A 57671-nucleotide genomic window follows, 5' to 3' on the forward strand; every position below is an offset into this window, starting at 1 on the left:
CTTAACACACAACATTAAATGGTCTAGGTTTTTCTTCAACAATATATTTGGGTAACTATAAACACCATTTGCCTGTAGTTTACGGTAATTATTTATTACGCTAACCATTCTTTTATGAAGTTCTCCCTTAAGACCGGCATTCTTGCCGTAGTTTTGACTTTTGTCTATGCAATTAATTCAAATGCGCAACTTGAAAACAACCGCTACAAGGTTGATGTAAATCCGCAAGATCTTGCAACCTGTGGGGGTGTCAACAACTCGTTGGAAGAAGTGACGATCCTAGGTAAAAATGCCAATTGTCACGATTTTAGTATCACTTTCGATCTTCCCCTAGGTATTGAGTATGTATCGGGCACGGCAACTATTACGGCCCAATCCGGTTCAGGGGACTATGTCATTTCCGAGGGGGGAACGTCGTCCGATCCCATCTTTACCATTCTGCGGCCCAATGATGAAAATTGGCAAGTAAACGATGTGGTAACCTTTACCTTTGAACGGAGTGCCAATTGCGATGCCGTTGAGTTTTCCGGTTCTGGAGGCATCTTTAAAGATGCCTATACGATCAACTTCCAAGATGCCGGTGGGGCCAATTCAGATTCGGAGAGCGATCCCCCTTCCTACGATTTAATGGCGGCATCGTTGAACATTTCTTCCATACCTACAATAAATGCCAACGTAGGCCAAACTTATGTCAGGGATATTGTAATCGCACAAGGGGGAAATGGCTGTACCGAAAGCTTTACCTATTATGTAAATGTTGGTGAGGACGTAAGGGATGTCTATTCCTTGTCCTATAACGGAGAACCTTTGGGTACTATGGTAGACGGGGTGTATACGGTTACCATCGATTTAAATTCTGAAACGTTCGAAGATGTGGGTAATAAAAATAGCTGCTTCGAAAACGGCGAGACCATTGTCTTACAGGAAGAATTTAGGGTAGACGATTGTTTAGACACGGCCGTAGTACATAATGCCTATTGGGGATGTAGCCCGGGGGAAACATGTCAGGCGGCGTCGCCACAGACGGGTTCCTTGAATTTTGGGACGAGCGTACCTGCCATAGCCTTGACCAAAGTTGGGTCTACAACGCCAGATTTGTGTAATGCCGTTACCTATACCGTTAAAATAGAGAATACCAAAACGACCGAAGGCTCCATGGCCTTGGACGTGGGTATTAACTTGGGAATGGGCCACAACACCTCGGCCGTAACCACTGCATATACGAATCCCCTTTGGGATTTTGATTATTACAATACAAGAAAGGTTTCAAATTTCAGGTTTGGGACCAATGCTTCTTTTAACCCGGGTACAAAGCCGAGTACATCATATCCGGGCAGGGGGTCTGGCAATACCATATCCATACCGCCTGATTTCTTTACCTCGGATCCCGATGGGCCGAACTACGGTTTTGATGACTTGGACAGCGACGGCTTCTATGACGATTTGCCTCCGAACGCTTCAACGGAACTGTCCTTCGATTTTGAAATATCCCCTAGGGATGTCTGTGGTACAGGAAGATATGATTATATGGGGTGGGAGCACACCTATTTCGATGTCTATTTTAAAGATCAGTGTAAAGGAGACCGTGTCCCTGAGCGTATAGACCTTAACTATTTCAATATCATTCGTGATTACCAGAACGTAACCGAAATTGAGGCGCCCACCGATATTACAAACAATGAGGATTTTACCTTAAAAATAGCTCCCTCGATATATGCGGGCGGTTCGGGTAGGCCTACCATCGACGGCGAGGCCATATTCTCCAACAAGGCCAGCTCGTTGTGGACCATAACCATCGATGTGCCTGCCGGAATGGAGCTACAGGCATCGGCTTCCCCTGATTTTTCGCAATCGGGAAGCCAGATTACGTATACCACTACGAACATGAGTGGTAACACTTTTAAGGAATGGGTAGAATTTCCATTGACATATACCTGTGGTACCAACGGAATGAAAAGCATATCCTATACCACTAATTTTACGGCTACGGGATCGAGCGGGGTTTGTTGGAGCCAAGACATACACTGCGGTACGGTTAATATTTTTACGCATTGCCCAGGCGGTTGTGTCGGTCCGGTAATCGAAGATTTTACCGCTGAAAGGATTACGGCCGGATGGACGGATGAAACCATGTCTACGGCGGTTGTACTCGACGAGAATACCGACGGTATCAAAAAGTATTTGGCGGGAGATCAAATGAAAGTGACCACCAAGGCCTCCATCAACAATGTTTCCCTCGATAACCTTTATTTCGACCTTACTTATAATACGGCCAGTGCCGCTGCAGGAGGTGCGGGAATAATTACCTTGGTCGATTCTAAAATTACGATCAATGATACCCCGTCTACATCCCAATCGGGAGTTTTGGCGAATGCCCCTGTTTTGACCACCAACGGTTCCACAGAACACCTTTTGACCTTTGACCTAAGCGACGATCGAAGTTTGATAGGTCCGGGTTACGAATATGAAGGCGACGCTACGGAGAACGATGTGGTCGAACTGGAACTGACCTTTGAGTTCAGTAAAGATTTTCAAGTTGTCGATTATTTTGAGCTTACCAACTTCAGGGGAGAGTTTTATGCCTATACGGATTCCGCACATACGGAAGCGAACAGGGTAGGTTGTGATACTTGGGGCGATCGCGCCTATTACTCCAGACCCAATATTTATGGCAGTAACCAAACCCGCTCGGGCGAGGGCTGTACGCCTTCACTGGGCTATATGTACTTTACACATAATATGTCACCTAGCGACATGTTTGCCGATGAGTACCGTCCTATGACCATTTGGGAGTCCACGGTCGTAGATATCCCCGAAGGGGCAAGGTTTACCGGTAACGTTACGTCCAACGCTTTCAGCAGCAACAACTATTCTACCGCAACGGGCGAGTTTGTTGCAACGGAGAGCAACGGACAGGTGATAATAACACCGGGACCGAATTTTGTGAACAGGGACCAAACGGGCTTGGTGTACCAAAGGTTCGAGGTAGAGTTTGTGGGTACCTGCAACTCGCCTACGGAGGCTTCGTACGATTATACCATCAACTATCAGGATTTTGCCTATGCAAGCCCTGTCAGTACGAGTTTTACGAATACCAATAAATTCAGCTATACACAGCCTACCTTTATCGTGCAATCTCCCTTGCCTACGGTCAACGGAGACGCCTATAAAGTAGATTTCGACGTAAATATTAGCAATACGAGTCCCCAGGATATCGACTACAACTGGTTACAGGTTACGGTACCCGTGGGAATAAACATTACCGATGCCTTCAGTGTTTCCGGAGGTGTCGAGACTGCGGTCAATTTTTATCAGGCAGGGGATAAAACATGGATAGAGGCCGGGGCCATAGCTTCGGGCGCTACCAAATCGATTCGCTTCAAGGGCGATTTTGAGGATTGCTCCGATCTAACGGTCTTGGTAGAACATGGATGGGATTGTTTGGGCTACCCAGGGTATCCCGATACCCATGTCGATGTATCCGATTTTCAGGCGGTCGGTGCGTCTTGCTATCAGAATTCGACCTCCATTACCTTGGAACCTAAAAATGCACAGGTTCAGATAGGTATTACCGATCAGCCCGTGTCATCACAAGATTTGTGTACCCCTTTTCATGTAGAATTGGACATCATAAGTGCGCAATTGGCCGACTTGGTCAACCCGAGATTGGAATTTGCCATTCCCGGAGGTGCAACAGGTATCGATATTGTGGAAGCCGAGGTAGAATATCCCAAAAATTCGGGTAATTCCGAAACGGTAAGCGTTACCATTACCGATGGGACGGCAACGGTAAACCTGATGGAACATTCGGGTATTGCCGCCATAAGCGGTATTGCCGGTAATCCGGCCAATAATTCGGTCGACGACCGAACTGTACATGTAGACCTTGAGCTGCAGTTGATGTGCGATTTTATTTCCAACTCGCCACTTACCTTTAAGGTATATGGTGAGAGTCCGTGTGGCGACCCGGCCTTTGGCAATGGTTCCCGTGTGGTTTCCGATGCGATAGAGGCAACAGGGGCCGTGGCACCCTATGACGCTTTAAGCACCATTAACCTACCTGGTTTTGGAGCCCCGATCCAAGGGTGTGGCGTTACCGAAACCATAAATGTGGAGACTTTGATAGCCGGTTCCAATAGCACCGGGGCTTCCGATTATGCCTTGATTGAGCTAAGGCCGGGCATTGAATATGTCGATGCTTCGTTTACAGGTACGGGAACCCATGTGGCAACCTTTGAATCTGTTACGACCGTGGGCGACCACCAAGAGATTATTGTAAAATATCCGGCCGGGGTAGCACCGGGCGAGAGCATTTCCTTCGACTTTGATTTTATAACGACCAATGAAGGTATTTGCGATGATACCGAAGAGATACATATTACAAATTATGTAACGGTAGGTACCATGTCTTGCGGGGGCACTGCCTGTTCCGAATTTCAGGTATCCCCAGGGTTCTCGTACGAGACCATGCCTTTGGAGAAACCGGTTTTGGCGGGCACCGCGAACGACAGCTTCTTTACGGTAGATACCGGCAATAACTACGAATATAACTTGTCGATAGATATAGAGAACCTCAGTGCCTTGGATGCCGCTGCTGGTTATACCTATAATGTGTACTGTGCCGATGTAAACGGGGAAATTTTGGGAGCCGCCATTGCCACGGGAACGGTCGCTTCTACGGTACCAAATTCTTCGACTATTGTCGAGGAAATCGTGTTTACCACTGCGGGTGCCGCTTGTTCGGGCAACAACCTTATCGTAGAGTTCCTGCCTTCAAGTACCAACTGTCAGTGTGAGGCCATACAGATTGAGGTTCCGGTAGTTTCCGGTGCTCCGCTGAATTTGGACAACGATAACGATGGTATTCCCGATGTGATTGAGGTATATAACGGGGATGCCGATGGCGACGGGGTTTTGGACTATGGGGATCCGGATTTCTGTGCTGCCAATTTTGATGGCGTCGACGGATGGGATTGCGCCACCATGGGCTTGCCAGACCCCGATGCTGATTTGGATGGCGATGGAACCCCCAATTATTACGATACCGATTTCCCTGCCTGTGGCGGACTGAACGCCAATGGGGTTTGTATCAATTTTGATACGGACGGAGACGGGGTTCCCAACCATTTGGACTTGGATTCCGATAACGACGGTATTACCGATATCGTTGAGTTGGGAGAAGGAAATAAAGATGCCGATGGTGATGGGGTATTGGATAACCTAACCGATGTGGATAACGACGGACTTGCGGATGTTGTCGATAACGATACGACAGATGGTCCCGAAGGTAGTGTTCCATGTACGCCGCAAATCGGTTGTGTACAGACCAATTCCACTTCGAATATTTTTGACACGGACGGCGATGGTACAACTGATAATTCGGGGGATTTCGACGGGGACGGAATTATTAATGCTTACGATTTGGATAGTGATAACGACGGTATTCTGGATACGGTCGAGGCACAGGCCACAAGTAGCTTTAACGCTCCAGGAGCAATCGATCCGGCAACGGGCATTCCCGTGGTGGGGACCGATACCGATGGCATTGATCCCATCGATACCGATGGTGATGGTAACCCTGATTACCTAGACCTCGATGCCGATAACGACGGTGTTACCGATACATTGGAAGCCGGTGGTGCCGATACCGATGGCGATGGGGCCATTGATGGTTTTACCGATGCCGATGGCAATGGTGTTGCCGATAGTGTCGATGCTACACCGCTGCCTGATGGGGATTCTGATAATGACGGTGTTTTAGACCGATTGGATCTGGACTCCGATAATGATGGTATCCCCGATGTAACCGAAGCTGGAGGCGTCGATGGCGATGGCGATGGTATCATAGATACGTTTATGACCGATGCCGACAATGATGGTCTTGCCGATAGTGTAGACCCTGTAGGGCCTGCTACGGCGGGTATGCCTTTGGAAAATCCGGATACCGATGGCGATGGTTTGGATGATCGATTGGACCTCGATTCCGATAACGACGGTATTCCCGATGTGCTTGAAGCTGGAGGTACGGATCCCGACAACGATGGTAGGATCGGTACAGGGGCCATAGCGGATGATGACGGCGACGGACTTTCGAATATTGTGGATACGGACGATAATACCACCCAAGGTACTCCAGGTGATGGCGGGGGAACTGCCTTGCCGATATCTGATTTTGACGGCGATGGCCTACCCGATTATTTGGATATTGATTCTGATAACGATGGCATTACCGATACTACCGAGGCCGGGGGTACGGACGTGGACGGTGACGGAAGGATCGATGGTTTCGATGATACTACGACTACCGACGGTTGGGACGATGCTACGGCAGCTTCTCCCTTACTAATTCCTGATACCGATGAGGATGGTAAATCGGATTACTTGGACATCGATGCCGATGATGACGGTATTCCCGACAATGTAGAGGCACAGACAACAGCAGGTTATGTGGCCCCGGCCAATGCAGAGGCTACCAATGGATTGGATACCAATTATCCAACCGGACTGACCCCTGTAGATACGGATGGCGACCTAATTCCTGATTACTTAGACCCTGATTCCGATAATGACGGGGTGTACGATGTGTTCGAGGCAGGGCAAGGTATCATTATGGATCCTTTGGCCGACAGCGATAACGATGGACTGAACGATGCCTTTGACGATACGCCCGGTAATGATGTCAACAACGACCTGGATATAGGGGCCCTTGCTACCGATAATGTAGACGACCTAGATCCGAACGAGGTAGACTTTAGGTCAATATTGGATACCGATGGCGATGGTATTATGGATACGGTCGATATCGATGACGATAATGACGGAATTTTGGATGTGGATGAAAATAGTTGTAGCTATATCACTACCAGTCAAACCTTACACTCGAACATTAGTACTTTACAAAGTGCCAATGCCGTAGTGGAAGCTGGGGTAAAATACTTCTTCGACATCGAGAACGTGGCTACCGGAGGTATTCTGACCGGAGTGGCCCAAGATGGAGTTTTCGAAGGAAGGACCATCAATGTTTACTTGACCGAGCCTGCTCGGGGAGGGGCGACAATTAATGGCAGTACGGCCGTTTATTATTCCGATTTTACCCAAAATACGGTAGATCCATCGAGTGGGGGAATCGTAAACAATGGCTATTACCTGTTCTACGCCATTGTAGATTTGAACGGAAACGGAACTTATGAAGACGGTGTGGACGAACTGTTGGGGCCTGTAGATCCCTTGGTGCCCACAAGTATTCCGGTATCAACGAATAGCGGACCCTTATATTTCTATTACAACGACGGACAGTTCGATGATAACCTGGCCAACATAACTTACGGAATTAAGACCGAGAATTGTGATACCGATGGGGATGGTATTCCCGATAGTATTGATTTGGATTCCGATAACGACGGTATTCCCGATATTACCGAAGCCGGAGGTACCGATACCGATGGTGACGGACGTGTAGACTACCCGACTCCCGGTGATCCAACTTCTATGGTCGATACCAATAACGATGGTTTAGCCGATGAATTTGAAACGAACCCGCTTCCGGACGAAGATTCCGATAACGATGGGGTAAAGGATAGATTGGATCTGGATTCCGATAACGATGGTATCCCCGATGTAACCGAAGCGGGCGGATCGGATGCCGACGGAGATGGAGTTATCGATACCCATGCTACGGATACTGACCACGACGGTCTGGCCGATAGCGTAGACCCTGTTGGTCCGGCTACCTCGGGTACGCCTTTGGAAAATCCGGATACCGATGGTGATGGAAGGGATGATCGATTGGATACGGATTCCGATAACGATGGTATTTCCGATGTAACCGAAGCAGGTGGTTCAGACCCTGATAACGATGGTATCATTGGTGCCGGACCTATTGAGGATGCCGATGGTGACGGACTTTCTGATATAGTGGATACGGATGGCACTGGTACGGCGCTACCAATAGATGATTTTGATGGGGACAATGTACCCAACCATTTAGACCTGGATTCTGACAACGACGGTATCCTCGACGTCCTAGAATCGGGCAACGGAGCCTTGGATACGAACAACGACGGTATGATCGATAGAAACGATACCGGCTTCGCGGATGCGGACAACAACGGTCAGGCCGACAGCTCCGAGGGCACCACACCGGTGAACACCGATGGTACGGGCAACCCCGACTATCTGGACATCGACGCCGATGACGATGGTATTCCCGACAACGTGGAGGCGCAGCCTACAACGGGTTATGAGGCTCCCGACAACACCTTCGATGCCAATGGTATTGATACCAAATATCCTAACGGTATCACACCTGTGGACACCGATGGTGACGGTACGCCCGATTATTTGGATGCCGACTCCGATGATGATGGATATTCAGATGTAGTGGAGGCCGGACAAGGTAGCCTTACAGGTACGGACACCGATGGAGATGGTCTTGACGACGGCTTCGACGATACCCCGGGCCACGACGTGAACAACGATTTGGATGCCGGTGCCATCGATACGGATAATGATGACGATACAAATACCGATGAGGTTGATTTTAGGTCGATTTTGGACCACGACCAAGATGGTATAACGGATATTCTTGACGATGACGACGATAACGACGGCATTGCCGACGTGGACGAGTCCAACGGCACCGACCCAAGTGCGGACGACGACAACGATGGCGTTCCGAACTACTTGGACGATGATCCTGCCGACCCTGCGATCGGGGACGACAATGGAATGGTGGAGCCGGACTTCGACTTTGACGGTGACGGTATCCCCAACCACTTCGATTTGGATAGCGACAACGACGGTATCCTAGACGTCCTAGAATCGGGCAACGGAGATTTGGATACGAACAACGACGGTATGATCGATAGCAACGATACCGGCTTCGCGGATGCGGACAACAACGGCCAGGCCGATAGCTCCGAGGGCATCACACCGGTGAACACCGATGGTACGGGCAACCCCGACTACCTCGATATCGATGCCGATGACGACGGTATTCCCGACAACGTGGAGGCGCAGCCTACGACGGGTTATGTAGCTCCCGCGGATGCCTTTGATGCCAACGGAGTGGATACGAACTATCCTAACGGTATCACGCCTGAGGACACCGATGGTGACGGTACGCCCGATTATTTGGATGCCGACTCCGATGATGATGGATATTCAGATGTAGTGGAGGCCGGACAAGGTAGCCTTACAGGTACGGACAGCGATAATGACGGTCTTGACGACGGCTTCGACGATACCCCGGGTAACGACGTGAACAACGACTTGGATACTGGGGCCGACGGAACCGATAATGAAGACGATGCCGACCTAACGGAAGTGGACTTTAGATCGGTACTTGACCACGACCAAGACGGTATTCCAGATACGGTGGACCTCGACGACGATAACGACGGCATTGCCGACGTGGACGAGTCCAACGGCACCGACCCAAGTGCGGACGACGACAACGACGGCGTTCCGAACTACTTGGACGATAATCCTGCCGACCCTGCGATCGGGGACGACAATGGAATGGTGGAGCCCAATTTCGACTTTGACGGTGACGGTATCCCGAACCACTTCGATTTGGATAGCGACAACGACGGTATCCTCGACGTACTAGAATCGGGCAATGGCGATTTGGATACGAACAACGACGGTATGATCGATAGCAACGATACCGGCTTCGCTGATGCGGACAACAACGGCCAGGCCGATAGCTCCGAGGGTACCACACCGGTGAACACCGATGGTACGGGCAACCCCGACTACCTCGATATCGACGCCGATGACGATGGTATCCCCGACAATGTGGAGGCGCAGCCTACAACGGGTTACGTAGCTCCCGCGGATGCCTTCGATGCCAACGGAGTGGATACGAACTATCCGGGAGGATTGGTTCCCGAGGACACCGATGGTGACGGTACGCCCGATTATTTGGATGCCGACTCCGATGATGATGGTGTCGACGATGTACTGGAAGCTGGTCAGGGTGCCCTTACAGGTACGGACAGCGATAATGACGGTCTTGACGACGGCTTCGACGATACCCCGGGCAACGACGTGAACGACGATTTGGATACAGGGGCCGACGGAACCGATAATGAAGACGATGCCGACCTAACGGAAGTGGACTTTAGATCGGTACTTGACCACGACCAAGACGGTATTCCAGATACGGTGGACCTCGATGACGATAACGACGGCATTGCCGACGTGGACGAGTCCAAGGGCACCGACCCAAGTGCGGACGACGACAACGACGGGGTTCCGAACTACTTGGACGATGATCCTGCCGACCCTGCGATCGGGGACGACAACGGAATGGTGGAGCCGGACTTCGACTTTGACGGTGACGGTATCCCCAACCACTTCGATTTGGATAGCGACAACGACGGTATCCTAGACGTCCTAGAATCGGGCAACGGAGCCTTGGATACGAACAACGACGGTATGATCGATAATAACGATACCGGCTTCGCGGATGCGGACAACAACGGCCAGGCCGATAGCTCCGAGGGTACCACACCGGTGAACACCGATGGTACGGGCAACCCCGACTACCTCGATATCGATGCCGATGACGACGGTATTCCCGACAACGTGGAGGTGCAGCCTACAACGGGTTATGAGGCTCCTGACAACACCTTCGATGCCAACGGAGTGGATACGAACTATCCAAACGGTATCACACCCGTGGACACCGATGGTGACGGTACACCCGATTATTTGGATGCCGACTCCGATGATGATGGATATTCAGATGTAGTGGAGGCCGGACAAGGCAGCCTTACGGGAACCGACAGCGATAACGACGGTCTTGACGACGGCTTCGATGATACTCTTGGTAATGACGTGAACAACGATTTGGATACTGGGGCCGACGGAACCGATAATGATGATGACCCAACAACTCCTGAAGTAGACTTTAGGGAGATGGGAGATAGTGATGGCGACGGCGTACTTGATACCCAAGAAGAGGCCGATGGTACCGATCCGAACAATCCTTGTGATTACGTAATCGAGCATGTTACCTTGGATTTCTCTGGCGATTACCTAGTTGCCGATTGTGACGGGGACGGGGTAACCAATGGTCAAGAGTTGGAAGACGGGACCAATCCGGAAGATCCATGTGATTACGATGAGGCTAGCATAAGCTTGGAGCAAGGAGGCGATTATCTGATCTCCGATTGTGATGAAGATGGTCTGACCACTTCACAAGAAGAGGCCATAGGCACGGATCCGAACAATGCCGATACCGATGGGGATACGATCCCCGATGGCCAGGAACTGGAGGACGGTACCGATCCCTTGAATCCTTGTGATTCCATAAATGGAGTACCTACCTTGGAAGCAGGCTGTGATCCGGAATTGGTAGAGACCGGCATTTCGGTCACCAACGAGATCATAACACCGGACAACGACGGGGTAAACGACTACTTCGAGATCGACAACATCGAGTCGTTCCCGAACAACAAGGTACAGATCTACAACCGTTGGGGCGTACTGGTGTACGAGATGTCGGGCTACGACAACGGTCCCGCTTCCTTTAGGGGCGTCTCCAACGGAAGGGCGACGATCCAAGTGGATTCCAAATTGCCTGTAGGGGTGTACTTCTATGTGATCAAATACGAAAACAAGGGAGAATACCTGAGCAAGGCAGGTTACCTATATGTCAACAGATAAATTTCCTCCAATACAAACGATAAACATGAAAAAACTAGTTATAGCGGTCCTGTCGATTTTTGCCGGCCTTGTCTCGGCCCGTGCCCAGCAGGACGCCCAGTACACACAGTATATGTACAATACGATTGCGGTGAACCCCGCCTATGCGGGTTCCCGGGGCGTGTTCAGCATTGCGGCCCTGCACCGCTCGCAGTGGGTGGGCCTCGAGGGGGCGCCTACCTCCCAGACCCTGAACTTCCATACCCCGGTATCGAACTCGGTGGGCCTGGGCCTCTCGGTGGTGAATGACGAGATCGGCAACGGCACCAACCAGGATACCTATATCGACGGGGTTTTTTCCTATACGGTGCACACCTCGGAGGAAGGGAAGCTGTCCTTCGGCCTGAAGGCGGGAGGCCACCTTTTGAACATCGACTTCTCGAAGCTGAGGAACTACGGTGCGGAGAGCAACCTGCCCAACATCGACAACAAGTTCGCGCCCAATTTCGGGGCAGGGGTATACTACCATACGGAGCGTTTCTATGCGGGACTATCGGTGCCGAACTTTTTACAGACGGAGCACTTCGACAATTCCAACACCGACAGCAGTTCTTTTCTGGCGGAGGAGCGTATGAACCTCTACCTTATCACGGGCTATGTGTTCGATATGAACCAAAGGTGGAAGTTCAAGCCTGCGGCCTTGGTCAAAGCGGTTAAAGGGGCGCCCTTGCAGATCGATTTCAGCGCGAGCTTTCTGTTTAACGACAAGTTCTCCTTGGGGGCGGCCTATAGATGGGATGCGGCAGTGAGTGCGCTCTTCGGTTTTCAGTTGAGCGACCAGCTTATGTTGGGGCTGGCCTACGACAGGGAGGTCACCGATCTTGGGGCGGCACGCTTCAACGACGGCTCCTTCGAGATATTCCTAAGATACGAGTTCCTTACCCGCTACAAACGAGTACTAACCCCTAGATTCTTTTAACGACCCGATATGAAAAGAGCAAAATATATTTTCTGCGCCCTCGCCGTAATAACCTGTATCGCCCAAGGACAGGAGAGAAAACTGGAAAAGGCCGAGAACAGGTTCTCCGACTTCGCCTATGCACCGGCCATACGGTCCTATGAGGACCTGGTGGCCGACGGGTATAGTGAAGAGCGGATATTCAAGAACCTCGGCAACGCCAATTACTACAACGCCAGGTACGCCGAGGCATCGAAGTGGTACGGGAAGCTCTTCGAGCTCGATACGGCCGATATCGACCCCGAATACATCTACCGCTACGCCCAGACGCTCAAGTCCTTGGAGGATTACGAAGCCTCCGACAGGTGGATGAACAGGTTCAGGGAGGCCAGGGCCAACGACCGGCGCGCGGAACGCTTCGGCGAGAACACGGACTACTTGGAGCGGATAGAGGCCAATTCGGGTAGGTACGAGATCCAGAATTTAGGGCTCAATTCCAAGGTGTCCGATTTTGCACCTTCCTTTTACGGGGAGGACCTGATCTTTTCGACCGCCCGTGACAGCGGCCTCCTGTCAAAGAAGATCCACAAGTGGAACAACGGCTCCTTTTTGAACCTGTACAAGGCTTCACAAGATGGGCAGGGAAATTTTATCGGGGTAGATAGACTTTCCAATAGGCTGAACAAAAAAACACACGAGTCCTCCACGGCCTTCACCAAGGACGGCAAGACCATGTACTTTACCCGGAACAACTCCAACAACGGCAAGTTCTCAAGGGATGAAGAAGGGATCAGCCGGTTGAAGATCTACAGGGTAAGGTTGGTGGACGGCGAATGGAAAAATATCGAGGAGCTTCCCTTTAACGATGATGGCTACTCGGTGGCCCACCCTGCACTGAACAAAGAGGAAAACAAGCTGTATTTCGCCTCCGATATGCCGGGAACGGTCGGGGAGTCGGATATTTTTGTGGTGGACATCCACGGGGACGGCAGCTTCGGCACGCCCCAAAACCTGGGCCCCAAGATCAATACGGAGGCCAGGGAGACCTTTCCCTTCATAACGGGTTCCGACGTACTTTATTTTTCCAGTGACGGGCACCCTGGGCTGGGCGGACTCGATGTGTTCGCGATCGATCTAAAGGAAATGGAAGCGGGCCAGGTGGTGAACGTAGGCAGGCCCCTGAACGGGGAGGAGGACGATTTTTCGTATATAATCGATGAAGAGACCCAAAAAGGCTTCTTCGCCTCGAATCGCGAAGGCGGACATGGGGATGACGATATCTACAGTTTTACGGAGACAAAGCCATTGGACCTCAAGTGCCATACCTTGATAGCCGGAACGGTCAGGGACGAGGAGACCGGCGAGCTGTTGGCCCATGCCGCCATTACTTTATATGACAAGGAAAACCATGTGGTCTCCACATCGCGGACCGATGCCGACGGGGCCTTTAACATGGGAGGCAACTGCAAGGACGGAAATTACAAGGTAGTGGCCTCAAAAAGCGATTACGACGATGGCGACAAGGTGTTCGCCACGGTCAAGGGAAAGGATGCCACGGGCATAGAGGTGGTATTGGCCAAAACCGTAAGACCGGCACCGCTGGGAACCGACTTGGCGAAGTACCTGGGCATCGAACCGATCTATTTCGATTTCGACAAATACTTTATCCGGGAGGACGCCAAGATAAGCATCAAAAAGGTATTGGCCTATTTGAACGAATTTCCGGAGGTGAAAGTACAGGTACGTTCCCATACCGATTCGCGTGCCAACGATGCCTACAACATGTGGCTGTCGACCAACAGGGCGAAGTCCACGGCGGATTATCTAATTGCCCAGGGCATTCCTGAAAACCGGATCTCCTTTGAGGGCTTCGGGGAAACCCAATTGACGAACGAGTGTAGCAATGGGGTGCCCTGTACCAAAGTACAACACCAAATGAACAGGCGTTCTGAATTTATAGTGGTGGAATAAAGGAAAATAGACCGACCAACCAAGAAGGGATGGAGCATGGCTTCGTCCCTTTTTTTATATCACATTTTTTCGTTTAGGTAAACTCGTACGTAACAGAATATTGAAAAGCGCTATAGCTCTTAAATACTGAGTTTAAAGCTTAAAAGGGAGATGATAATTCATGATTCGTCAACTGTGTCTATTGTTGGGTTTATCGATGAAATGCACTTTTGTCGTTTCTCTTCGCATACAAAGTATAGGTTTTCCCATACAATTAGCTGTGCTTGACAACAATATTCATAATATTATATTTTCTGATACTATATTTAAGAACATTAACTATATTGTAGTAGGCTTTTGCTTACAAAGTACTACAAGAACACTAACCATTACATTATGAATTATTATTTACAATAAGTATAAATGCTCTGATTGTCAATAGCAGGTAAATTATACTACTCAGTTCCGTCCTCAAAATTTAGCAACCTGTAAAGGTTTCTATAATTCTTCTTAAGGTTTACTTATAAATGGTAAAAACCATTTTAAAACTCTAAGGGATATTCAACTTACTTACGTTTGGGGTTTTAAGTATCGTTTTGACCATTAAAAGTCACTTTGTCCCCATTCAACTATACATATGGCGTATAGGACCTCAAAAGCCAGTTCAATAAGAATAAAAGGGCTTTTTTGCCCTTAGAATTTCCAATTATTTGAAAACAAGTTAGTCGTTAGCAAATCACTACTTGAATCAAATAAGAATCAAGATATATCAAAGAAATAACCTGTTTATTTTTTTGGTGATAAGACTGTTCCCTTCAATAGCACATTATGAAAATAAATACCCGAAAAACAAATAACAAGTTACTGACAATGGTGTTTCTACTATTCACCGTAGTCAGTTCTTTTGCCCAGCTGAGTGATTTGCATTACCTGCCACCGCTTACCGAGACGAACCAAAATTATATCATTGATCAATCTGTATATCTTTCCACTCCCGAACTGATACCTTTTGATGTAGACATTTACATAGGAACTTCATCAACCCCGGTAGCAACGGTCCCTGTTTCCAATACGGTACCGTATACCTATGTATTGCCCGAAAAAGAGAATGGAATAACATTGCTGCCCAATGCGGAAGTCGGGTTGGTTAGCAGTACTGCCGGCTTGCGCTTAGAGGCACCGGGAGGACAAAAATTTTACGCCAATTATAGAGGCAATAGTAATGCCCAAGGCGTTTCTTTAACCTCTAAGGGACGTGCGGCATTAGGAAGGCATTTTAAATGGGGCGGTATTCCTTTTCTACATGACAGAAATATTTTTAATGCTGTCTTAGGGGTTATGGCTACGGAAGATAATACAACAGTTACAGTTTCAGATTATGATCCTGATTGTGTTTTTAGATTAGGAAATAATGGTAAAGGCTTAACCGATGACACGATTACTATTACTTTAAATAAAGGAGAATCTTATGTTTTGGAGGCAGAAGGAAATAATGGGGACGCCAATAGATATGGATGGTTAGGTGCAGATATTATATCAGATAAGGATATCGCTATTAGTACAGGTCATATTTTACTTGGTGTTATTCCCGGGTCCAATATACAGGATGGGGGTACGGATCAGCCCGTACCTATAGATATCATCGGTCGGGAATATGTTTTTATTAGGGGGGGTGGAACCGATGCCTTAGAATTCCCCATAATAATTGGAACGGCCAGTGGCACCGATATTTTTATAAATGGCTCTACAACACCTATTGCCACTATAAATGATGGCGAATACTTTGTAGTGCCAGGATCGAACTATTCAGGAAGTACGGCGGGTAATAACATGACCGTAACTACGTCTAAAAACGTATATGCCTACCAATGTTTGGCAGGTAGTTCTTCGGGGGCAACTATTGGAATGAACTTTATAGCCCCGGTGAATTGTTTGCTTCCCGACAATGTAAACAACATAAGTGCTATTGAAGATCTGGCAGGAAAAACAATAGATGGCGGATTGACCATCTTGGCATCCAACAGTACTCCTGATGCCAATATTGTTGTAACCGCCAATGGTCTTCCGGTCACCTTGCCTGCTGCTATACCGGCCACGGGCTTACCTTGGAAAAGCTTTTATATTCCAAATTTGACCGGGAATATTTATGTGCAATCTTCAGGGGCAATCGCTGTTGGGGTTGTCGGTTTGAGTGGCGCATTGGGAACAGGCGGGTACTTCTCCGGTTTTGACACGGTACCTGTGGTGGATTACTCCATTTCAGGATCGGGATGTCTTGGAAGCACCATTACACTTACGGAAAATTTTGATACCTACCAATGGTTTAACGATGGGGTTGCCATACCAGGGGCCACGAGTGGAAGCTATACGCCTACCGAAATTGGGGAGCATTACGTAAATGTTTCTAAAAGTGGTTGCGATTACAACTCTAACGTAATTCAGGTATTTTATTGTAATCCGGACATTTACATTAATAAGACCGCTGACAAAACAAGCCTGGTGGAAGGGGAAACGGTAAGCTTTACCATCACCGTGGAAAGTCTAGGTTTAGACGATACAACGGGCCTCGTAATTACCGATGCCCTGCCACCAGGTTTGAGCCTTGTTAGCGCAACACCGAGCAAGGGAACGTGGTCCGCACCCAATTGGAACGTGGGCGATTTGGTAAAGGGCGAAAAACAATCGCTTGTTATCGTCGCCTCGGCTGACGATATCGATGCCCCGATTGCCTCGCGAAGTATAACGAATACCATCTCCAACGCCCAAGATCAAAGCGATTCCAATTCATCCGTAGATGATACGACAGAGGTGATCACTATAGAAAATTTAGATGATGACAACGATGGGGTTCCCGATACTTCCGATGTCTGTGAAGGATACGACGATACCCTCGATACCGATCAGGATGGAATTCCCGACGGATGTGATAGTGATGATGACAATGATGGAATTCCCGATTCGGACGAGTGTGTTCCGCTACCGGCATCGGTTATCGGGGTACAGGACATTTCAGTGAGCTGGATCGATTTTGAATTTAACAAGATAATAGGAAACACCTATTGGTCCGGTAGAAGTGGCAGCGATAATGAATGGGGACCAATAGGCACTTTCGACCTAGGTCCCTTAAATTCAAATTTGGCGGGAATTACGGTCACGATTACCACGGTTTCCAATGAACCGGATGATGCCCGACTTTATATGGGGGCATCGTCGGGAAGTTTCCTAGGCGGGCATGCGGGGTTTATCCTCGAATTCTCGGAGCCCGTTGATATTAGAAGGGAGGCCACGGCAGGCGTTGCTTTCAGTTCCGGTGAGATCGAAACCTACCAGTCAGGTAGCCAAATGCACTACGTTTACGGCGATACGCCGGCTAGTGTTACCGTTACTACCGATGATGGTTCGGGTATTGCAGGTATCGAAGCAAACGGTAGTGGGGGATCGAGTCCCATTGTAGCGGAGAGTTACGGTACGACCTATTTTTATATGGATTGGGACGATAATATTGTTCCCAGTACCCAGCAGTTTCGAATGGAAATCGGTGAATTCCCAAGAATAGTGACTACCGATACCGATGGTGACGGCATCGTGGATTGTAAAGATTCGGATAGTGATAACGATGGTTGCCCCGATGCCTTGGAGGGCGATGCCAGTTATGATTACGGCGATATTGATGGAAACCTTAGACTTACGGCAACCGTAGATGCGAACGGTATTCCTGGGGGAACTTCCCAAGGTAGGGGAACGTCGTTGGACAATTTGCAACAGGCCGACGAATGTTCGGAATGTGATCCCGACCATCCCTTATTTGAAGATATCGATGGCGATACCATCGGTGACGCCTGCGACGAGGATGATGACAATGACGGTATAACCGATGCCTTGGAGTGTACTCCGGCGAGAGGTTCGGTTTCATCGGGAGACGGCACACTTTTGCTTGTCGGGGAGTATAATAATGGCAACGGGGTCAATCAACAATTTACGATTACATCAACGGAATACAATATAGAAGATAAAACTGGGCCGGCCTATAACGGTTTACAAGTGCGATGGAATCAAGGTACGGATCCCACGGTTCGAATGACACTCACCTTGCAAGCGCCTGTAAATGCGGTTCAACAAGCTGTTCGTGTTTCTTCCTATGAACCGAATAGTGAAGTAGGGGCAGTACAAAATGCCGATAAAACCGTAACGATTACCTGGCCCGGAGGCGGAACGGCCGTGCTGTCCGACCCATTGGGCGAAACCGATTTGGGAAATGGCGCGGTCATTACCTCGGGAACACCGTTTCAGGTGGCTCCCGATGCAGCGGGACTTTCGAGACTTGTGCCTGATTCCCAATGGTCTTTATTGATAGATACCAGCACGGGAATAACTTTTCCTATGGACATCGTTTACTATGCGGACGGAACCATAAACTCCAGTGCCAACCATGTAAACGAAGGTTTTGCCTTTCGATCGGTTTTGTCATGCGATTTAGACAATGACGGTGTTCCCAATATACTCGACCTTGATAGTGACAACGACGGAATTTACGATGTGGTGGAAGCAGGGGGCACGGATGCGGACGCCAATGGTATTGCCGATGGAAGCATTGGCGCAACGGGCATCCCCAGTACGGCAGGAACAGGGACGGTCCCAACGGAAACAACGACGGGATCCCCTGATTTTCTAAGTCTGGATAGTGATGCCGATGGTTGTTCGGATGCCAATGAGGCCTATAACGATAGTTCGGCGGATAATGGCGATGGGGCGGAATACAACGATGCCGATACCGCAACCCTTACCGATGGTTCGGGAAGCATACTGGCGAACGGATCGGTCGCATCGGCGGCCTATACTACGGGAGCGGTAAGTGCGGTAACCACTGAAGATTTAGATTTGGATGGCGATGGTTTGGTCGGTGTTTGTGATTTGGACGATGACGGTGATGGCGATCCGGATACGACCGATCCAGATCCTGCAGACCCCTGTGTATACAGTACCGATCAAGTTGCGGCGAATGCCGAGGCAAGTTGGAATGCCTTGGATTGTGACGGCGACGGTGAAAGCAATGGATTTGAAGTAAGCAACAATACCGATCCATCGGACCCTTGTGAAGTAACGGTGGCCACTGTACGTTCGGCAACGGATGAAAACTATGATGTTTGGGCGGCAGCCGATTGTGATGGTGATAATCTGGATAATGGAACGGAAGTTACCAAGGGTACCGATCCATTCGATACCGATACCGATGGTGACGGGGTTCAAGATGACGTGGATTCAGGTGCTCTTGATCCTTGTGATCCCGTGCAGGTCGCGGGATATACCGGTTACGATGCCGGCAATGCCCTTTGGGCGGTGGCGGATTGTGATGGCGACGGGCTTATCAACGGTACGGAAGTTACCAATGGCTCCGATCCCTATAGTTCCGATACCGATGGCGATGGCGTTCAAGATGATATGGATACCGATGCATCGGACCCCTGTGCCCCGGCACAGGATGCGGGGTATGAAGCTTATGATTCCGACAATGCCCTTTGGGAAGCAGCGGATTGTGATGGCGATAATGTGCTTAACGGTACGGAAGCGACCAATGGTTCTGACCCGTACAATGCCGATACCGACGGCGATGGCGTTCTAGATGATATGGATACCGATGCACTGGATCCCTGTGCCCAGGTACAAGCGGCAGGGTATGCCGGATACGATGCTACGAACACTATTTGGGCATCGGCCGATTGCGATGGCGACGGCGTGATCAATAGTACGGAAGTTGCCAATAATACGGACCCCTATAACGACGATACCGATGGCGACGGGGAACCGGACGGATCGGATACGGCCCCCTTGGATCCCTGTGATCCGGCACGGCCTGAAGGGTATATGGGATATGATGCCGGCAATGCCCTTTGGGCAGCGGCGGATTGTGATGGCGATAATGTGCTTAACGGTACGGAAGCGACCAATGGCTCTGACCCTTACAACACCGATACCGATGGCGATGGCGTTCAAGATGATATGGATAGCGATGCATCGGACCCCTGTGCCCCGGTACAGGCCGCAGGTTACACCGGTTACGATTCCGGCAATGCCCTCTGGGCAGCGGCGGATTGTGATGGCGACGGAGTGATCAATGGTACGGAAGTTACCAATACTACTGATCCGTATAGTACCGATACCGATGGCGATGGTGTTCTAGATGATATGGATATTGACACATTGGATCCTTGTGCCCCGGTACAGGCCGCGGGTTACACCGGTTACGATTCCGGCAATGCCCTCTGGGCAGCGGCGGATTGTGACGGCGACAATGTGCTTAACGGTACGGAAGCGACCAATAGCACGGACCCCTATAATACCGATACCGATGGCGACGGTGTTCAAGATGATGTGGATGCCGGTGCATTGGATCCCTGTGGTCCAATGCAGGCCGCAGGTTATAACGGCTACGATGCCGGCAATGCCCTTTGGGCAGCGGCCGATTGTGATAACGACGGGGTTACCAACGGTACCGAAGATACCAACAGTACCGATCCCTATAGTTCCGATACCGATGGCGATGGTATTGCGGATGACGTAGATACCAACGCATTGGATCCTTGTGCCCCGGTACAAGCTGCAGGGTACACGGGTTACGACGCTACGAACCTAACTTGGTCGGCAGCGGATTGTGATGGCGATACCGTACTTAATGCTACGGAAACGACCAATGGCACGGATCCCTATAGTCCGGATACGGATGGCGATGGTATTGACGACGCCCAGGAAGCATCGGATAATACCGACCCCTTAAATGATTGTGATTCCATTGGCGGAACTCCTTTGCCAACAAGTGATTGCGATGGCGACGGTGTGCCTAATTCCTCGGATGCCTGTGAAGGCTTTGATGATGCCATAAATGCCGATGGCGATGCCCTTCCGGACGATTGTGATGAAGATGATGATAACGACGGTATTCCCGATACCGTTGAGGGTAATACCGATTTTGATGGTGACGGTGTTCCAAATCGTTTGGACCTTGATAGTGATAACGACGGTATTCCGGATGTCGTGGAAACGGGGAATGGCAGCTTCGATACCGATGGAAATGGCTCCATAGATGCCGCTGAAAGCGGTGTAGGGCTAAATGGTATTCCCGATGCTGCCGAAGACGGAGGAGTGGATCAAGCGGGAGTAGGAACGGCTCCATTAAATTCTGACGGTACGGCCGGTCCTGATTATTTGGATATCGATTCCGATAATGACGGTATACAAGATCTAGTGGAAGCCCAATCGGATGCGACCTTGGTACAACTAAGTGGCGACGATTCCGATAATGACGGGGTAGACGATGCTTTCGATGCGGATAATGGGGGTAGTTTCAGCAGCCTTCCCGTAAATACGGATTCCGACGGTCGTCCCGATTATTTGGATCTGGATAGTGACGGTGACGGCATCATCGATAATATTGAATGGCAATCCACATCGGGCCATCTTAGCCCATCCGTCGATTCGGATGGTAATGGTCTGGCCGATAATTACGAGGTTTCGGCCGGTTCGGGGGAATCAATAAATGAACCTGAAAATTCAGATGGTCAAGGCAGTCCCGATTTTAGGGATTTGGATGCCGATGGTGATTTCTTGGATGATATCATCGAGGTGTACGATTATAATGATGATCTCGCTGCCGATGTTCTTCCTTCGGGAACGGATGCCGATAACGATGGTTTGGATGATGCCTTTGATTTAAGCATAGTGGCACCTGACGGTCTTGCGGATCCCGACGGGGCGACCAATAATGACCAAGATGTTACCGGTTTCCTAAATACCCAAGATCCCTTTACCAGTGAGGTGGATTTTAGGGATAGCAATGTACACGAGGAACCGATCGATACCGATGGCGATAATGTTGACAATAGTATTGATATCGATAACGATAATGATGGTATTTTAGATTACGTGGAATCCTTGGGATTCCAACCTACGGATACAAAATTAGACCCTTGTAACGTGCCTTCCGGATCCTTTATTGGCGGTAGCTATATAAACGGAACGGGCAGTACGGGAGAGGGCAGTGAAGGTTCTGAATATCGATTCCCGACCGTGGTTACATCCTCTTTGGGCGTTTTGGACGCCATTGTTACGATTACCGATGTAACTAACGCTACCTTGACCTCGATCGATACCAATGTTTCGGGTAGTAACGAGGCTTGGCAACCTACTTTTGACGTAGGTGGCGGGGTCGGTGCCATTGGCAGTATGTCCTTTAATATACGTTTGGTGGCCACCGGAACCGATACCCAGGTCAATCTTATTCGGTTTGGGGGAGTCATTTATGATATCGACGGTGCGAACACCAAAGAAAGCGTAACCCTTAAACGTCCAGGTCTGTACGCCGTTGATAGTAATTCCTTGATTGCCGTATCGGAAAGTGCCGCCCCGGGCACGGTCACTTTTGAGGGGCCTGAACAAACATGGACCGGGGTCGATTTAGGACCGAGGTTGGCCGTATATTTTAATTACTACGAAACCACAAACCTCGATATCACATTTACCGGTGAGCTACAATCGGGTTTTCTTACAAACGATTATTTGGGCTCTGTTTTGTTTCAAACCTGTGATATCAATGGATTGTTTACACCAAACAATACAACATCTGATATAGGTTCGGGAGGCGAACAATCCGGTCCTGGTACTTCACCTGTGTACAAGATCTACCAAGGTATCGATAGCGATAATGACGGTATCGAGGATCATTTGGATATCGACTCCGATAATGACGGTATCCCCGATAATGTAGAGGCTCAACTTACTTCTTCCTACACGGCAAGGGGTACCGTCGATACCGATGTTGATGGTTTGGGTGATCCCTATGAAGGAAGCGGCGACGAAGGTTTAACGGTCGTCGATACCGATGGTGATCAAATTCCCGATTATTTGGATTTGGATTCGGATGATGATGGATTGACCGATAGGGTCGAAGCAGGATTTGCTGCCGCAACCAACAACCTAGATGGGGACAATGATGGTTTATTGGACGGATACGATGATGTGGACACCCCGGGAACCCTTTTCGATACCAATGATGATCAAGATAATGGTGCCGTAGACTTACCTAACATAGCTAAGACCGCAACGCCTGAGGTAGATTATCGTGAAGACGGTATCGACGATAACGACCTGGATGGCATAGCCGATTCAATTGATCAAGATGATGATAACGATGGTATTTTAGATACGCTGGAATATTCAGGAGGCGACCCAAGTACCGATACCGATGGTGACGGCGTTCCTAATCATTTTGATCTAGATTCCGATAACGATGGTATTTATGACGTGGTGGAATCCGGAAGCGATCAGGCCTTTACCGCTGGCGTTCTTGATGGTGCCGTGGGTACCGATGGTATACCCAATACGGTACAGGCAAGCGGACAACAGAATGGCGGTACTGTAAACTATACCGTATCCGATTCTGAAACCACTCCTGATGGTATTGCCGATTTTCTTGAGCTGGATGCCGATGGTGACGGGTGTAACGACGTTATCGAAGCCGGATATACCGATTCGGATGCCGATGGCGTATTGGGTGATGGGCTAACGGTAGTAGATGGCAATGGGGTCGTAACGGGAACCAATGTTTCTGACGGATACACCACCCCTGACAATGTAGATAGCGCTACCGATACCGCATTTGATTTTCAACAGCCAGGTGTTGTTCCGACCATAGCGACGGCGGCCGAACAACCTCAAGATGTTTTGACGAACGGGAGTTCCCCGGAGACCTTCTCGGTAACTGCCACGGGTACGGAATTGATCTACCAATGGCAAGTAGATGATCAATCGGGTGGTGGTTTTGTCGATATAGACGATGCCAATGCCACCGATATATATACGGGTAGTACAAGTGCAACCTTAACCTTGACCGGCATCACCATAGCGGAAAACGGATATCGGTATAGAGTGGTCCTTACGGAAACTTCCTTTGTATGTTCCCCTTTGACTTCATCGGATGCACTGCTTACGGTCGATGTAACGCCACCGCTTCCACCTACAGTGGATATGCAAGTTACGAACGATACGACACCGGTTGTTACCGGAACTGCGGAAGCGGGTTCTAAGGTTACCGTGGTCGTTGGTGGGGCCACCTATGAAATCCTTGCCGATGGTTCGGGGGATTGGACTATCGATACCGAAACGCTTACCCCCGATAGCGGGACGTTTATGCCCAACGTAAACGGGGCTAACGAAGTAGCGGTAACGAGTACCGATGCAGCGGGCAATAGTGCGATAGATACGTCCAATTTGGAGTTGACCATAGATACCTCGGACCCTGAGGTGCCTACGATAGATTTTCAAGTTACGAACGACACGACACCGGTTGTTACCGGAACTGCGGAAGCGGGTTCTAAGGTTACCGTCGTCGTTGGTGGGGCCACCTATAAAACCCTTGCCGATGGTTCGGGGGATTGGAGTGTCGATACGGCTACCCCGACATCCGGAATTTTCGGTCCGAATGAAAATGGTACAAATGAGGTAGCGGTAACAAGTGAAGATGCCGCTGGTAACACTGCGGTCGATATTACGAATTTAGAGTTGACTATCGATACTACGGCCCCAAGCGCCCCAACGGTCGAGATTACCGAAGACACCGACGATAACGGTTTTATAAGTGAAGATGAGTTGTCGGGCGGTATCGATGCCGTGGTGACCCTTCCTGCCGATGCCGCTGAAGGCGATACCGTAACCATCACCGATGGAAATGGGGGCTCCCAAACCGTGGTACTTACGGCAACGGATATTGCCAATACGACTATTGCCGTTGTTATCGCCGATCCGGGCGATGGCGGAACGATCGTGGTAACGGCGAACCTTACCGATGTTGCGGGCAATGTAGGTGCCGATAGCGCAAGCGATACGGCCGTACTCGACCTTACGGATCCAAGTGCCCCGACGATAACGATTACCGAAGATACCAACAATGATGAATTGATCAATGCAACTGAACTATCGGGTACTATCGATGCCCGTGTAAGCCTTCCCGGTGATGCGGTGGCAGGCGATACCGTAACGGTTACCGATGGTAACGGAAATTCCCAAGAGGTGGTGCTTACCGCAACGGATATTGGCAATGCCTATGTTGATGTGGTCATCGCCAATCCGGGCGATACGGGAACGATCGTGGTAACCGCCAGCCTCACTGATGTGGCCGGCAATGTCGGGCCCGATAGTCCTACCGATACCGCGGTACTGGATCTTACGGCCCCAAGCGCCCCAACGGTCGAGATTACCGAAGACACCGACGATAACGGTTTTATAAGTGAAGATGAGTTGTCGGGCGGTATCGATGCCGTGGTGACCCTTCCTGCCGATGCCGCTGAAGGCGATACCGTAACCATCACCGATGGAAATGGGGGCTCCCAAACCGTGGTACTTACGGCAACGGATATTGCCAATACGACTATTGCCGTTGTTATCGCCGATCCTGGCGATGGCGGAACGATCGTGGTAACGGCGAACCTTACCGATGTTGCGGGCAATGTAGGTGCCGATAGCGCAAGCGATACGGCCGTGCTCGACCTTACGGATCCTAGTGCCCCGACGATAACGATTACCGAAGATGCCAACGATGATGAATTGATCAATGCAACTGAACTATCAGGTGCTATCGATGCCCGTGTAAGCCTTCCCGTTGATGCGGTGGCAGGCGATACGGTAAGGGTTGTCGACGGTAACGGAAATTCCCAAGAGGTGGTGCTTACCGCAACGGATATTGCCAATACGACTATTGCCGTTGTTATCGCCGATCCGGGCGATGGCGGAACGATCGTGGTAACGGCCAAGCTTATCGATATGGCCGGCAATGTCGGGCCCGATAGTCCTACCGATACCGCGGTACTGGATCTTACGGCCCCTGGTGTCCCATTGGTGATTATTTCGGAAGACGGTAATGATGACGAATTTATAAACAACGATGAATTATCCGGTGATATTAATGCTGTAATCTCCCTACCTAGCAATACGGCTGAAGGCGATACGGTAAGCATTACCGATGGAAACGGGAATGCCCAAGATGTAATTTTGACGGCGGCTGAAGCTTCCAATGGATTTATCCTGGTAACCATCGTTGACCCAGGTGACGGGGGAACGATCGTAGTAACGGCGAACCTTACCGATGTGGCCGGCAATGTAGGCGCCGATAGTGCAAGCGATACGGCCGAACTCGACCTTACAGGCCCAAGCGCCCCTACGGTAGAAATTGTCGAAGATGCCAACAACGATGGGCTGATCGGTCAGAATGAACTGTCGGGTGCTATCGACGTTCGGGTAAGCCTCCTTGGCGATGCGGAAGAAGGTGATACGGTAAGGGTTGTCGACGGTAACGGAAATTCCCAAGACGTAGTGCTTACGGCAACGCATATTGGCAATGCCTATGTTGATGTTATTGTCGCCAACCCTGGAAATAACGGAACGATCGTAGTAACGGCCAAGCTTACGGATGTGGCTGGCAATGTAGGCCCTGATAGTGCCTCCGATACCGCGGAAATCGATATAGAGGCTCCCGGGGCCCCGACCGTGGTCATTACGGAAGACACGAACAATGATGGCTTGATCAGCGAAGACGAACTTATAGGTGATATTGGCGCACGGGTAAGCCTTCCTGCCGATGCCTTGGAAGGCGATACGGTAACGGTTGTCGATGGCAATGGAAATACCCAAGACGTAGTGCTTACGGCCACCGATATTACGAATGGCTTTATCGATGTGGTCATCGCCAGTCCCGGCGATACCGGAACGATTACTGTAACGGCGAACATTACGGATGTGGCCGGCAATATAGGTCCTGATAGTGCAAGCGATACGGCCGTGCTCGACCTTACGGATCCAAGTGCCCCGACCGTAGAAATTACGGAAGACCTCAATAACGATGAATTGATCAATGACCTTGAGCTATCCGGTGGTATCGATGCCCGTGTAAGCCTTCCCGCTGATGCGGTGGCAGGCGATACGGTAAGGGTTGTCGACGGCAACGGAAATGCCCAAGACGTGGTGCTTGCCGCAACGGATATAGCAAATGCATATATCGACGTGGTAATCCTTAATCCGGGCGAGAGGGGTACGATCGTAGTAACCGCGAACCTGACGGATGTGGCCGGCAATGTAGGTCCCGATAGTGCAAGCGATACGGCGGTACTTGATACCACGAACCCAAGTGCGCCAACGGTAGAAATTTTGGAAGATGCCAACAATGACGGTTTGATCGGTGAAGATGAACTGATCGGGGATATCGATGCCCGTGTAAGCCTTCCTTTGGATGCCTTGGAAGGCGATACGGTAACCGTTGTCGACGGTAACGGAAATGCCCAAGAGGTGGTGCTTACGGCAGCGGATATTGCCAATAGCTTTGTCGATGTTGTTATCGCCAATCCCGGTGACAATGGAACCATTGTCCTTATGGCGAACATTACGGATGTCGCAGGAAACCAAGGCCCCGATAGCCTAACGGATACCGCCTTGCTCGATTTGACCGACCCAAGTGCGCCTATGGTAGCAATTACCGAAGACACGAACAACGATGGTTTGATCGGGAGGAATGAACTGTCCGACGATATCGATGTTCGGGTAACGCTTCCCGCCGATGCCGCTGCCGGTGATACGCTTACGTTTACCGATGGAAACGGAAACTCGCAAGACGTACTGCTTGCCGCGGGCGATATTGCCAATGGATTTGTCGACGTGGTCGTTGCCGATCCCGGGGATATGGGTACGGTCGTGGTAACCGCCCACCTTACGGATGCCGCGGGCAATGTGGGGCCTGATAGTGCTTCGGATACCGCCGTACTGGATCTTGACGATCCTACGGTCGATAGTTTTGCGACCATTGATATCACTCCCGTGTTAACCGGTAAAGGTGACGCGAATGAAACCTTGTTGATCGAGTTGGATACGGACGGGGATGATGTTCCCGATGTAAGCTACACGGTAATTACCGATACCGATGGTGATTGGAGCCTGGATACCGAAACCGCTACACCCGATTCCGGAAGTTTCCCGGTTCTGGTAGATGAAGATGCAATTAATATTACAGCCACCGATCTTTCCGGAAATACGGGAACAGGAAGGGTAAGCGTTTCCGTAGATACCGACAATGATGGGATCAACGATAATACGGAAACTACATTGGGCACGGACCCCAATGATCCCGATACGGATGGCGATGGGATCAACGACGGACAAGAAGTCAATATGGATAACACCGACCCCTTGGATGATTGTAGTTCCGTGAACGGAAATCCCTTGGGAGGAAGCGATTGTGATGATGACGGACTAACCACCGATGAGGAAATGGCCCTAGGTACCGATATCGATAACCCCGATAGCGATGACGACGGACTGTTGGACGGAGAGGAAATCCATCTTGATACGGACCCCAAGGATTCCGATTCCGATGACGATGGGATCTTCGATGGCCAGGAAGTCTTGGATGGAACCAATCCTTTGGATGACTGCGACCATGATGGGGGTACCGCACTTCCGAACAGCGATTGTGATGGCGACGGACTTACCACGGCCCAAGAGGATGCGATCGGAACGGACGCCTATGAAGCGGATACCGATGGGGATACCATCCCCGATGGACAGGAGATCGAGGACGGAACAGACCCCCTCAATCCTTGCGACTCCTTAAACGGAGTACCGACAATTGATGCGGGTTGTAACCCCGAAGTGGTGAACTCGGGTATTTCGGTGAGCAATGAAATCATTACGCCCGATAACGATGGTACCAACGATTCCTTTATAATCGAAAACATAGAATCCTTTCCGAACAATACGGTGCAGATTTATAATCGTTGGGGCGTCAGTGTCTATGAAATGTCGGGTTACGATAATATGACCAATGTATTCACGGGTACTTCCGATGGCAGAACAACCATTAGTACGGATTCGAAACTTCCTGTGGGCGTGTATTTCTATGTGATCAAGTACGAGAACAAGGGAGAAAACCTAAGCAAGGCAGGCTACCTATACATCAACAGATAAAATATTTCCCCAAAAACGAAGTAAGCATGAAAAAAACGATAATCACCATCCTGTCCCTGTTCGCGGGCCTTGTCTCGGTCTGTGGCCAGCAGGATGCCCAATATACCCAGTACATGTACAACACGATTTCGGTGAACCCCGCCTATGCGGGTTCCCGTGGTGTGTTCAGTATCGTGGCGCTGCACCGCTCGCAGTGGGTGGGCCTTGACGGGGCCCCGACGACGCAGACGCTGAACTTCCATACGCCGGTCTCCAATAAAGTGGGACTGGGACTTTCGGTGGTGAACGACGAGATTGGTAACGGCACCAACCAAGACACCTATATAGACGCGGCCTTCTCCTATACGGTCAAGACCTCGCGCGAGGGCAAGCTGTCTTTCGGCCTGAAGGCGGGAGGCCACCTTTTGAACATCGATTTCTCGAAGCTGAGGAACTACGGTGCGGAGAGCAACCTTCCGAACATCGACAACAAGTTCTCTCCCAATATCGGGGCAGGGGTATACTACCATACGGAGCGTTTCTATGCGGGACTATCGGTGCCGAACTTTTTACAGACGGAGCACTTCGACAATTCCAACACCGACAGCAGTTCTTTTCTGGCGGAGGAGCGTATGAACCTCTACCTTATCACGGGCTATGTGTTCGATATGAACCAAAGGTGGAAGTTCAAGCCTGCGGCCCTTGTAAAAATGGTGAAGGGAGCACCGCTTCAGATAGACCTAAGTGCCAATTTTCTTTATAATGATAAGTTTTCACTAGGTGCCGCCTATCGTTGGGACGCCGCGGTGAGCGCGCTCTTCGGGTTCCAGTTGAGCGACCAGTTCATGGTAGGGGTAGCCTATGACCGGGAGGTGACCGATTTGGGGGCGACACGGTTCAACGACGGCTCCTTCGAGATCTTTCTCAGGTACGAGTTCCTGAACCGTTACAAACGCGTGATCACCCCAAGATTCTTTTAATATACAGGATATGAAAAAAGCAAGATACATATTCTGTGGACTGGCGCTACTGGCCATGGTGGCACGGGCACAGGAGAAAAAGATACGCAAGGCCGACACGAAGTTCACGAACTATTCCTACGCCTCTGCGATACGGTCCTATGAGGGCCTGGTCGCGGACGGTTATACGGAAGAGGAGATCTTCAAGAACCTCGGCAACGCGAACTACTACAACGCCAATTACGATGAGGCCTCCAATTGGTACGCCCAACTGTTTCAGTTGGGAATAACGGATATCGACCCGGAATATATGTACCGCTACGCCCAGACCTTAAAATCGTTGGAGAAGTACGATGCATCGGACGTTTGGATGAACAAGTTTAAGACGGCAAGGTCGAACGACCAGCGCGCCCTGGCCTTCGGCAATAACGAGGACTACCTTGAACGTATAGAGGCGAATTCGGGTCGCTATGAACTGAAAAACCTGGGGCTGAACTCGAAGGTATCCGATTTCGCGCCCTCTTTCTACGGGAATGACCTGGTCTTTTCCACGGCAAGGGACAGCGGGCTCATATCGAAGAACATCCACAGGTGGAACGACGGGGCCTTTTTGAACCTTTACAGGGCCACGGGCGACGACCAGGGTAATTTTACGGCACTGGACAAGCTGGACCGGAAACTGAACAAAAAAACACACGAGTCCTCCACGGCCTTCACCAAGGACGGCAAGACCATGTACTTTACCCGGAACAACTCCGACAACGGAAAGTTCTCTAGGGACGGGGAGGGGGTGAGCAGACTAAAGATATACCGCGCCGATCTAATTGATGAAGAATGGGGCAATATCGTAGAGCTGCCCTTCAACGACGACAGCTACTCAGTGGCACACCCAACCTTGAACAAGGATGGGACAAAACTATATTTCGCTTCGGATATGCCGGGAACTGCCGGGGAGTCGGATATTTTTTCTGTAGAGATCAACAAGGACGGAACTTTCGGGGCACCGCAAAATTTGGGCCCACAGATCAATACGGAGGCGAGGGAGACCTTTCCCTTTGTTACAGGTTCCGATATTTTATATTTCTCTTCTGACGGACATCCCGGTCTGGGCGGTCTTGATGTATTCGGAACGGACCTGAAAGACGACAGCGGTAAGGTTATCAACGTAGGAAGGCCCTTGAACGGGGAGGAGGACGATTTTTCGTATATCGTGAACGAAGAGACCCGAACGGGCTTTTTTGCTTCTAACCGAGACGGAGGTCAGGGTAACGACGATATCTACGGTTTTGTAGAAAGGGAGCCTTTGGACTTTTCTTGCCATACCGATATTACGGGCGTGGTCAGGGACGGGAAGACGGGGGCTTTGTTGGCCAAGGCCTCTATCACGATCTATGACAGGGAAAACAATATCGTAACCACTTCCGAAACGGATGCCAACGGGAATTTTGCCGCCAAAGGCGATTGTACCGATGGAAGGTATAAAGTGGTCGCTTCCAAAACGGACTATGACGAAGGGGATAAAATGTTCACTTCGGTCAACGCCAAGGATGCTACGGGTATAGAAGTGGTACTGAACAAAACCGTTAACTCGGCGCCCATAGGTACGGACCTGGCCAAATACCTGAATATAGAACCGATCTACTTCGATTTCGACAAGTACTTTATCAGGGAAGATGCCAAGATCGGTATCGACAAGGTCTTGGCCTACTTGAGGGAATTCCCGAACGTAAAGGTACAGGTACGCTCCCATACCGACTCGCGTGCCAACGATGCCTATAACATGCAATTGTCATCCAACAGGGCGAAGTCCACGGCAAATTATCTGATCGCCCAGGGCATCCCTGAAAGCCGGATATCCTTTGAAGGCTTCGGGGAAACCCAACTGACGAACGAGTGTAGCAATGGGGTGCCCTGTACCAAAGCACAGCACCAAATGAACAGGCGTTCTGAATTTATAGTGGTGGAATAAGACGAAATAAATACCTGAAGGGAAGAAAGGGAAGTAGCCATGCTCTTCCCTTTTTTTTATACCGCAGAAATACTCCTCGGACCTAAGTAGGGAAGGGGGAGTTTTATTTTTTCATTTTATGGCCAATTGATTAAAAAAACAAACTTCTTACGTTTTTTCAATTTTATAACATTTTCATTCTATACATTTGTAGAGTAAACTTTAGGGGTGTTCCCAATACATGGAACTGAGACATACCCTTTGAACCTGATGCGGTTAGTACCGCCGAAGGGAAAAGTTGAAAAACATTTTGCAATAAATGTTTACAGCCTTTTCATTGATGTACCCTGTTTTCTCTCTGGGTACCTTCGTTTCAAAGACTTCTCGGACCTCTATCGTTACAGCATAAATTTATTCTGTATGATAACGATAAACATGAACCAACAGCGGTTGCAGGTCGGTGCCAAGACCACCATCCATCAATTTTTACAACAAATCGATTCTTCCGTAAGTGGCGTTGCAGTTGCCATTAACGACCAAGTCGTGCCACGAAGCCATTGGGAAACCCGTTCTCTGCAAGACGACGATACCGTTCTAATCATTCAGGCCGCCCAAGGCGGATAGGAATAGGACCATATATCGTCCCGTCCCTTACCATTTCCAATAAAAAACATAAAAATTCATATAAAAACGCCAACAGCGAATAGCTTGACGCACTTAGCCATAGAAAAATGAAAAAAAGAGACACCGCCCCAAAAGAAGGTCAAATTACAAGACATCCCTTTCCGAATTCGAAAAAAATCTATGTAAGTGGAAAGATCCACCCAGAGCTTAAAGTGGCCATGCGTGAGATTACTTTGAGCGATACCAAAGATTCCCTCACGGGTAAGCTAACCCCTAACGAACCTGTAACGGTATACGATACGTCGGGACCCTACACAGATCCCGAAAAGGAAATAAACGTACACAATGGTATAGAACGCATACGCGAACCATGGATATTGGATCGTGGTGATGTGGAACGACTGGAGGGCTTCTCTTCTGAATACTGTAACCAACGCTTGAAGGATCCAAGCCTTGACCATATGCGTTTTTCACACCTGAAAACACCCCTACGGGCGAAAAAGGGTAAAAACGTAACCCAGTTGCACTACGCCAAACAGGGTATAATTACTCCTGAAATGGAATACATCGCCATCCGTGAAAACCAAAGGATCGATGAGATGACGGAGATTGCCAAGCAGCACAAGGGCGAACATTTTGGAGCGGCTATTCCCCAAAAAATAACACCGGAATTTGTGCGTGATGAAGTGGCACGGGGGCGTGCGGTTATTCCTTCCAATATAAACCACCCAGAAGCGGAACCTATGATCTTGGGCCGTAACTTTTTGGTAAAGATCAATGCGAATATCGGTAACTCGGCTACGACCTCTTCCATTGAAGAGGAAGTGGAAAAAGCGGTTTGGGCCTGTCGTTGGGGAGCCGACAATATAATGGACCTCTCTACCGGTCAAAATATTCACGAAACCCGGGAATGGATCATCCGTAATTCCCCGGTTCCCGTAGGTACCGTACCGATCTACCAAGCACTCGAAAAGGTAAACGGTGTTGCCGAAGACCTTACTTGGGAAATTTTTAAGGATACCTTAATCGAGCAGGCTGAACAGGGAGTGGACTACTTTACGATCCATGCGGGCGTTTTGTTACGTTACGTTCCTATGACGGCCAAACGGGTTACCGGTATCGTTTCCCGTGGCGGTTCCATCATGGCGAAGTGGTGTTTGGCGCATCATAAAGAGAGTTTCCTGTACACCCATTTTGAAGATATCTGCGAAATCCTGAAGCAATACGATGTGGCCTTTTCATTGGGTGACGGACTACGACCGGGTTCGGTGGCCGATGCCAATGACGAAGCCCAATTTGCCGAGTTGGAGACCTTGGGCGAATTGACAAAAATTGCCAGAAAGCACGAAGTACAATGTTTTATCGAAGGTCCAGGTCACGTGCCCATGCATATGATCAAGGAGAATATGGAAAGGCAAATAGAGGTTTGCGACGAAGCCCCGTTTTACACCTTGGGCCCGTTAACGACCGATATCGCCCCTGGTTATGACCATATAACCTCAGGAATCGGTGCGGCCATGATCGGTTGGTACGGATGCGCCATGTTGTGCTATGTCACACCAAAGGAACATTTGGGCTTACCGAATAAAGATGATGTACGAACTGGGGTAGTTACCTATAAATTGGCGGCCCATGCGGCAGATCTGGCAAAAGGACATCCTGGGGCACAACATCGTGATAATGCCTTGAGCAAAGCGCGATTCGAATTCCGTTGGGAAGATCAGTTCAACTTGGGCTTGGATCCAGAGCTGGCCCGTGAGTACCATGATGAGACCTTACCTGCGGATGGAGCCAAGATTGCACATTTCTGCTCTATGTGCGGCCCTAAATTTTGTTCCATGAAAATATCTCAGGAAGTACGTGATTTTGCCGCTGCCAATGATATCGTAGATAACGAAGTCATTCAGAAAGGTATGGAAGAAAAATCAAAAGAGTTTAAGGATAAGGGCTCGGAAGTGTATTTGTAAACCTTGAACCATGATCGTTCTCATTGCCCCGGAAACCGATGTGCCCAACGAGCTTGAAACCTTAAACCATTTGTTTCAAGAAGGGTTGGAATACTATCACCTACGTAAACCTAATAAGGATTATACGGGGCATGTGGCGTATATGAACGGTATCGATAAAGCCTATCATAATAGGGTCGTAGTACACCTGTACCATCGCTTAATCGCTGATTTTGATTTAAAGGGAATTCATTTTCAGGAGCAAAAGCGAAGGGAGGTACTTGAAAAAGGGGCATTAGATGAAAAGACTCCCGATACGCTGATGCAACATTACGCAGCATCATTGGAAGTAGACCGTTCCAAGATCAAGAGCATAAGTTCTTCGTTTCATGAACCGAATGAGCTGCAAGGCTGTAACTTTGAATTCGATTACCACCTATTGAGTCCCGTGTTTTCTTCCATTTCAAAGAAGGGATATGAGGGTAGGGGATTCAATGTCAACCATATCGACAAAAGAATCATAGGTATGGGGGGCGTAACCAAGAACAACTTGCCTGAAATTCAAAAATTAGGATTTCGGGGCGTTGGGGTTTTAGGAGGGATATGGAACAGTAAAACGCCAGTTGAAGAGTTCAGGGCGATGCAAGAATTTTATAGAAACTAGTGAACATGAACATACCGAAACTGCATTACATATCGCAAGGAAAGACACCGGAAGAGCATCTGGAAAATATTCAGAAAGCCTGTACATCGGGAGCTGAACTGGTGCAATTGCGCTTAAAGAACGTAAAAAAAACCGTGGTGCTCAAAACAGCGGAAAAGGCAAGGGAGCTAACGGCGCATTTTCAGACACGCTTAATTATCAATGACCACTATCAAATTGCCAAAGAGGTACAAGCCGATGGGGTACACTTGGGGAAAACCGATGCCGATCCCGTAGTGGCCCGAAAGTTATTGGGCGATTACTATATCATAGGAGGAACGGCAAATACCTTGGACGATTGCTTGGCTTTGGTAAAGAAGGGCGTCAATTATATTGGTTTAGGGCCTTTTCGTTTTACGACCACCAAGGAAAACCTGAGCCCCATTATTCCACTGATCGGATATCAGGGTATTGTTGGGGAATTAAATTCGGATATGCCCATTATCGCCATTGGTGGCATTACCATAGATGACGTTCCCGAGATTTTAAAAACAGGGGTTTATGGTATTGCGGCATCTGGCGAGATTACAAAGGATTTCAATAAAATAAACGCCTTTCATAAACTTTTGAAGGCCACTTCCACCAATGAACAGATTTGGAATAGGGAAACAAAATTTTAAATATGACAGATATACTTCAAATAGCGGATAAGACTTTCTCGTCAAGGTTGTTTACCGGTACGGGCAAGTTTTCAAGTTCTGAAAAGATGCGGGAAGCTATCTTGGCTTCGGAAAGCGAACTGGTTACCGTAGCCCTTAAAAGGGTAGAGGTAGGGAATAAGTCGGACGATATGCTCAAAAGCCTTAATGCGGAACATATCAATTTATTACCGAATACTTCCGGGGTGAGAACGGCCAAAGAAGCGGTTTTTGCCGCACAATTGGCGCGTGAGGCCCTAGGGACGAATTGGATGAAATTGGAAATCCACCCAGACCCACGCTACTTATTGCCCGACCCGATTGAAACCTTGAAGGCGGCCGAGGAATTGGTGAAATTGGGTTTTGTAGTAATGCCCTATATTCATGCCGACCCGGTTTTGTGCAAACGCTTGGAAGATGTTGGGGTGCAATGTGTAATGCCCTTGGGTGCACCCATTGGCAGTAACAAAGGTTTGAAAACCGATGATTTCCTCAAGATCATCATTGAACAGAGCAATGTACCGGTAATCGTAGATGCCGGTATCGGGGCGCCATCGCATGCGGCCTATGCTATGGAACTGGGCGCCGATGCCGTATTGGTGAATACGGCCATTGCGGTAGCCCAAAGTCCGGTTGACATGGCGGTCGCCTTTAAAATGGCGGTCGCGGCAGGTCGAATGGCATATTGCGCGAAATTGGCCCCGATAAAGGAAGTGGCCGAAGCCAGTAGCCCCTTGACCTCATTTTTGAATTAAAACCGAATATATGGCCTTTAAAGATACATTTGAGCAATACGATTGGGATACGCTGGAGCAGGAAATTTATGCCGTGACCGAAGCGGAGGTGGCAGCGGTGTTAAAAAAGGAACGCATTTCCTTGGATGATTTTAAGACCTTGATTTCCCCGGCCGCCAAACCTTTCTTGGAAGTAATGGCGCAGCGTAGCCATCAGTTGACCAAGAAGCGTTTTGGGAATACCATACAGATGTACCTGCCCATGTACCTCTCCAATGAATGCCAAAATATTTGTACGTATTGTGGGTTTAGTATGACGAACAAAATCCCCCGAAAAACCTTGAGCGATGCCGAAATTCTAAAAGAGGTGGCCCATATAAAAAAATTGGGGTACGACCATATTTTATTGGTGACAGGAGAGGCGAACAGAACCGTTGGGGTTTCCTATATGAAACATGCCATAGAACTGATCAAAGACCACTTTTCCAATATCAGTATAGAAGTGCAGCCCCTCGGGCAGGCAGATTACGAATTGTTGATGGAAGCTGGGTTATATGCGGTTTTGGTATACCAGGAAACCTATCATGAAGCCACGTATAAGGTACATCATCCTAAAGGAAAAAAATCCAATTTCCATTATCGATTGGATACACCTGACCGATTGGGAAAGGCCGGAATCCATAAAATAGGATTGGGGGCCTTGTTCGGTTTGGAAGACTGGCGGGTCGATAGTTTTTATACGGCCCTGCACTTAAAATACCTGCAAAGGACGTATTGGAAGACGAAGTACAGCATTTCGTTTCCTCGGTTAAGACCGCATCAGGGCGACGTGCAGCCCAAAGTGGAAATGACCGATGCCGACTTGGTTCAGCTGATTTGCGCCTATCGTCTTTTAGATGAGGATGTGGAGCTCTCAATGTCTACCCGTGAAAGTGAAACCTTCCGAAACAACATTATAAAATTGGGGATTACCTCCATCAGTGCCGAGTCTAAGACCAATCCGGGAGGGTATACGGCCGAGCCCGAATCTTTGGAGCAATTTGAGATTTCAGATGAACGTTCTACAGGGGAAATCAAGGAAATGATACGAAAGCAAGGCTATGAGCCCGTGTTTAAAGATTGGGAGGTTTTCGCCTGATGACGCTGTATTCACATCGCCTAAAGCTCACCGAAAATCTTGGTGAACCTTTCCGGTAGATCGTCTGTTACTTTGAGATGTTCCCCGGTAAAGGGATGAATGAATTCCAAGGAATACGCATGCAGGTAGAGGCCTTTACCCATTAAGATAAAGCCTTCTTTACCGTAGGTTTTGTCACCGAGAATAGGGTTTCCCATAGTCGACAGATGTTTCCGTAACTGGTGTCGCCTTCCCGTTTTGGGGTCGAGCTTGACCAAATTTAAGTATCCGTATTTTTTAGAGGGAACCGAACGGATGGTTTCAAAATGGCTTTCGGCAGGTTTGTCGTCTATAGGATCGGTGATTTTTCCCGTTAGCGGCATTTTTCCGATCGTTGCCGCATAGTAGACCTTTTGAACTTTTTTCTCTTTAAAAAGTTGGTTGAGTTTACGGATGCTCGCACCCGTTTTTCCCGTTAATAAAAGTCCCGTTGTAGCATAATCCAGTCGATGTACGGGCTGCGGCTTGGTGGCGTCGGATAAATGGCTCGGTTTTAGGTTTTGGGGCAGGGCGTTTGCAATGGTCTTAAAACTGTTTCCGCTCACCAGTATCCCTGCGGGCTTGTGGATGATGGCCAAATAATCGTCTTCAAAAAGCACCTTGAGGTCGAAAATCAAAGTCTTGCTTGAGGGTTTTTCTTCAGCTAGGGAAAGTTCGATCTTCTCGCCTCCCTTGAGGAAGGTGGACGTATGGGCCAAGTGTCCGTTTACCTTGACACGCTTTTTCTTTAGTGCTTTTTTCCAGGCCGATTTTGTGGGGACGGAAGGAAACACGCCCGCGCCATACTCTTGCATACGGATAGGGGCGTCAAGTTGCGCTACGATATGTATTTCGGTATAAGCGATTTTTATAAAGAATGGGATTAAGGGTACAAGTTAAGGCATAGAAACGAATTCAAAGAAAAGGGAATTGAACAATGGCAAGCCGATACGGTCATCTGCGAAACGCATGTTTGTGCTTTGCGGTTTTCTTTTGGCTATACTTTCTCCGCGCCTTGATCAAACGGTAACGGATGTCGTCGTAAAAGAGACTGGAAAGAAGAATGGCGGCCCCAACAATTAGGGTATTCAGTTTAAATTCCATTTTAGAATAGAGAAACCCGCCTACTAATCCCCCGGCAAAAAAGAAAAGGATAATATAGACGCGCAACTGAATATTCGACTTAAGTTTTTCCCTGTTAGGATGCAGTTTGGGAAAGAACAATTGGGAAATTTCTATTCCCAAATCCGTAAAGAGTCCCGTTAAATGCGTAGTTCGGACTATGGCGTTGGAAATTTTGGTAACATAGGAGTTTTGGAGTCCCATAGCAAATAACAACAAACAAGCGATGGTATCGAACGACTCTAGTTTCATCACATTGCTCGATAGGGCTATGGATATCAAAACAAGACATTCGATTGTGGTGGGGAGCACAAAAACGTTCAGTTTTTTATTGGCCCGAAACTTTTCGATCAGAAAGCTTGATAAAAACGAACCGAAGAGAAAGGAAAAAATATAGAGAAAATAGATGGTACCCCTCCAGAATTTAAAATTGGCCACATCGTAAATAAAAAGTGCAAAATGTCCGGTGACATTTGTAGTTAGCTGCTTGATCGATAAAAAACCCGTTACATTTACAATACCGGCCACAAAAGACAATACCGTTGCAATCTGCAGATTGTGTTTGAGGGTCCTGCTCTTGCCTTGATGTCTAAACATTCATTCTTACTTTATCCAATTGCACGGGCAAAGGTCACATTTTTTTGTGCCATTTGATTATTTATGCCCCAACTTTTTTCATTACCCATTGAGTGGCACGCTCCGATTTTGGAATGTTGCCCCGATATAGTGGGAATAGCGACTTTTTGGCTTGGGGTATCAATCAAAGGAAACCTCGAGTCTTGTTGGTGAATTCATGATTTTAGACCTGAAGAACGACTTGCTTTTTTTTTCGGTTTTATAGAAAAGGCCTTAAACTAATGATATAAAAACAGACAGGCTATCGGGACAATACGTTTTAGCTAATTCATTGGTTATTTACCATGAGAGCATTGTCTTTTCAATTCCCCTGAATAGGATAACCCATCTGTTCGGTATTTTATAAGGTATTAAACCGGCAGAACCCCACTTTGGTTTCCCCCGAAATCCGCCGTAGGATATACTGCCCGGTTTAGTCTTGATTTTGGTAGAACAACTACTTTTTGGCCAGTTCCGGAATTTCCTTAAAGATTTCATCGGAATGGGTTACTACATATTTACCAAATGTCTTCATGAAAGTGGCTCTTTCCTCTTCATTGGGCCACCCTGTTTCCATAAGTTCTTCTTGTTTGATATTAGCGGCTTCAATATCATTCCAATTCGCATATTCGGTAATAACGACAACATCACGTAGATCGGCCCCAGAAATATGGTACATTACTTTTTCGCTTATGATCTTTTCGTTTTTAAAGACTGTCTTTTCTGAAAATTCTTTTAGAAGTTCCTTGAGTTGCTTATTGCTGCCATCTTCCGGTACTTGTAATTTCCATGTGGTTGCCATGTAATAATGTCCATCTTGGGCCGTACCTGAGGTTGGCATAAATACTAGCAGTAGAAGTAAGGTTCCCAGAAGCGATTTAATTGCTTTCATAAATTTTATATTTAATTGGTTATATGTATTTAATTATTTTAAGACGGGAGGGTTTAGGGTATAGCCTAACTGCTGAAGCAGTTCAAGTTCGTTGTAGTACACGTCTTCTTGTATGATTTTACCTTTATTGTTAAATGAAACGGTGGCATGGCCGCTCAGTTTTATTTTTTTTCCCGTGGCCGGTGTTTCACTGAATATTCCGGTGTTCGTTCCTGTCAATGTCCAATGTGTAAAAAGTTGCTGGCCCTTGATTACGATAGCGTCAACGGTCATATAGGCATCGGGAAAGCCCATAAAATAAATATTCATAAAGGCTTTCATTTCATTTTGATTATCCGCTACCCGTATTCCGTTTTGATTGTGAATGTAATTTTCGGCTGAAACCGATTGAAGGGTATCCACGTTTTTTTTGTTCCAAGAGGCCTCTATGAAGTTGTTGTAGTTAGTAGCCATAAGGTGCTCGAGCTTTGGTAAACCGTCCGAATGTAATTGGCCATTGTCTTTACATGACGAAGCCATAATGGAAATAAGAAGAGTCAATAAAAGTCCTATAGGTTTCATGCTTTCCTAAAATTATCAGGGTTAACAAATCAACTGGTGGCTGCTTGACATATTAATTTGAGGTGAAGCTATCTAATTCAACAATAGGGTATAATCGTGTTAGGACGAAACCCTAGGAATACTGTCCGAATACGCCTTTCTATTTATCGAAGGGATTCTAACAACTTTGTTGTATATTTAAATTTTCCTCATGTCCCCCGGTGAGAAGCACACCAAACAATGAGAACCAACTTTCAAAAAGCTATTGCTTTTTACGCCCTTTCCATATGGAGTTGCAGTATGCTTTTTGCCCAAATCGTGAATGATGGCCGCGATATTTCCTACAGAAAAGTGTTTGTGGATACCGATAATTTTGGGGCTTCCTACCTTGATGTTTTAGAAAGGGCATACCCTTTGGCAAGACCCGATTCCCTCAAGTTTTCCATGCTGAACGACCTAGCGTATTACTGGCATACCAGAAATTTGAACAAAGCCATGAATTTTACAAAAAGGGGCTTGTTTCTTACCAGGGCTTCCCATGATAGCGTTTGGAGGGGGCGTTTTCAAATTACCGAAGCTGCCATTTTACTGAGAAAGGAAAAATTAAATTCTGCCGAAGCCGTATTGGAAAGTGCACGTTGCAAAATACCAGAAAAAGATTTACCCCTCCTCAATACCCAATTGGGCTACGTATACGAACGACGTGGAAAATTGGGCAAAGCAGCAGACTATGCCCTAGAAACCCTTCGCTTGGGCGAAAAACTGAAGGACAAAAGGGCCATGGCCATGGCCTATAGTGATTTAAGCAACCTTTTTTGGAAACAGTCGAAATTCACTGCCGGATTGGAGTATGGCCTTAAATCCTTATCCCTTTATGAAGAACGTGGTATAAATGATTTGGACTACGATTTTACCTTGTATGTGGTCGGTAATAATTATTTGTCGCTAAAAGATCATGAAAAGGCATTGAACTATTTTGAACATTCAATAACCATTGGGGAGCGTTACGGTTTCTACAATAATTTGAGTGATGTGTATATGATTTTGGTCGACACCTATGCCTATTTGAACGAATTTGAAAAGGCGGAAGAGGCCGGTGTCAATGCTTTAAAGTATGCCGATCTGTTGGATAATAATTTTATGACGATGCGAAGCTGGCTGGCCATTGGTAAATTGAAAAACCTACAAGGTCAATACGCTACCGCTATTGAATGTCTTGAAAAATCCATTACCATTGCCACGGAAGATTTTGGCGATACCTTTTTCTTGAGTCAGGCCTATGAGGCCTTGGGCAAGGCTCATGCAGGGAACCACCAATATAAGGAAGCATATGCCGCATTTGCCCGTTACGATGAACTGAAAGCCGCGGTATTTACAGCAGAGGCGGATAAAAGAACATCACTGTTGCGGACCGAATTTGATGTGGCCAGTAAAGAAGATAGGATATTGGCCCAAGAGGCGCTTATTTCAAAACAACGGACCACACAAAAACTAAGTGTTGTTATTTTGGCATTGCTATTGTTGCTTTTGCTTCTATCCTATAAGGTCATTCAGAATAAATTCAAGGTCAACAAAATGTTGCAAAAGCAAAATGGGGAAAAAGAGTTTTTACTCAAAGAGATTCATCATAGGGTTAAAAATAACCTAGAGATAGTTTCTAGCCTTCTGTCGCTTCAAGCCGCCCGTATAGATGATGAAGATATGCTTAAGACCATGCGCGAAAGTCAGCACAGGGTGCAAAGCATGGGGATGATTCATCAGAAGTTGTATACGGGAAAGAATTTGGCGGCCGTTGAAATGAAAGGGTATTTTGAGCAATTGGGGGAATATATCATCGATGCCTTTGGTTTCGACCCACAGGTCTTGTTAGAGGTAGATATGGAACGCCTGGAACTAGATGTGGATATGGCTATCCCTATTGGGCTTATTGTAAATGAATTATTTACCAACGCCCTGAAATATGCCTTTCCGAATGGAAGGAAAGGAAACATTAGAATAAGTCTTAAGGAAATAGATCATATACTCCAGCTAGATGTGAGGGACGACGGTATAGGTCAACTATTTGATGCGAAACCCAAAGGTAGCGGGTTTGGCACACAGCTCGTAGGACTGCTCACAAAACAATTGGATGGAAAGATGAAACTTAATGTAGATCAAGGTACTTCGGTTTCGATTCAATTTCAACTGCATAAAGCTGCTTAATTATGGAAAGGGAAGTTCGGATACTTATTGTAGAAGACGATATGATCATTGCTGCCAATATCTCATTACAACTCGGGAATTTGGGATATGAGGTTACAGGAATCGTGACCAGGGGGGAAGAGGCTATACTTCACGTCAGGGAAAACCCTCCGGATATCTTGTTGTTGGATATTAACCTTAAGGGAAGTTTGAACGGGATTGAAACGGCAAAGGCCATCCAAACGTTTAAGGATATTCCCGTTATCTTTCTCACCGCCAATACAGATGAAGCCACATTTGCATCGGCCAAGAAAACGAGACCTAAGGCATTTATCACCAAACCTTTCAACAAACTGAACTTGCAACGGACCGTAGAGTTGGTGGCAGACCAGATATGGGTGCAAGAGCATCCGGTTCGGCATTCTTTTTTAGATTTGGAGGTTTTGGGCGACCGCATATTCATTCGTTATAATGGTAAAATGGAAAAGGTGTTATTGGACGATATCCTTTACATGGAAGCCGATCGTAACTACTGCACCGTAGTGACCGAAAACGGTAATTTTGTTTTGAGCTGTACGCTCAAAACAATGCAGGAGCGATTGCCTAATTCCAGTTTTATGCGCGTACATCGTTCTTATGTGGTCAACCTTTCCAAGTTGGATGTAATTGCTGATGACCATTTAGAGATCAATAGAAAGGCGATTCCGTTGAGTAAGGCCAACAGAGATTTTTTATTTAAACGTATACAGGCTATTTAAGGCGACTTTCCTTCTGGTCGGATCCATGCATGGCAGGAGTGTTATTTCTCTTCGGCTACTTTAGGTTTCCGATTAAAAAAAAACTGGTATTCGCGCATTTCTAAGCTAGGGGTAAAATAGCTGGCAATTCCATGGTGCCGAACTTCGTTCCCCTATCTTTTCTTTATCGGCACGAGCACCCTCCCGATGCCGTCCCCTTCTAGCAAATGTACATGTTTATTCTTCTTCTCCGGCAGCGGCCTCTTCCTCTTCGGCGTCGCTTGCCCGGTTCAGGTCGTTTTTCATGATATTGAGCTTTTTCAGCTTTGCCTTCCAGGTCTCGAGCGTTTCTTTATGGCTTTCTACCCTTTTTATGACATCACGAACCAAGGGATTGTCTTCCGATGCGTTGGAGAAAAATTGAAGATTGGTTTCTAGCTGGCGGATTTCGGCCTTGCTTTCCTCTATTTTTTTACGAATAAAACTACGTTCGTTTTGTATGGCCCGCTCGTTATCGGCATCGGCCAATTGTTGAATTTTATTACCGTATTTCAGCAGTTCCGATTCTTGGCGGTCAAGATCGAGCTTTTTAAAGATGCCATCGAGGATCTTATTGAATTTTTGGTCGATGTTCTTCTTCTTAAAAGGCACTCTTCCAATGGATTTCCATTCGGCTATAAAGGCTTTTATCGACTTTAGGTCGTCTTCCCTTGTACCCGAGAGTTCAAAGGCCGACAGTCTTTCCAAACAGGCATTTTTCTTGTCGTAGTTTTCCTGTTCTTCTTTTAGGCCTTCGTTTTTTAGGGCATGGAGTCGGTCGAAATAATGGTTACAGGCACTTTTGAATTCCTTCCATATCTTATCGGAATATTTTCTGGGTACGTGTCCTATTTCCTTCCATTCGCTCTGAATTCGTTTCATTTCAGGGGTAGCGCTGTCCCAGTCCTCGCTGTCCTTCAGGGCAACGGCACGGTCGAGCAGGGCCCGTTTTTTATCAAGGTTTTCCTGTTGTTCTTTTTTAAGGTTCTTGTAATAGGCGTTTTTATTCCTATTAAAATTTCGGACCGCGGTTTTAAAGGCGTCCCATGTTTTTTCGTTTTGGTTTCTAGGGACCTTTCCGGCGGCGAAAAAGGCGGTTCTGAGCTCCTCTAGTTTTTTGATCTGCTGTTGCAGGGCCTTATGGCTACTTGCAACGTTTTCCGAAAGTTCCTTAATGGAAGCAATGATTTCGTTCTTACGGACCAGGTTGTTCTCGTATTGGGCATCAAGCTCTTTGTAATGGTCTTGGCGCCTTTGGTGCAATACCTTGGTAGCATTACTGAAGCGTTCCCAGATTTCTTCGCGGTGTTCTTGACTTACGGGGCCTATATCTTCCTTCCAGATTTTGTGCAAGGTCTGCAGGTCCCTAAAGGCTACGGTGAGGTCAGGTTCGTTTGCAAGGGCTTCGGCCCTTCGTACCAGTTTTTCCTTTTCCTCTAGATTGTGTTTGAAATCTAGATCGCGCAACTCGCGGTTCAAATGTAGGAAATCGTAAAAAATCTCTATGTGGTGCTGATAGGTGCGCCATACATTGTTGTACTCGGTACGCGGTATGGGACCGGCATTGCGCCAGTTTTCCTGAAGTTCTTTGAACGCCTTGTAGGTGGAGTTCATATCTTCATCTACATTTATTAAACCTTTCAGCTCTTCAATGATCTCAAGTCGCCGGTTTAGGTTTTCCTTCAGGTTTTTTTCAAGGTTCTTATAATATTGGTTGCGTTTTTCACGGTAGTCACTGTAGACTTCGTTAAACTGCCTTTTGGTCACCGAATTGTACTTGAAATCGACTTCGTTACCGCCTGCGTTTATAAAATCTTCTTTCTTCCCTTCTATAAATTCCTGAAATTTCAGGTCGAACTCGTATTTGATGCCTTCAACATGCTTCTTAATGGCCTGTACCTTTTCGTTACGGACCAATTTTTGAAGTTCGCCCACCAAGTTTTCCATAGACATCGCATGGTAATCTAAAAGCGGAATGGTATGTCGCTCTTGATTGTCGGTATCTTCGGCGTCCTCGGCATTGTTCTCGTCTATTTCTTCGAGTACGGCATCGTCTTCATTCTTTGTCTTTGCGGTTTCTGTCGGGGCCGGTTCTTCCGCTTGGGGCGTTTCAGGCGGAGCGTCAGCTTCGGGCGTAGTTTCCGTTTCGGCCTCGAGGGGTTCCGACGGCTTTTCCGTTGGCGCCTCGTCCGTTGCTTTAGATGGTTCTTTTTCGGGGATTTCTACGGCTTCCGGTACTTCCTTTGGTGCCGTAGCTTCAGTATTTTCAGTGGTTTCTTGTATGTTTTCTTCCCCTACGTTATGTTGTAGTTCCCGTTCCTTATCTTCCATCGTTTATAAGATATTGATTATGCAGATTGCTAGGGTAAGATACTAACAACCGCTCTAATGACAAAAGGTATGCTCGTATTTTAGCTTTTCTGCACTACGTCGGACTTTGATTTGGAGGTAGGGAAGGTACCGTTTTTTATAGGTCCTCTTGCCTAGATAGTTAGTGTTGGAAAGTGCAAGGAAAAGACGACTAACGCTCTTGCCATATCTGCCAAGAACGGTCGGCTTGTAGCTCTAACATGCGTAAACCGTTGGAAATTTGTGCGCCTTGGGCCTCTCCGGCCGTTAAAAAAGCAGATTTTTCAGGATTATAGATAAGGTCGAACAAAAAGTGCCGGTCACTGATGAATTCGTACGGCAGGGTGGGGCGTTCCTCAATATTGGGGTGTGTACCCAATGGGGTGCAGTTCACCAATACCGTATGTTCTTTTAATACTTCTTCGGTGACCTGGTCGTAGCTGATCTTATTTTTCCCTTCACTCCTTGAAACAAAAAGATAGGAAATGCCAAGCTCTCCCAAAACATAGGCCACGGCCTTTGAAGCTCCACCTGTTCCCAAGATTAACGCCTTTGTGTGGTGCGGCTTTAGAAAAGGTGACATGGCGTGTTTAAAACCATAGGCATCGGTATTGAAACCTTTGAGTCCGTTTTTGTTGAACTGTATAGTGTTTACCGCGCCAATTTTTTCGGCCTCAGGATCGAGTTCCGTCAAAAAGGGCATTATTTCTTGTTTATAGGGTATGGTCACGTTCATACCCTTGATGTCTTTATTGTTTTTTAGAACATCGGTAATTTCTTCGATGGCTTGAAAGTCGAAATTCTCATAAGAGTGGTCGTTCAGGCCCAAGGAAGCGAATTTTTTGGTGAAATATCCGCGAGAGAAGGAATAGGAGATGTTTTTACCGACCAATCCGAACCGTGTTCTTTTCATATTTTGTTTTTAAGGATAAAGGGTAAATCGTTTATACTGATAGTTTAGTTTCTTTTTGGGTCTTTCCGTACCAATCGAGCAACAGCAATATGGCAATGCCGACCCCGATGAAAAAGATGGCCCACCAGGTTTCCGAACTTCCGAGATCGGGAAAGAAGCGTTCGTAATTACTGATGATTTCCTTTCCGTTGCTATCCAGTATCAACTCCCCGGAAGCATCGGTCTTAAATATCGTGCGTTTCCATGGCCAGACCACACCCAATGAACCGGTTATAAAACCGATGATGACCGCAGTGGTAATGTGTTTGTAATGTTTGAGTACATAGGTCAATAAATGCGAAAGGCTTACGAGTCCCGTAGCCGAGCCCGCAGTGAATACGGCTAAAATGGTCAAGGTGTCGATCCGTTCGGCATTTTGGGTAAAGCTAAAATCGCCGCGTAGTATTTCGGCAAAGGTATCGTAGAGGGCATTTACCGAATCGACCAGCAAGAGCACATAGTTGCCCAAGAGGATAAGGATAAAAGAGCCCGAAAGTCCGGGAAGGGTCATACCTGAAACACTGATGATACCACAGACGAAAATGAAGAGAAGGTTATCATTTTCCTTAGCGGGATTAAGAAAGCTTATAGATATACCCACGATAAGCCCGATGATACCGGCCGTAATGGTTTTACGGTTCCAGTGTTCAAAGTCTTTTGAAATGTAATAGATAGACCCTAGGATCATACCGAAAAAAGCGGCCCAAACAAATAGCTCTTTGCGTTCTAAAAAGTAATCGAGCAGTTTGGAAACGCTAAAATAACTGACCAACATACCAAAAATAAGAAGCGAGAGGAAGGTTCCGTTGATGTAACGGAAAAAACTCTTGAACCTTCCGTTCAAAAGCAATTTGAATGCCTTGCCATTTACCTTTTGTAGCGAGTAGATAAATTCTTCATAAAAACCTCCGACAAATGCAACTATACCTCCTGAAACACCGGGCACTTTGTTAGCGGCACCCATGCACAGACCTTTTATGACCAAGAAGAATTTGTCAAGAAATGTTCTGGTATTGTACATGATAGGGGACTTATTTTTTCGAAGCAGTTCTTTCGAGAATAAAAATAACCAAAAAGCCGGTCAATGCGGCAATTATGGCGATCATAAGTTGATTCTCGCCTTCGAAATTAAAGGGACTCACATTTTCGTCTATCGTAATGATTTTTTCGCCAATGGTCTTGGTGTCGAGTACGCGCTTCCAAGGCCATATTTTGTTCAATGAACCTACAATGAAACCGGTCAGTAAGGCAAGGGTTAGGTTTTTTTGGTGGTTGAACATCCACTTTAATACTTTGGCAAAACTCAAGAGACCGAAAATGGCCCCTACACCTACGACCCCGATAATCTTGAAGTCGAGATTGTGCACCGCATCGATTATAGTTTTGTACGACCCCAGCAATACTAAGATAAAGGCCCCTGAAATACCGGGCAGGATCATGGCACAGATGGCCAAAGCTCCCGACAGAAAAAGATAGGGCAGGCTATGGGCACTTTCAGAGGGGGGTAAAATGGTAATATAATAGGCGATGGCGGCCCCTAGTACCAATGCGATAATGGTTTTTGCATCCCATTTTTGGACCTCCTTGCCCACGAGCAAAATACTTGCAATGACCAGTCCGAAAAAGAAAGACCAAATCAGAATGGGCTTGTTCTCCAACAACCAGCTCACCAGTTTGGCCAAAGAGAGTACGCTTATACCGATCCCCAAGAACAAGGCCATAAGAAAATTCCCGTTCAACTTGGTCCATGCGGCCTTCAGTCCGTTTTCCTTGAGTTCCCTAAAAAGGGAAAGGTCTACGTTGTTGATCGAGGTGATCAGCTCTTCGTAAATTCCCGAAATAAAGGCTATGGTACCTCCGGAAACACCTGGTACAACATCGGCAGCGCCCATGGCCATGCCTTTTAAAGTAATGAATGTATAGTCAAGAAAATTTCTTTTTTCCATGTAGATTATTCGTTGAAAAGCAAAAATAGCTTTTAAAATTTGAACCTAGGAAAAAATGGAACAAGCCCTTATGATTTTTATGGATTAAAAATATAAGGGCTTGGTGGTAAGGTGGTTATTTTGCTGCTTTTTCTGCCTTTTCCACAGCTTTTAAAACCCATTCGGATTTGGTGTACTGGGGAAATTCCTCAAAGAAAAGCGATAATTTTTGTAAATCTAGTTTTAAGGCGTCCATCAAGCAGATCCGACCGTTGATCGTATCGTTGTTCGCTAAGTGGAAGCCCGCCATTTTATATTTAAGCTCGGCACTCTCGGGATAGAATTCTTGACCTTGTGACAGTATTTGAAGTGCCGTAGCGGCATCTTCGTTGTTATAGACCACATCGGCCCAGTTTAGCCAAGTCTTTAATTCGTAATTGCCGAGGTCTACGGCCTGCTTAAAGGCGAAATCGGCTTGGTCGTACTTTTTGAGCGCGGCGTTGATGTAGGCGCATTTCTTCCAGTACAATGGGTTTTCGCCATCTATGTTCAAAGCCTTGTTTATGTAATAGAGGGCTTTTTTGTAGTTGTTTCGTCTATAGTAAAAATCGGTAATGGCCAACCAACCCTTATCGAGTAAGGGATCTTCGTGTACCGTATGGTAGTAGTAATACTTGGCCATTTCGTCATTCTCCAGTCGCTCGTGACATTTGCCGATACGCAAATAAGCATGGGAGGTGGGGTCGTCCATTTTAATGGTGGCCTCATAATTGTCGATGGCTTCATTGTATTTGCCCATTTTTTCGAGCACCTTTCCCTTTTCAAAATAAGCACCTATAAAGGTATCGTCGGAAATGATGGCAAAGTCAAAGGCACCCAAAGCTTCGGGATACATCTTTTTGTAAATATATTGCTTGCCCAATTGATGCCAGGCCACTTCGCAATACGGGTTTCTTTCTAAGTAATCGTTCAGGTACACAATGGCTCCGTCATGATCTTCCAGGAATTCAAAGCAGTAGATTACATTGTAAAGCGATGAATAGTCCTGTTCATCGAAGGAAACACAGCGCATAAAACTCTCTTTGGCCAGTTTAAAATCGTCCATGAACAAGTACTCCATCCCCAGTAAGGAATGAATATCAAAGCTGTTTTCCGACAGGTCGAGTGCTTGGTTCAAAAGCGCGACTGCGGCTTCGTGATTATCTTTCTTTGAATAGATATTGGCACGTTGGATAAAGATCTCTTCGTTGGTCCCGTCCAATATTTGAAGTTCGTCCAAATACTGTTCGGCAAGGTCAAGGTGGTTTTCAAAAACCAAAACCTCAATATCCAACAACTTGAGTTCAATAGAACCTGGGTGTTGTTGCAGACCGATCTTGATCGCTTTCTTCGCCAGTGCTATTTTGCCATTGTTCAAATAATGATGTATGATGTCTTCAAAATCTTCGGCGTCAAAGAAATAGACGTCGTCGGTTTTAAGCATCGATTCAAACTTGGCAATTGGCCTATTGGGCCTTTCGTTGGATTCTAACGCCATAGAAACGTTTTGGTTAAACTATGTTATTAAAAGTAGCCTTTTGATAGGTTCTTTTAAAACTGGTTACCGCTATATTATTAACAAATTAGTTAACAGCTTATTGCTTATAACCTTCTAAAACTTCAAGTATTATGCCACAACCACTTTCAATTTCCTCGGTGGACATGGTTAAGGGAGGTGAAATTCGTACCGCACGGGGCTCAAAGAGCAACCAAAATAAGATCAAACCTCTTTTGGCGCAGTTCAGTATTACGTGATTTGCTATTTCGGCATTTTCCATAATCAAGGCGAGCATTAGGCCTTTTCCCCTAATTTCCTTGATTAGTCGGTGTTTTAGTAGCTTTCTGACAAGGGCTTCTTTTTTTAGGGTGTCCGCGATCAGTTGGGTCTCGGTAATTTCCTTTAGGGTGGCCAAACAGGCCGAGGCAATAACCGGGTTTCCACCAAATGTGGTGATGTGTCCTAATTTCGGACTGTCCTGTAGGGTAGACATAAGCTCTTTGGAAGCGGTAAAGGCTCCTACGGGTAGTCCGGAAGCCATGCCCTTGCCCATGACCAAGATATCGGGTACGCAATCGTAATGTTCAAAGGCGAAAAGTTTTCCGGTACGGCCAAAACCGGGTTGGATTTCGTCTAAGATCAGCATAGTGCCGGTAGCGTTACAACGCTGGCGCACCTTTTTTAGATAGCCATTGGTAGGTTCTATAAAACCCGCCCCGCCTTGTATGGTTTCCAAAATTACGGCTGCGGTCTTGTCGGTGATCTTATCGAGGTCGTCTTCGTTGTTGAACCGGATAAAGCCTACATCCGGTATGAGGGGCCTAAAGGCACTTTTGCGTTCTTCGTAGCCCATTACGCTCAAACTGCCCATGGTGTTGCCGTGGTAGGCGTGTCGGGCGGCCAACAATCGACTTCTTCCGGTAGCCCTACGTGCTAGTTTCATGGCGCCTTCGACCGCTTCGGTACCGCTGTTCACCATATACGTGGTTTCTAGGGAAGGAGGCAAAAGTGAAGCGAGTAGTTTGGTATAGGCTACCGCCGGTTCTTGAATGTATTCCCCGTATACCATTACGTGCATATAGGTTTCGGCTTGTTTTTGTACGGCCTCCACTACTTTGGGATGGCAGTGTCCGAGACTACAGGCCGAGACTCCCGCAACAAAATCTAAATGGGCCTTGCCATCGGTATCGTAAATGTAACTGCCTTTGGCATGCGAAATTGGCAAAGCCAACGGGTAAGGGGAGGTTTGTGCCTGGTATTTTAAAAAATCTTCTTTCATTGTATCGGACTTGAAGTCACCTTTTGAACTTTGGGCCTAAGCTTGGGAGCCGGGGCCTTGTCATTTGAAGAAGGGATTTTGTTGACCGGATCGCCCGAGTTTTGGCTGCGTTCTGCCTCTTCGGCATCAATGTCGATAGGGTTGTCAATGCCCCGTATGACCGGTAGCACAAGATTGTTGTCGTCTTCGTCGAAAATGTCGTCCTTGGTCCTGATACGCTCATCGCCACGCCAGATGAAACCTTTGAGTTTCCGGCTCTCAACGGGGAGTTCCTTTTCAGGGAATATATCGCCATTGGGTTCGGTAAAGAAGGTAAGGTCTTCCACATCATTATTGGCCATGACAATATTGATCCGGCTGCAAATGGTTTTGTCTATGCCTATAAGCTCGTCGTCATCATTGTACATGTAATAGATGACCTCGGTGTTCTTGATCAAGTCGATATACTTGAGTTCATTGTCTTCAAACTTCCCGAAGAGGTCTTTTCCCTTAGCCTGGTTATAACCGGTTTTTCCAATACTGTCCAAGGAAATAATAAAAGCGTTTTCAAGTACTTTTAGGGAGTCTAGTTTTTCGGTTTCAAGATTTGATATAAGGTGTATGCTATCGCCCGTCATCTGGTTTTCGCCGTTCCATATGACCGGATTGCGAATCAGTTGGGTGATTCCCGTTTTCTCAGAAGAAAATATAGAGTCGCACTTACCGCTCAAATCGGTCTTGTAGAATTTCGCATTTCTAAATGCACGAAGTACACGGTTTTCGGGTTTTCCCGTTATCATTAAAGTGTCGCCGTGCATATAAAGCGAATCTTGCTCTACCAAACTTATGGATACGGCCCGCTTGGTGGCAAAAACCGAATCTTTTGCCTTGAATACTTCGGCATAGTGGGCACGAACAATTCCCTTGTTTATGGTATCGGTGACTACAATGTTGTTGGTGGCCGAGGCAAATTCGCTAGCCTTGTCAAAATATACGCTATCGCCTTGTATGATACGATTGTTGTAGTCGATACGGGTATTTTTTATTCCGTAGCCACTTTCGACTTTCGTATCGTAAAACCCGCGTTCACAATAAATTTTATAGGTTTCACCCGTTATGGTCGAAGGACCGTACATGTAGGCGTTCTTTGATGTGGTGTAATAATCGAGGCGGTCAGAATCTAAGGTATACTGGGGGTTTTCAATGTGTACACTGTCTAAAAACTGGTACTTGTCGAGTTCCATAAAGTAGCGGCCAATTTCGCTGGTAAGGGTATTGGTTGAATCGACAATGGTGCCCGAGCTGTTGTAGTAGGCTTCTTGTTTTTGGCGGTCAAAATAGAGCGTGTCGGTTTTTAAGGTCATTTTGCCACTTTTTTGGTCGGTCTCTAAAAGAACCTCTTCAAAAGCCTTGGCAAGTTTGGTTTCACCGTCATAATTGATTTTTCCACTGGTCATTTCAATGGAGTCACCCTGTTGTAAACGAACGTTGCCCAAGGCCCGTAAGCGGTTTTCTTTTTGATAATAGATAGCGATATCGCACCATAGGTCGGCTCCTTGGTGTTCGAATTGAACCTGTCTGTCGTCTTTACTGAATATTGAGGCACCGGGAAACTGGGCTTCGTTTTTTGTAAAGTTGGCACCATAAACAATATTGATCTGTTTACTCTGGGTAGTATCGGTTACGGTCGTCTTTTTGTCTTGCCCATAGCTTATAAAGACGGGGCAAAGAAGTAGTAAAAAAATACGAAGTAGATTCAAGGCTATCGGATATTTTGCCCAAAAATAGGCTTTTTTTAAAGGAAGTGATATAGTTTAGGATAGATTTAGGACGATTGTAGGTAGTGTGGGAAACCTAGTTTATCCACCATCATCCTAAACTATATCATTATAATATATTCCGAAGTTCTGCTAAAAATCTTTAGACTATCTATGGATGGTCTGCGTACGGTCGGGACCTACGGATACAATTTTGATCGGTACTTCGAGTTCTTTTTCTAAAAAGTCGATGTAGGCCTGTAAGGCTTCCGGTAACTGATCGGCATTGTTCATTTTGGTAAGGTCTTCAGACCAGCCCTTCATTTCACTGTAGATCGGGGTTACGTTCTCAGGCTCTATGTTGAAGGGAAGATGCTCTATTTGTTCGCCCTTGTAATTATAGGCGGTACAGACTTTTATCTTGTCAAAACCACTTAAAACATCGGCTTTCATCATCATCAATTCGGTAACGCCATTGATTTGTACGGCGTATTTAAGGGCGACCAAGTCTAGCCAGCCGCATCGTCTCGGACGTCCTGTGGTGGCGCCGAATTCGTTACCGACACGTGCCATGGTTTCACCGTCTTCATCAAAGAGTTCGGTTGGAAAAGGACCGCTGCCGACCCTTGTGGTGTAAGCCTTGAAAATACCCTTGACGTCACCTATCTGGTTCGGGGCGACCCCAAGACCTGTACAGGCACCTGCGGCAGTGGTGTTACTGGAGGTAACGAAGGGATAGGTTCCGAAATCGATATCCAATAAAGAACCTTGGGCTCCTTCTGCCAATATTTTCTTTCCGCTTTTTTGAGCTTGGAAAAGGTATTCCTCACTATCGATAAAGGTCAATTTTTTTAACTCGCTAACCGATTCGAAGAAATCTTTTTCCAATTCGGCCAAATCGTACTGTACGTCTACATTGTAGTAGGCGATCATGGCCTCGTGCTTGTTGGCCAAGTTACGGTACTTCTCTTTCCAATCAGATAATTCTAGGTCTCCGATGCGCATACCGTTACGTCCGGTCTTGTCCATATACGTAGGTCCGATCCCTTTAAGGGTGGACCCGATTTTGGCCTTACCTTTTGATGCTTCGGAAGCGGCATCGAGCAAACGGTGTGTTGGCAATATCAAATGGGCCTTTCTTGAAATGAACAATTTAGCCTTGATGTCTATATTGAACTTGTCTAAGGCGTCAAGCTCTTTTTTAAAGATAACGGGGTCGATAACCACGCCGTTACCTACGATGTTTATGGACTCTTTGTGGAAAATTCCGGATGGAATGGTGTGTAATACATGCTTTATTCCATCAAATTCCAAAGTGTGTCCCGCGTTGGGCCCACCTTGAAATCGGGCTATAATATCATAATCTTTGGTAAGAACGTCAACGATTTTTCCTTTTCCTTCGTCTCCCCACTGTAATCCTAACAATAAATCTACTGCCATCTAAAATTTTGGTTAGCTGTTTGTGTTTTCTTTTTTATTTCGAGTACCATAAAAATAAAGGGAGTGTGTGTTGATTTTTATATCAAATACTTCCTCAATGGTTTTCTTTATCGATTGAATACGAGGATCGCAGAACTCCATTACCTCACCGGTGTCGGTCAAGATAACGTGGTCGTGCTGACGGTCAAAGTATGATTTCTCGTATTGCGCCTGATTTTTACCGAATTGGTGCTTGCGAACCAATTTACATTCTAACAAAAGTTCAATGGTATTGTAAAGGGTGGCGCGACTTACCCTGTAATTCTTGTTTTTCATGTTTATGTATAGCGACTCAATATCAAAATGGTCTTCGCTATCATAAATTTCTTGAAGTATGGCGTAACGTTCGGGTGTTTTCCTATGCCCGTTTTCTTCTAAAAAGTTGGTGAAAACATTCTTTACGATCTCTTGATTTTTGTTCTCTGCCATAATTAGGTTCTGTTCGTCAATTTGCAAATGTACGGTTATATTTTAATTAGAATTCTAAATTCTTGTGACTTTATCGATTCCGTTGATTTTCTTTAAATTGACGATTAGTTTTTTGAGGATGCCGATATTTTTGACCACTACGGTGATTTCTCCAACGAAAGTTCCTCCGTCGGTACTGAAGTTAAGGTTTCGGATATTTACATGCATATTGTCCGATATAACCTCGGTAATCTCGCTTACGAGTCCGAGGTTGTCTATACCTGTTAAACGTATGACCGATTGGAATTCCTGCTGGGTAGAATCGATCCACTTGGCACTGATGATCCTGTAGGCGTAATTGGATTGTAACTGTATGGCATTGGGACAGTTCTTCTTATGTACCTTAATACCTTCGTTAACACTGACAAAACCGAAAACATCGTCCCCAGGGATAGGGTTACAGCATTGCGATAGTTTGTATTCGAGTTTTTCTTCTTCCTTCCCAAAAACCAGAACATCGTACTTGCTGGTAATCTCCTCCTTGTTGATTTCGTTGGGGGCGGAGGCCCGGCGGATCTTGTTCTTAAAGAAACTGATGAAGGCATTGGAATACGAAGAGGTAAAATCTTTGATCATCTGATTGTCGATCGCACCTATTCCTACCCTATAAAACAGGTCGAGACTGGTTTTTAGCTTAAAGAAGGTGACCATTTTGTTCACCGTATCTTCGTTCAAGCTTACTTTTTGCGATTTCAGTTTTCTCCTCAAGACTTCCTTGCCTTCTTCGGCAATGGACTTTTTCTCTTCACGTAGGGAAGATTTTATTTTGGCCCTTGCGCGGGCGGTAGTGGCATAGTCGAGCCAGTTTTGGTTCGGTTTTGCCTGGTCGGAGGTAATGATTTCAACTTGGTCACCACTATGTAATGTGGTGTTCAAAGGAACGAGTTTGCCATTGACCTTTGAGCCCCGGGTGCGCATACCGACCTCGGTGTGTATGTTGAATGCAAAGTCGAGAGGGGTGGCCCCTTTGGGCAAGGACTTCAGCTCCCCTTTGGGGGTAAATACAAAAATTTCCTTGGAATAAAGATTGAGCTTGAACTCCTCTACAAAATCGACGGCATTGGTGTTGGCGTTTTCTAGGGCTTCCTGTAAACGGTTCAGCCAAATTTCGATGCCTTGTTCTTTTTGGTCCCCATGTTTGTACTTAAAATGGGCCGCATAGCCTTTTTCGGCAATCTCGTGCATACGTTCGCTGCGTATCTGTACTTCTACCCATCGACCTTTTGGTCCCATTACCGTTATGTGCAAGGCTTCGTAGCCCGTGGTTTTCGGGGAGGATATCCAATCCCGAAGTCGTACGGGGTTGGGGGTAAAGTGGTCGGTAACTATGGAATAGATTTTCCAGGCCAGAAATTTCTCGTTCTGTCGATCCGATTTGTAAATAATACGAATGGCAAATTTGTCGTAGATTTCGTCAAAGGCGACATTTTGGGCCTTCATCTTCCTGCGGATGGAAAAAATCGATTTCATCCGTCCTTTGATGTAATAGTTTAAGCCCTCTTCTTTTAACGATTTGTCTATTACGCCCGAAAAGGCATCGATATAAGCTTGCTGTTCCTCTTTTGAGTCTTCGATC

28 protein-coding genes and 1 riboswitch (1 of these 29 only partly in view) are annotated in these 57671 nt (G+C 47.2%); of the genes, 14 read left to right on the forward strand and 14 right to left on the reverse strand.

Translation table 11 applies throughout. The features are described 5' to 3' along the window. The first annotated feature begins 114 nt into the window (after positions 1 to 114). The 12 genes from B4Q04_RS16700 (at position 115) to thiH (ending at position 38226) form a co-directional block, all read left to right on the forward strand. On the forward strand, positions 115 to 11673 hold the full coding sequence (locus tag B4Q04_RS16700; RefSeq protein ID WP_088697494.1) for a gliding motility-associated C-terminal domain-containing protein: 11559 nt from the start codon (positions 115 to 117) through the stop codon (positions 11671 to 11673). Between the two features lie 25 nt (positions 11674 to 11698). Next, positions 11699 to 12631, forward strand: coding sequence for a type IX secretion system membrane protein PorP/SprF (locus tag B4Q04_RS16705; RefSeq protein WP_201723410.1), 933 nt, complete (start codon positions 11699 to 11701; stop codon positions 12629 to 12631). Positions 12632 to 12640: 9 nt separating this feature from the next. Beyond that, complete coding sequence (locus tag B4Q04_RS16710) at positions 12641 to 14581, forward strand: OmpA family protein (protein WP_088697496.1); 1941 nt, start codon at positions 12641 to 12643, stop codon at positions 14579 to 14581. An 807-nt stretch (positions 14582 to 15388) separates the two neighbouring features. Next, positions 15389 to 29557 (forward strand): gliding motility-associated C-terminal domain-containing protein, encoded by a 14169-nt coding sequence (locus tag B4Q04_RS16715; RefSeq protein WP_088697497.1) that lies wholly within the window; start codon positions 15389 to 15391, stop codon positions 29555 to 29557. Positions 29558 to 29583: 26 nt separating this feature from the next. Beyond that, on the forward strand, positions 29584 to 30516 hold the full coding sequence (locus B4Q04_RS16720; protein WP_088697498.1) for a type IX secretion system membrane protein PorP/SprF: 933 nt from the start codon (positions 29584 to 29586) through the stop codon (positions 30514 to 30516). A 10-nt stretch (positions 30517 to 30526) separates the two neighbouring features. Next, positions 30527 to 32464 carry an OmpA family protein gene (locus B4Q04_RS16725; RefSeq protein ID WP_088697499.1) on the forward strand — a complete coding sequence of 646 codons (1938 nt, stop codon included), beginning with the start codon at positions 30527 to 30529 and terminating at the stop codon, positions 32462 to 32464. A 193-nt stretch (positions 32465 to 32657) separates the two neighbouring features. Continuing rightward, positions 32658 to 32754: riboswitch (TPP riboswitch) on the forward strand. 109 nt (positions 32755 to 32863) lie between these two features. Next, positions 32864 to 33067, forward strand: coding sequence for a sulfur carrier protein ThiS (gene thiS, locus B4Q04_RS16730; RefSeq protein ID WP_013994981.1), 204 nt, complete (start codon positions 32864 to 32866; stop codon positions 33065 to 33067). 107 nt (positions 33068 to 33174) lie between these two features. Further along, positions 33175 to 35034 carry a phosphomethylpyrimidine synthase ThiC gene (gene thiC / locus B4Q04_RS16735; RefSeq protein ID WP_088697500.1) on the forward strand — a complete coding sequence of 620 codons (1860 nt, stop codon included), beginning with the start codon at positions 33175 to 33177 and terminating at the stop codon, positions 35032 to 35034. 10 nt (positions 35035 to 35044) lie between these two features. Continuing rightward, positions 35045 to 35677, forward strand: a complete 633-nt coding sequence (locus B4Q04_RS16740) for a thiamine phosphate synthase (protein ID WP_088697501.1) — start codon at positions 35045 to 35047, stop codon at positions 35675 to 35677. Positions 35678 to 35682: 5 nt separating this feature from the next. Next, positions 35683 to 36336 carry a thiamine phosphate synthase gene (gene thiE, locus B4Q04_RS16745; protein WP_088697502.1) on the forward strand — a complete coding sequence of 218 codons (654 nt, stop codon included), beginning with the start codon at positions 35683 to 35685 and terminating at the stop codon, positions 36334 to 36336. Positions 36337 to 36338: 2 nt separating this feature from the next. After that, positions 36339 to 37109 carry a thiazole synthase gene (locus B4Q04_RS16750; RefSeq protein WP_013994985.1) on the forward strand — a complete coding sequence of 257 codons (771 nt, stop codon included), beginning with the start codon at positions 36339 to 36341 and terminating at the stop codon, positions 37107 to 37109. 10 nt (positions 37110 to 37119) lie between these two features. After that, on the forward strand, positions 37120 to 38226 hold the full coding sequence (thiH, locus tag B4Q04_RS16755) for a 2-iminoacetate synthase ThiH (RefSeq protein ID WP_013994986.1): 1107 nt from the start codon (positions 37120 to 37122) through the stop codon (positions 38224 to 38226). Between the two features lie 20 nt (positions 38227 to 38246). On the opposite strand, the gene B4Q04_RS16760 is transcribed toward thiH, so the two are convergent. From B4Q04_RS16760 to B4Q04_RS16775, 4 genes are all read right to left on the reverse strand, one after another. After that, positions 38247 to 39059 carry an RluA family pseudouridine synthase gene (locus tag B4Q04_RS16760; RefSeq protein WP_088697503.1) on the reverse strand — a complete coding sequence of 271 codons (813 nt, stop codon included), beginning with the start codon at positions 39057 to 39059 and terminating at the stop codon, positions 38247 to 38249. Between the two features lie 139 nt (positions 39060 to 39198). After that, complete coding sequence (locus tag B4Q04_RS16765; RefSeq protein ID WP_088697504.1) at positions 39199 to 39963, reverse strand: YoaK family protein; 765 nt, start codon at positions 39961 to 39963, stop codon at positions 39199 to 39201. Positions 39964 to 40438: 475 nt separating this feature from the next. Beyond that, complete coding sequence (locus tag B4Q04_RS16770; RefSeq protein ID WP_088697505.1) at positions 40439 to 40873, reverse strand: hypothetical protein; 435 nt, start codon at positions 40871 to 40873, stop codon at positions 40439 to 40441. Positions 40874 to 40906: 33 nt separating this feature from the next. Further along, on the reverse strand, positions 40907 to 41434 hold the full coding sequence (locus B4Q04_RS16775; RefSeq protein WP_088697506.1) for an ester cyclase: 528 nt from the start codon (positions 41432 to 41434) through the stop codon (positions 40907 to 40909). 219 nt (positions 41435 to 41653) lie between these two features. Here B4Q04_RS16775 and B4Q04_RS16780 point away from each other — a divergent pair, with 219 nt between their 5' ends. Continuing rightward, entirely contained in the window at positions 41654 to 43615 is a 1962-nt protein-coding gene (locus B4Q04_RS16780; RefSeq protein ID WP_088697507.1) for a histidine kinase dimerization/phosphoacceptor domain -containing protein, read from the forward strand. A 2-nt stretch (positions 43616 to 43617) separates the two neighbouring features. Continuing rightward, positions 43618 to 44352, forward strand: a complete 735-nt coding sequence (locus tag B4Q04_RS16785) for a LytR/AlgR family response regulator transcription factor (protein ID WP_013994994.1) — start codon at positions 43618 to 43620, stop codon at positions 44350 to 44352. A 216-nt stretch (positions 44353 to 44568) separates the two neighbouring features. Here B4Q04_RS16785 and B4Q04_RS16790 read toward each other — a convergent pair whose 3' ends face one another. The 10 genes from B4Q04_RS16790 to B4Q04_RS16835 form a co-directional block, all read right to left on the reverse strand. Further along, complete coding sequence (locus tag B4Q04_RS16790; RefSeq protein WP_013994995.1) at positions 44569 to 46701, reverse strand: DUF349 domain-containing protein; 2133 nt, start codon at positions 46699 to 46701, stop codon at positions 44569 to 44571. A gap of 190 nt (positions 46702 to 46891) precedes the next feature. Then, positions 46892 to 47632: a shikimate dehydrogenase family protein gene (locus tag B4Q04_RS16795; RefSeq protein ID WP_088697508.1), complete on the reverse strand. Its 741-nt coding sequence runs from the start codon at positions 47630 to 47632 to the stop codon at positions 46892 to 46894. Positions 47633 to 47663: 31 nt separating this feature from the next. Continuing rightward, a complete protein-coding gene (locus B4Q04_RS16800; RefSeq protein ID WP_088697509.1) occupies positions 47664 to 48692 on the reverse strand; it encodes a DUF368 domain-containing protein in 1029 nt (342 codons plus the stop codon). A gap of 10 nt (positions 48693 to 48702) precedes the next feature. After that, positions 48703 to 49617 (reverse strand): DUF368 domain-containing protein, encoded by a 915-nt coding sequence (locus tag B4Q04_RS16805; protein WP_013994998.1) that lies wholly within the window; start codon positions 49615 to 49617, stop codon positions 48703 to 48705. A gap of 115 nt (positions 49618 to 49732) precedes the next feature. Beyond that, positions 49733 to 51133 carry a tetratricopeptide repeat protein gene (locus B4Q04_RS16810; protein ID WP_013994999.1) on the reverse strand — a complete coding sequence of 467 codons (1401 nt, stop codon included), beginning with the start codon at positions 51131 to 51133 and terminating at the stop codon, positions 49733 to 49735. A gap of 97 nt (positions 51134 to 51230) precedes the next feature. After that, positions 51231 to 52412, reverse strand: coding sequence for an aspartate aminotransferase family protein (locus B4Q04_RS16815; protein WP_013995000.1), 1182 nt, complete (start codon positions 52410 to 52412; stop codon positions 51231 to 51233). Then, positions 52409 to 54106 (reverse strand): OstA-like protein, encoded by a 1698-nt coding sequence (locus B4Q04_RS16820; protein WP_088697570.1) that lies wholly within the window; start codon positions 54104 to 54106, stop codon positions 52409 to 52411. Before B4Q04_RS16820 ends, B4Q04_RS16815 begins: the two co-directional genes overlap by 4 nt. A 210-nt stretch (positions 54107 to 54316) precedes the next feature. Then, positions 54317 to 55588 (reverse strand): adenylosuccinate synthase, encoded by a 1272-nt coding sequence (locus tag B4Q04_RS16825; protein WP_013995002.1) that lies wholly within the window; start codon positions 55586 to 55588, stop codon positions 54317 to 54319. Positions 55589 to 55600: 12 nt separating this feature from the next. After that, entirely contained in the window at positions 55601 to 56056 is a 456-nt protein-coding gene (locus tag B4Q04_RS16830; protein WP_013995003.1) for a Fur family transcriptional regulator, read from the reverse strand. 54 nt (positions 56057 to 56110) lie between these two features. Next, positions 56111 to 57671 carry the 3' portion of a RelA/SpoT family protein gene (locus tag B4Q04_RS16835; protein ID WP_013995004.1) on the reverse strand. The gene runs 644 nt beyond the window's last position, so 1561 of the gene's 2205 nt are visible here — the last part of the coding sequence; its start codon lies off the right edge, out of view; its stop codon occupies positions 56111 to 56113.

Origin of the sequence: Zobellia sp. OII3 (assembly GCF_002211465.1) — a bacterium.
Taxonomy (GTDB): domain Bacteria; phylum Bacteroidota; class Bacteroidia; order Flavobacteriales; family Flavobacteriaceae; genus Zobellia; species Zobellia galactanivorans.

What these genes read in the sequence shown, in the direction of transcription:
- B4Q04_RS16700 (WP_088697494.1), top strand. Translation starts at nt 115, where the DNA reads ATGAAGTTCTCCCTTAAGACCGGCATTCTTGCCGTAGTTTTGACTTTT.
- B4Q04_RS16705 (WP_201723410.1), top strand. Translation starts at nt 11,699, where the DNA reads ATGAAAAAACTAGTTATAGCGGTCCTGTCGATTTTTGCCGGCCTTGTC.
- B4Q04_RS16710 (WP_088697496.1), top strand. Translation starts at nt 12,641, where the DNA reads ATGAAAAGAGCAAAATATATTTTCTGCGCCCTCGCCGTAATAACCTGT.
- B4Q04_RS16715 (WP_088697497.1), top strand. Translation starts at nt 15,389, where the DNA reads ATGAAAATAAATACCCGAAAAACAAATAACAAGTTACTGACAATGGTG.
- B4Q04_RS16720 (WP_088697498.1), top strand. Translation starts at nt 29,584, where the DNA reads ATGAAAAAAACGATAATCACCATCCTGTCCCTGTTCGCGGGCCTTGTC.
- B4Q04_RS16725 (WP_088697499.1), top strand. Translation starts at nt 30,527, where the DNA reads ATGAAAAAAGCAAGATACATATTCTGTGGACTGGCGCTACTGGCCATG.
- thiS (WP_013994981.1), top strand. Translation starts at nt 32,864, where the DNA reads ATGATAACGATAAACATGAACCAACAGCGGTTGCAGGTCGGTGCCAAG.
- thiC (WP_088697500.1), top strand. Translation starts at nt 33,175, where the DNA reads ATGAAAAAAAGAGACACCGCCCCAAAAGAAGGTCAAATTACAAGACAT.
- B4Q04_RS16740 (WP_088697501.1), top strand. Translation starts at nt 35,045, where the DNA reads ATGATCGTTCTCATTGCCCCGGAAACCGATGTGCCCAACGAGCTTGAA.
- thiE (WP_088697502.1), top strand. Translation starts at nt 35,683, where the DNA reads ATGAACATACCGAAACTGCATTACATATCGCAAGGAAAGACACCGGAA.
- B4Q04_RS16750 (WP_013994985.1), top strand. Translation starts at nt 36,339, where the DNA reads ATGACAGATATACTTCAAATAGCGGATAAGACTTTCTCGTCAAGGTTG.
- thiH (WP_013994986.1), top strand. Translation starts at nt 37,120, where the DNA reads ATGGCCTTTAAAGATACATTTGAGCAATACGATTGGGATACGCTGGAG.
- B4Q04_RS16760 (WP_088697503.1), bottom strand. Translation starts at nt 39,059, where the DNA reads ATGCAAGAGTATGGCGCGGGCGTGTTTCCTTCCGTCCCCACAAAATCG.
- B4Q04_RS16765 (WP_088697504.1), bottom strand. Translation starts at nt 39,963, where the DNA reads ATGTTTAGACATCAAGGCAAGAGCAGGACCCTCAAACACAATCTGCAG.
- B4Q04_RS16770 (WP_088697505.1), bottom strand. Translation starts at nt 40,873, where the DNA reads ATGAAAGCAATTAAATCGCTTCTGGGAACCTTACTTCTACTGCTAGTA.
- B4Q04_RS16775 (WP_088697506.1), bottom strand. Translation starts at nt 41,434, where the DNA reads ATGAAACCTATAGGACTTTTATTGACTCTTCTTATTTCCATTATGGCT.
- B4Q04_RS16780 (WP_088697507.1), top strand. Translation starts at nt 41,654, where the DNA reads ATGAGAACCAACTTTCAAAAAGCTATTGCTTTTTACGCCCTTTCCATA.
- B4Q04_RS16785 (WP_013994994.1), top strand. Translation starts at nt 43,618, where the DNA reads ATGGAAAGGGAAGTTCGGATACTTATTGTAGAAGACGATATGATCATT.
- B4Q04_RS16790 (WP_013994995.1), bottom strand. Translation starts at nt 46,701, where the DNA reads ATGGAAGATAAGGAACGGGAACTACAACATAACGTAGGGGAAGAAAAC.
- B4Q04_RS16795 (WP_088697508.1), bottom strand. Translation starts at nt 47,632, where the DNA reads ATGAAAAGAACACGGTTCGGATTGGTCGGTAAAAACATCTCCTATTCC.
- B4Q04_RS16800 (WP_088697509.1), bottom strand. Translation starts at nt 48,692, where the DNA reads ATGTACAATACCAGAACATTTCTTGACAAATTCTTCTTGGTCATAAAA.
- B4Q04_RS16805 (WP_013994998.1), bottom strand. Translation starts at nt 49,617, where the DNA reads ATGGAAAAAAGAAATTTTCTTGACTATACATTCATTACTTTAAAAGGC.
- B4Q04_RS16810 (WP_013994999.1), bottom strand. Translation starts at nt 51,133, where the DNA reads ATGGCGTTAGAATCCAACGAAAGGCCCAATAGGCCAATTGCCAAGTTT.
- B4Q04_RS16815 (WP_013995000.1), bottom strand. Translation starts at nt 52,412, where the DNA reads ATGAAAGAAGATTTTTTAAAATACCAGGCACAAACCTCCCCTTACCCG.
- B4Q04_RS16825 (WP_013995002.1), bottom strand. Translation starts at nt 55,588, where the DNA reads ATGGCAGTAGATTTATTGTTAGGATTACAGTGGGGAGACGAAGGAAAA.
- B4Q04_RS16830 (WP_013995003.1), bottom strand. Translation starts at nt 56,056, where the DNA reads ATGGCAGAGAACAAAAATCAAGAGATCGTAAAGAATGTTTTCACCAAC.